Origin of the sequence: Couchioplanes azureus, from assembly GCF_014648355.1 — a bacterium.
Lineage (GTDB): Bacteria > Actinomycetota > Actinomycetes > Mycobacteriales > Micromonosporaceae > Actinoplanes > Actinoplanes azureus.
In genome coordinates, this window is the sequence record NZ_BMQY01000007.1 from 212,505 (window position 1) to 263,689 (window position 51,185).

Annotated in this window: 34 protein-coding genes and 1 pseudogene; 14 read left to right on the forward strand and 21 right to left on the reverse strand. The window is 73.7% G+C overall.

Annotated elements, in window-relative coordinates; translation table 11 throughout:
* The 5 genes from IEY99_RS24620 to ctaD form a co-directional block, all read right to left on the reverse strand.
* Positions 1–2,259 (reverse strand): ATP-binding protein (locus IEY99_RS24620; protein WP_189206426.1); only part of this gene is annotated, 2,259 nt, incomplete at its 3' end.
* 138 nt (positions 2,260–2,397) lie between these two features.
* Positions 2,398–4,701, reverse strand: coding sequence for a glycosyl hydrolase (locus tag IEY99_RS24625; protein WP_189206427.1), 2,304 nt, complete (start codon positions 4,699–4,701; stop codon positions 2,398–2,400).
* Entirely contained in the window at positions 4,698–5,513 is an 816-nt protein-coding gene (locus IEY99_RS24630) for an HlyD family efflux transporter periplasmic adaptor subunit (protein ID WP_189206428.1), read from the reverse strand. Before IEY99_RS24630 ends, IEY99_RS24625 begins: the two co-directional genes overlap by 4 nt.
* Before the next feature lie 44 nt (positions 5,514–5,557).
* On the reverse strand, positions 5,558–7,144 hold the full coding sequence (locus tag IEY99_RS24635; RefSeq protein ID WP_229799208.1) for a glycosyltransferase family 2 protein: 1,587 nt from the start codon (positions 7,142–7,144) through the stop codon (positions 5,558–5,560).
* 386 nt (positions 7,145–7,530) lie between these two features.
* A complete protein-coding gene (ctaD, locus tag IEY99_RS24640) occupies positions 7,531–9,282 on the reverse strand; it encodes an aa3-type cytochrome oxidase subunit I (protein ID WP_189206429.1) in 1,752 nt (583 codons plus the stop codon).
* A 234-nt stretch (positions 9,283–9,516) separates the two neighbouring features.
* Between ctaD and IEY99_RS24645 the strand changes: the two genes are divergently transcribed.
* Positions 9,517–10,506, forward strand: coding sequence for a Ppx/GppA family phosphatase (locus IEY99_RS24645; protein ID WP_189206545.1), 990 nt, complete (start codon positions 9,517–9,519; stop codon positions 10,504–10,506).
* A 155-nt stretch (positions 10,507–10,661) separates the two neighbouring features.
* On the forward strand, positions 10,662–14,615 hold the full coding sequence (locus IEY99_RS24650) for a HAMP domain-containing protein (RefSeq protein WP_229799209.1): 3,954 nt from the start codon (positions 10,662–10,664) through the stop codon (positions 14,613–14,615).
* Between the two features lie 15 nt (positions 14,616–14,630).
* On the opposite strand, the gene IEY99_RS24655 is transcribed toward IEY99_RS24650, so the two are convergent.
* Positions 14,631–15,596 carry an NAD(P)/FAD-dependent oxidoreductase gene (locus IEY99_RS24655; RefSeq protein WP_189206430.1) on the reverse strand — a complete coding sequence of 322 codons (966 nt, stop codon included), beginning with the start codon at positions 15,594–15,596 and terminating at the stop codon, positions 14,631–14,633.
* Positions 15,597–15,690: 94 nt separating this feature from the next.
* On the opposite strand from IEY99_RS24655, the gene IEY99_RS24660 reads away from it, so the two are divergent.
* The 5 genes from IEY99_RS24660 (at position 15,691) to IEY99_RS24680 (ending at position 21,605) form a co-directional block, all read left to right on the forward strand.
* A complete protein-coding gene (locus tag IEY99_RS24660; protein ID WP_189206431.1) occupies positions 15,691–17,307 on the forward strand; it encodes a methyl-accepting chemotaxis protein in 1,617 nt (538 codons plus the stop codon).
* Positions 17,308–17,416: 109 nt separating this feature from the next.
* Positions 17,417–18,238, forward strand: a complete 822-nt coding sequence (locus IEY99_RS24665; protein ID WP_373293430.1) for a peptidylprolyl isomerase — start codon at positions 17,417–17,419, stop codon at positions 18,236–18,238.
* A gap of 317 nt (positions 18,239–18,555) precedes the next feature.
* Entirely contained in the window at positions 18,556–18,945 is a 390-nt protein-coding gene (locus IEY99_RS24670; protein ID WP_189206432.1) for a hypothetical protein, read from the forward strand.
* Between the two features lie 35 nt (positions 18,946–18,980).
* A complete protein-coding gene (locus IEY99_RS24675; RefSeq protein WP_189206433.1) occupies positions 18,981–19,484 on the forward strand; it encodes a hypothetical protein in 504 nt (167 codons plus the stop codon).
* Between the two features lie 141 nt (positions 19,485–19,625).
* Positions 19,626–21,605 carry an ATP-binding protein gene (locus IEY99_RS24680; protein WP_189206434.1) on the forward strand — a complete coding sequence of 660 codons (1,980 nt, stop codon included), beginning with the start codon at positions 19,626–19,628 and terminating at the stop codon, positions 21,603–21,605.
* A 122-nt stretch (positions 21,606–21,727) separates the two neighbouring features.
* On the opposite strand, the gene IEY99_RS24685 is transcribed toward IEY99_RS24680, so the two are convergent.
* The 10 genes from IEY99_RS24685 to IEY99_RS24730 all read right to left on the reverse strand — a co-directional run bounded on the left by IEY99_RS24685 (position 21,728) and on the right by IEY99_RS24730 (position 32,976).
* Positions 21,728–22,189, reverse strand: a complete 462-nt coding sequence (locus IEY99_RS24685) for a hypothetical protein (RefSeq protein WP_189206435.1) — start codon at positions 22,187–22,189, stop codon at positions 21,728–21,730.
* Between the two features lie 94 nt (positions 22,190–22,283).
* On the reverse strand, positions 22,284–22,952 hold the full coding sequence (locus IEY99_RS24690) for a copper resistance CopC family protein (protein ID WP_189206436.1): 669 nt from the start codon (positions 22,950–22,952) through the stop codon (positions 22,284–22,286).
* Entirely contained in the window at positions 22,865–24,043 is a 1,179-nt protein-coding gene (locus tag IEY99_RS24695; RefSeq protein WP_189206548.1) for a Dyp-type peroxidase, read from the reverse strand. The genes IEY99_RS24690 and IEY99_RS24695 overlap by 88 nt, the downstream gene beginning before the upstream one ends.
* A gap of 2 nt (positions 24,044–24,045) precedes the next feature.
* Entirely contained in the window at positions 24,046–24,618 is a 573-nt protein-coding gene (locus tag IEY99_RS24700; RefSeq protein WP_373293435.1) for a copper chaperone PCu(A)C, read from the reverse strand.
* Positions 24,619–24,687: 69 nt separating this feature from the next.
* Positions 24,688–25,056, reverse strand: coding sequence for an MmcQ/YjbR family DNA-binding protein (locus IEY99_RS24705; RefSeq protein ID WP_189206438.1), 369 nt, complete (start codon positions 25,054–25,056; stop codon positions 24,688–24,690).
* A 39-nt stretch (positions 25,057–25,095) separates the two neighbouring features.
* Positions 25,096–25,425 (reverse strand): STAS domain-containing protein, encoded by a 330-nt coding sequence (locus IEY99_RS24710; RefSeq protein ID WP_189206439.1) that lies wholly within the window; start codon positions 25,423–25,425, stop codon positions 25,096–25,098.
* Between the two features lie 123 nt (positions 25,426–25,548).
* On the reverse strand, positions 25,549–28,923 hold the full coding sequence (locus IEY99_RS24715) for a Neogenin (RefSeq protein ID WP_189206440.1): 3,375 nt from the start codon (positions 28,921–28,923) through the stop codon (positions 25,549–25,551).
* A gap of 120 nt (positions 28,924–29,043) precedes the next feature.
* A complete protein-coding gene (locus tag IEY99_RS24720; RefSeq protein WP_189206441.1) occupies positions 29,044–29,967 on the reverse strand; it encodes a sensor histidine kinase in 924 nt (307 codons plus the stop codon).
* Positions 29,968–30,013: 46 nt separating this feature from the next.
* The gene (locus IEY99_RS24725) at positions 30,014–32,254 is read right to left on the reverse strand and encodes an ATP-binding protein (protein ID WP_189206442.1); all 2,241 of its coding nucleotides are present in this window, start codon (positions 32,252–32,254) and stop codon (positions 30,014–30,016) included.
* A gap of 173 nt (positions 32,255–32,427) precedes the next feature.
* Positions 32,428–32,976, reverse strand: a complete 549-nt coding sequence (locus IEY99_RS24730) for a hypothetical protein (RefSeq protein WP_189206443.1) — start codon at positions 32,974–32,976, stop codon at positions 32,428–32,430.
* Between the two features lie 257 nt (positions 32,977–33,233).
* On the opposite strand from IEY99_RS24730, the gene IEY99_RS24735 reads away from it, so the two are divergent.
* The 5 genes from IEY99_RS24735 (at position 33,234) to IEY99_RS24755 (ending at position 42,139) form a co-directional block, all read left to right on the forward strand.
* On the forward strand, positions 33,234–33,671 hold the full coding sequence (locus tag IEY99_RS24735; RefSeq protein WP_189206444.1) for a hypothetical protein: 438 nt from the start codon (positions 33,234–33,236) through the stop codon (positions 33,669–33,671).
* Positions 33,668–34,876 (forward strand): acyltransferase family protein, encoded by a 1,209-nt coding sequence (locus IEY99_RS24740; protein WP_189206445.1) that lies wholly within the window; start codon positions 33,668–33,670, stop codon positions 34,874–34,876. The genes IEY99_RS24735 and IEY99_RS24740 overlap by 4 nt, the downstream gene beginning before the upstream one ends.
* A 102-nt stretch (positions 34,877–34,978) precedes the next feature.
* Positions 34,979–37,303, forward strand: coding sequence for a glycosyl hydrolase family 28-related protein (locus tag IEY99_RS24745; RefSeq protein ID WP_189206446.1), 2,325 nt, complete (start codon positions 34,979–34,981; stop codon positions 37,301–37,303).
* A gap of 118 nt (positions 37,304–37,421) precedes the next feature.
* Complete coding sequence (locus tag IEY99_RS24750; protein WP_189206447.1) at positions 37,422–41,129, forward strand: hypothetical protein; 3,708 nt, start codon at positions 37,422–37,424, stop codon at positions 41,127–41,129.
* Entirely contained in the window at positions 41,126–42,139 is a 1,014-nt protein-coding gene (locus tag IEY99_RS24755) for a metallophosphoesterase family protein (protein WP_189206448.1), read from the forward strand. The genes IEY99_RS24750 and IEY99_RS24755 overlap by 4 nt, the downstream gene beginning before the upstream one ends.
* On the opposite strand, the gene IEY99_RS24760 is transcribed toward IEY99_RS24755, so the two are convergent.
* From IEY99_RS24760 to IEY99_RS24780, 5 genes are all read right to left on the reverse strand, one after another.
* Positions 42,108–43,268, reverse strand: coding sequence for a glycosyltransferase family 4 protein (locus tag IEY99_RS24760; RefSeq protein WP_189206449.1), 1,161 nt, complete (start codon positions 43,266–43,268; stop codon positions 42,108–42,110). The two genes, IEY99_RS24755 and IEY99_RS24760, sit on opposite strands and share 32 nt — an antisense overlap.
* Positions 43,265–44,137 (reverse strand): glycosyltransferase family 2 protein, encoded by an 873-nt coding sequence (locus IEY99_RS24765; protein ID WP_189206450.1) that lies wholly within the window; start codon positions 44,135–44,137, stop codon positions 43,265–43,267. Before IEY99_RS24765 ends, IEY99_RS24760 begins: the two co-directional genes overlap by 4 nt.
* A gap of 104 nt (positions 44,138–44,241) precedes the next feature.
* On the reverse strand, positions 44,242–46,146 hold the full coding sequence (locus IEY99_RS24770) for a fibronectin type III domain-containing protein (protein WP_194505974.1): 1,905 nt from the start codon (positions 46,144–46,146) through the stop codon (positions 44,242–44,244).
* Between the two features lie 97 nt (positions 46,147–46,243).
* The gene (locus tag IEY99_RS24775) at positions 46,244–47,380 is read right to left on the reverse strand and encodes a glycosyltransferase family 4 protein (protein ID WP_189206452.1); all 1,137 of its coding nucleotides are present in this window, start codon (positions 47,378–47,380) and stop codon (positions 46,244–46,246) included.
* Between the two features lie 16 nt (positions 47,381–47,396).
* Entirely contained in the window at positions 47,397–48,674 is a 1,278-nt protein-coding gene (locus IEY99_RS24780) for a lipopolysaccharide biosynthesis protein (RefSeq protein WP_189206453.1), read from the reverse strand.
* Between the two features lie 107 nt (positions 48,675–48,781).
* Here IEY99_RS24780 and IEY99_RS24785 point away from each other — a divergent pair, with 107 nt between their 5' ends.
* Both IEY99_RS24785 and IEY99_RS24790 read left to right on the forward strand, forming a co-directional pair.
* Positions 48,782–50,260, forward strand: coding sequence for a thymidylate kinase (locus IEY99_RS24785; RefSeq protein ID WP_189206454.1), 1,479 nt, complete (start codon positions 48,782–48,784; stop codon positions 50,258–50,260).
* Positions 50,257–51,185, forward strand: a pseudogene (locus tag IEY99_RS24790) (hypothetical protein); the annotation flags it as partial. The gene IEY99_RS24785 and the pseudogene IEY99_RS24790, both read left to right, overlap by 4 nt.

Below are 51,185 nucleotides of genomic sequence, written 5' to 3' on the forward strand. Positions count from 1 at the left end.
CCGGCGGTCGCCGGTGGCGGCGGCCGCCGCGGTGAGCACCTCGAACCATCGGGGCCGCCACTGGGGCCGCACGGCGCGCAGGTCCGCACCCTGCCCGGCGGTGAGCATGAGCTCCAGGCAGCCCTCCGGGTCGCCGGCGGCGTAGCGGACCCAGCCGAGCATCCCGTCGGCGGAGGCGGACTGCCAGTCGCGGTCGCCGCCGGCCAGGGTCTCCGCCTCCGTGCCGGCGGCCATCGCCTCCGCCAGGTCGCCGGTCCACACCAGGGCCCAGGACCGGTATCCCTGCACCCGTGCCCGCCCGTCCCGGCCGCCGGTGAGCGTCTCGGACTCCAGCGCGTCGTCGAGCAGGGGCACGGCCTCGCGCAGGTCGCCGGTGCAGCAGTACACGACGCCCTCGAGGGTCTGCAACGCGCCGATCAGGTGGCTCTGGCCGGTGGCCCGGGCGACCCGCAGCGCCCGGCGCAGGTGCCGCCGGGCCGCGGCGTAGCGCTCCAGGTAGAGCTCGCCCCAGCCGAGGAAGAGCGCGGCGTCGAGGCGCTCGGCCAGCTCGTGGTCGGGCATGGCGTCGACCATGGCGGTCGCCTCGTCCAGCCGCTCGCCGCTGTCCCGGCCGCCGCCGGACGCCTGGCTGACCGCCACACCGACCCCGAGCGCGGCGGCGAGCAGCGGCCGGCTGCCGGTGTGCCGGGCGGTCTCGATGGCCTCCGCGACCGCGGTGTCCCCGGCCGAGCCGGTCATCAGGGTGGTCAGGGCCAGCGCGACCCGCAGCGTGCCGGCGGCCATGCCGCGGGGCTCCGGCAGGCTGTCCAGCTCGCGCAGGACGAGGGCGTGCGCCTCCTCGTGCTCGCCGAGCAGGTGCAGCAGCGCGCACAGGAAGCCGACCACCCGGGCCCGCGGCTCGCTGCCGGGCCCGAGCATGCCGAGGAGCTCGTGGAGCAGCGCCCGGCCCTCGGCGAGGCGGCCGGTGATGCCGAGGGCCTCGGCGCGCAGGTGCAGGAGCTCGATGCGGGTGGCGACGGTGTCGTCCTGCCGGGGGAGCAGGGACAGCGCCGCCTGCAGCCAGTGGGCGGCGGCCGCCGGGGTGACCCGCAGCGCCTGGGCCGCGGCCACCCGCAGCAGCCGCACCGCATCCAGGTCGCCGACGGCGGCCGACGCGTGCACGTGCACCGCCTGGTCGGCGACGGGTGCCCCGCGACGGCGCAGTTCCGCCGCGGCGCGCGCGTGCGCCGCGACCCGCCAGCCCGGGCCGGCGTGGTGGTAGGCGGCGCTGCGCAGCAACGGATGCCGGAAGCGCACGGCACCGCCGAAGCCGGCCGGGCGCACCAGGTCCCGGGCGGTGAGCTCGTCCAGGGCGGCGAGGACGGCGTCCAGGGGCAGCCGCGCCACGATGGCCAGCAGGCCGGGGTCGGCGTCGTCGCCGGTCACGGCGGCCGCGTGCAGCACCTCCCGGCGTACGGTGTCGAGCGCCGCGAACTCCCCGGCCAGGGCGGACGCGACGTCGGGCGGTGGGGCGCCCTCGTCCACGGCGGCGCCCCGGGCCAGCAGTTCCAGGTGGAACGGGTTGCCGGCGCTGGCGTCGTACAGCCGCCGGCGCCGGCGCGGGCCCGCCCCGGGCGGCAGCAACGGCCCGGCCTCGGCGAACGACAGCGGCCCGACGGTGACCACGGTGGCCAGCCCGCGGTGCACCGCCGCCGCCATCGCGGAGGCGAGCCGGGCCGGCGCCTGCCGCGGCCGGTACGCCAGCGCGAGCAGCACGCCGCCGCGCGGCGGATGGCGCAGCAGGTGGTCGAGCAGCTCCACCGAGCCCGCGTCGCTCCAGTGCAGATCGTCCAGGACGAGCACCAGCCCGCGGTCGGCGGCGAGGCCCTCGAGCAGGGCCCGCACCGCCCGGTGGATCCGGTACCGCTCCGTGGCCAGCAGCGCGGGCTCGCCCGCCTCCGGCTCGGCGCTCAGGGCGGGGAAGACCGAGCGCAGCAGCCGCAGGTCGGCGGCGCCGGGTACGGCCGACCGGTCGACGTGGTCGGCCAGCGCGTTCCTGATCGTGCCGAAGGGCACCTCGCGCTCGAACTCGGCGGCCCGCCCGGCCAGGACCGGGCAGCCGCGGCGGCGCGCCTCGGCGGCGAGCTCGCCGAGCAGCCGGGTCTTGCCGATGCCCGGGTCGCCGCAGATGCCGACCACCACCGCCCCGCTCGCCCGCCGGTCCAGCGCGTCGCGCAGCACCGCCAGCTCCGGGGCCCGCCCGGCCAACGAGTCCCGCACCCGTCCTCCCCCGCCGGACCGACCGCCGGCCTCCGCGCGCCGCGATCATATCCATCGACGGATGACGGTACGTGTGGACGGTGGGCGCCCCGGGCGCCGGGGACGGGTGCGGCGGTCAGGGGCCCGCCGCACCCGCCGTCAGGGCTGCCGGACGATGCTCTGCCCGGCGTCGACGACCACGGTCGCGACGATCGTGCCGTCGCGGCGGAACGTGACCGTCCGGCGCGTGGCCGTCGGGTTGGCCGCCAGCAGGCGCGGCTGGCTGGTGGTGCCGAAGGCCAGCCCGTACGGGCCGTCGGCGACCACCGCGGGCTGCGGGGGACCGTACGCCGCGAGCATCTCCACCCAGTACCGGACCATGGCGCGGCTCGTACTCTCCTCGCGCGGCAGCTTCGCCGTGAGCCGGCGCCGGGCCGCCGCCGGATCCGCCACCGCGAGGTCGGCCGCGAACAGGTCGCCCCACACCCGGGGATCGCCGCGCACGTCGCGGGTGAGCTCCCGCTGCCGGGCCGCGGCCGCGCCCGCGTCGCCGCGGTACAGCGACCCGAAGGTGAGCGGCAGCAGCTGGATGCCCAGCACGGACTCCGGCCGGGGATCGAACCAGGTGGCGTAGTCGATCTTGGCGTCCCAGACGATCCCGGCGACCGTGTGCGCATAGCCGGCCGGGCGTTCCGCGCCCTCGCCGAGCCAGTAGCGGCGGGCGGTCGCGGCCTCGAGCGCGTAGTGCGTGACGCCGTACGTGGTGAGCTGCTCGTCGCCGGACACGATGCCCCAGCGGGTGACCGCCTCCCAGGCGGCGACCGCCTCGCTGGACGACTCCTGGTTGTTGCCGTCGGCGAAGGGCGCGAACCCGGACGCCGCGGAGTGGCCGAGGTAGGCGTTGAACGCGCGGAACGCCGGGAAGCCGTTGGCGCCCGTGCCGGACAGGGTGCCGCTGTAGTCGCGGGCGACCAGCGCGACGGCGCCGCCGTAGTCCCGCAGGAACGCCGGATCGGCCTCGGCCAGCACCGCCGCCGCGCGCACCAGGTAGCCGTACTGGAAGTGGTGGTCGTTGTAGTCGCCGCTGCCGAACTCCGCGGGCACCGCGATGAGGCCGCCCCACACCCGGTCGTAGGCGAAGTACCGGACGTCGCCGGGGCCGCGGTAGGTGAGCCAGTCCACGAGGGCCGGCCGCAACCGGCGCAGGGCCGTCTCCTGCTCGGCCCGGGCACCGATGCCCTTGGCCACCTCCGCGACGGCGGCCAGGCGGCCCAGCTCCTTCAGCCCGAAGTAGCTGCCGCCCTTCGCGGTCGCCGGTGCGCGGGCGAGGTCGGCGGTCAGGTCGGCGAGCACGGCGGCGCGGGCCGTGCGCGTCAGCGGGACCGCGGGTGCCTCGGTGACCAGGCCCGGCATCGGCACCCGGACGCGGACGACGGTGGCCCGTGCCACCGACAGCGATCCCCGCGAGTCGGGGTAGTCGCCGGCCAGCGGCTCCAGGTCGCCGCCGGGCACCAGCGCGGCCCGGTGGTGGGGCAGCAGCGCCCACAGCCCCGGCCGGCCGGTCCGCCGTTCCGCGCGCAGCGTCTGCGTGACGGTGCCGGCGGTGGCGTCGTACGCCATGGAGGAGGTCGTCCGGATCACCGGGTCGCCGGCGGCTCCGGCCAGGGCCCGCGCCCACCGGCCGGCGTCCACCCGGTCGGGTACCCGGGCCACCGCGACGGCGGTGCGGCCGGGGCGGTCCACGGTGAGCCGGTCGCCGTCCTGGCGCCAGCCGGCGCCGTCCTCGGCCTGCACGTCCCAGCGCTGGCCGGCGACGGTGAGCTGGGCCAGCGGCCCGGAGCCGCCGACCCGGACGACCGGCCCACTCGCCGTCAGGGCGGGGGTCGCGCCCTCGAACTCCAGGTACAGCACCGGGCTGCCCTGCACCACGGTGATCTCCATGGCGCCGCCGCCGCGGAGCTGGGCCCGCAGCACGACGTGGAAGGCGCCGTACCCGGTGACCTCGACGGCGGAGATCGGGCCGCCGGCGTGCAGGGCCGGCTGGAACGGCGTCACCACCGCGTTCGCGGACGCGGCCGGGGCGGCGGAGCTGATGCCCAGCCCGGCCCCGGTGCTCCCGATCGCCAGCGGCCGGGCCCAGAGCGGCCGCTCCAGCCGGCCGGTCAACGCCGAGGTCCACCACTGGTTGGTGGGCAGAGCCTGCCCGGCCAGCGGCTGCCCGGCCCGCACCGGCGCGGTCTTCGGGGCCGCGCCGGTCGCCGCGGCGTCGGCCAGCACGGCCTTGCCACCCGGGTCCGGGCGTCCCAGCGGGGTCGTGGCGGCGCCCTCGGTGAGCGCACCGTACGCGGGCGGCGGCGGCTCCGGAACCGTCCGGTCGGCGTCGCGCGTCCAGCAGCCCGCGGTCAGCGCCATCGCCGTGGCGGTGCATGCGGCGGTCACGATCCGCCGGAGGCGGGCGCTCATCCGGCGCCGTTCACCGCGGGCGTCCGGCCGACCGCGGTGTCGGTGTCGATGCCGGCGGTGAAGCGCAGGCCCGGCACCAGCGTGCCGACCCGGTCGACGGCGTCCGTGCGCGGGACCAGCACGACGGTGAGCTGGTCGTGCGCCTCCCGCTGGTCCTCGGAGAGCGGGGCCTCGGAGAGCGGGTCGGGACCCACCCGGGCCTCGACGTGATCGACGACGGCCGGCACCGGGCGGGCCAGGCCGGGGCCGCTGATCTGCGCCGCCATGCCCAGGCGCAGCTCGCGGAGCTGCTCCACGCCGGCCCTGGCGTGGAAGCTCAGCCGGGTGTGGTCGTACAGGGTGATCACCGGCTCCCCGGCGCCCACCACGCCGCCGGCGGCGACGTCGATGTCGGACACGGTTCCGGGCGTCGGCGCCCGCAGCACCTCGACCGCCGGCCGGTCGCCCGTGGGCGGCTTGTCGGCCAGCCGCACGCGTGCGAGCTCCTGGCCGGCGGCGACCCGGGTCTGCTCGGTCACCAGGATCTCGGTCACCACGCCGGAGCCGGTGGCGCCGACCGGCAGCGCGTCCGCGGTCAGGGTGGCGTCGTCGAGGGTGACGACGGCGCCGGTGGCCAGCCGGTGGTTCGCCACGTAGGTGCCGCCGGCGGCCGCGCCGGCCACCAGCAGCGCGGTGACGACGCAGGTGCGGACGACGGGCATCCGGGACCGGGAGGTGCCGCGGGCACCGCCGTCCGGCGCCTGCGGGACGGTGCGATCGGGTCCGGCCTCGGGGGAGTCCGGGAGACGGTCGTGTTCGACCACAGTGGTCATGGCGGTGATCCCTTGAACGGTGGAACAGGTCGATGGGTGGTGGTTCAGTGGGCCGGCGCGACGGCCTTCGCCGGCACGGTCCCGGCGCCGGTGCCGGGACCGGCGGGGACGGCGTCCGGGTCGTCGGCGCCGCGTCCGGCGACCGACTCGATGACGATCCGCCCGAGGATCAGCACGATCATCGTGGCCCAGGCGACGGAGAGCCAGGTGGGCGCCGGGTCGGCCATGACGACGAGGCCGACGACGATGCCGGTGACGTTGAGGACGACCAGGGCCAGCTGCGGCATCACGACCCAGAGCGACCGGGTGCCGGCGCCGGCCTCGTTGGTGGCCTTCCAGGTGGCCCGGGTACGCCGCAGCGTCGCCCAGAACGCCCGGGCGTGCACCGGCGCGGCCCCGATGCTCGTGACGATCGCGGAGCCCTTGAAGCCGCCGGACTGCAGCCAGGTGACGACCAGGACCATCACCTGGAACGGCACGTAGTGGGCGGCCCAGGTGACCCCGTCGGCCCGGATCGGGCTCAGCGCGAACAGCAGATACAGCGCGGGCAGCAGCATGAAGGTGAGCATCGCCAGCGACAGCAGGTAGTGCGTGCCCACGAAGAGGTACTGCAACCGCTGGTCGACGGTCAGCCCGCTGCCGCGCCGCAGCAGCCCGCCGCGCAGCACGACCTCGAAGCCGCCGCAGGCCCAGCGCAGCTGCTGTTTCAGGTACGACGCCACGTCCGTCGGCGCCAGCCCCCGGGCCAGCACCTGCGGCACGTAGATGGACTTCCAGCCCCGCCGGTGCAGCTCCACCGAGGTCCAGATGTCCTCGGAGTTGCTGCCGGTGGCGATGCCGCCGATCTCGTCCAGGGCGGCGCGCCGGAACATGACGTTGGTGCCGACGCAGAACGCGGCGTTGAAGTGGTTCTTGCCCGGGCACACCAGCTCGTAGAAGATGCGCTGGGCCTCCGAGGTGCCGGTGGAGACCAGGTTCGCCTGGTTGGTGTACGACTGCGGCGACTGCACGAACGCCACGTCCGGGTCCTCGAAGTGCGGCAGGATCTGCAGCAGGAAGGCCGGATCGGGGACGTGGTCGGCGTCGAAGATCACCACGTACTCGCCGGTGGTGCGGGCGAGCGCGGCGTTGACGTTGCCGGCCTTCGCGTGCAGACCGCCGTCGCGGCGCAGATATCCGACCCCCTCCTCGGCGCAGATGTCGCGCAGGACGTCGCTGTCCCCGTCGTCGAGCACCCACGTCGCGTGCGGGAGCGTCATGTCGCGGGCGGCGCGCAGGGTCGTGCGGACCAGCTCGGGCGCCTCCCCGTACGCGGTGATGAAGACGTCGATGGCGGGCACCTCGGCGCCGGCGCGCAGCCGGTTGCGGCGCACGGTGACGCCGGCGGGCTCGTCGCGGTTGTCGTGGGCCAGGATGGTCCACCACGTGCCGATGGCGTGCACGGCCGTCAGGCCCTCGGCCAGCAGCATCGCGCTCCACAGCCAGACGGGCCCGCGATACTGCGGGTCCAGCAGGAAGGTCTGGTAGAAGAGGGTCGCGAGCAGCGCCCCGAGGATGGCGACCCGGGTGGACCGCTGCAGCGGCCGCCAGGCTTGCCTGGCGGCGCGCGATTGCGGTTCGGCGATCGGCATGGTCGCTCCCTTGCAGGGATATTCGACAGTTTGTTTCGCTGTCATAAAGAATGGCGATCACGGGCGTCCGTCGTCGTTGTCGGACCGCTGCCGGACCCGCGCCGGACGGCGTCGGGGTGGCACCCGAAAAACGCTAGGGGTAGACGCCAGTCATTGGCAAACGGGCAGCCCAGAATGCGGATACGGGCTTTGACCAGGTCTTGAAACGTCGCTGTATCCGCACGTAAACCGGTCGTTCATCGCATTCTTTTCCGGCTGGGACAGTGCCCCCGCAGGTCAGACGGAAGAGGCTCGGGTAACGGCGCCCCGAGCCTCGAGTGACGACCCTCACAAACGTTTTCATCGGGTCGGCGCGGCCATGTGCGCCAACTGAAATTCCGATCGCCTCACCGGCCGTCGGAGGTGTCCTCCCGATAGCGGGCGCCGCTGTCCGACTCGGCGCTCAACGGCCGGGCGCCGCCCTCCGGCGGGCCCGCGGCCGACTGAGCGCCCGCGGCCAGCTCGGGGAACTTGGCGTCGAACGCCGGGCGCTCCGAACGGATGCGCGGCATGCGGTCGAAGTTGCGCAGCGGCGGCGGGCAGGACGTCGCCCACTCCAGCGAGTTGCCCGCGCCCCACGGGTCGTCCACCGTGACGAGCTGACCGGCCTTGTACGACTTCCACACGTTGTAGAGGAACGGCAGCGTCGAGGCGCCCAGGACGAACGAGCCGATCGTGGAGACCGTGTTCAGCGCGGTGAAGCCGTCGGTGGCCTGGTAGTCGGCGTACCGGCGGGGCATGCCCTCGGCGCCCAGCCAGTGCTGCACCAGGAACGTCGTGTGGAAGCCGACGAACGTCAGCCAGAAGTGGACCTTGCCGAGGCGGTCGTCGAGCATCCGGCCGAACATCTTCGGGAACCAGAAGTAGACGCCCGAGAACACCGCGAACACGATCGTGCCGAACAGCACGTAGTGGAAGTGCGCCACCACGAAGTAGCTGTCGTGGACGTGGAAGTCGACCGGCGGCGAGGCCAGCAGCACCCCGGTGAGCCCGCCCAGCAGGAACGTGACCATGAAGCCGAGGGCGAAGAGCATCGGCGACTCGAAGCTGATCTGCCCGCGCCACATGGTGCCGATCCACACGAAGAACTTCATGCCGGTCGGCACCGCGATCAGGAAGCTCAGGAAGCTGAAGAAGGGCAGCAGCACCTGGCCCGTGGCGAACATGTGGTGCGCCCACACGCTCATCGACAGCACCGCGATCAGCAGGGTCGCGCCGACCAGGCCCTTGTAGCCGAACAGCGGCTTGCGGCTGAACACCGGTACGACCTCGGTGATGATGCCGAAGAACGGCAGCGCGATGATGTAGACCTCGGGGTGGCCGAAGAACCAGAAGAGGTGCTGCCACAGCATGGGACCGGCGGTCTCCGGTGCGAAGACCTGCGCGTCGAGGATGCGGTCCGCGGCGAGCGCGAACAGCGTCGCGGCCAGGAACGGGAAGACCATGACCACCAGGACGCTGGTGACCAGGATGTTCCAGGTCATGATCGGCATCCGGAACATGGTCATGCCCGGCGCCCGCAGCGTCAGGACCGTCGTGATCATGTTGACGGCGCCCAGGATGGTGCCCAGGCCGGACAGGGCCAGGCCGACCACCCACATGTTGCCGCCGACGCCCGGCGAGTGGGTCGAGTCGCTCAACGGGACGTAGCCCGTCCAGCCGAAGTCGGCGGCCCCGGACGGCGTGAAGAAGGCGGCCACGGCGATGATCCCGCCGAACAGGTAGAGCCAGTAGGCGAACGCGTTGAGCCGCGGGAACGCCACGTCGGGCGCGCCGATCTGGATCGGCACCACGAAGTTGGCGAAGGCGAACACGATCGGCGTCGCGAAGAACAGCAGCATGATCGTGCCGTGCATGGTGAACAGCTGGTTGTACTGCTCCGGCGAGAGCAGCTGCATCCCGGGCCGGCCCAGCTCCGCGCGCATCAGCAGGGCCATCAGGCCGCCGACCATGAAGAAGGCGAAGGACGTGACCATGTACATGATCCCGATCTGCTTCGCGTCCGTGGTCCGCAGCGTACGGGCCAGAGCGGAGCCCCGGACCGGGCGGCGCACGGGCCAGGGCTGGGCGACGAGGGGTTTCGGCTCGACCGCGGTCATGACGTCCTCCGTGGGCGACGGAAAGCTCTGCGACCGCACCTGACGCTACGCCGATGGCCCTGGGCGCGCATCAACCGTCGTCGACGTCGTGATCGCCTTGCGGCCCGGCCCGGCATCGACGGTGCTGATCACCGGCTGGTCCGGCCGGCGGAGTGCGGCGCGCGGCCGGTCGCGCGATCGGCGATGATGGTCCGCGGGGAGTGCCGGCCGGGTGGCCGGCGGATGCGGGGGGTCATGCGGCAGGCGGTGCTCGATGTCGGCTCCAACACGGTCAACCTGCTGGTGACCGACGCCGACGGCGGACTGCCGTTGCCGGCGCACAGCTGGAAGCTGCGGACCCGCCTGGCCGAGCGGCTCGCCCCGGACGGCACCGTCGCCGGCTCGGGCCGCCGCCGGCTGGTCGAGGCGGTGGCGCGGGCCGCCGAGGAGATGCGCCGGGCCCGGGTGGACTGCTTCTTCGCGTACGCGACCGCCTCGGTGCGCGACGCGCCCAACCGCGACCGCGTCCTGGACGACGTGGAGCGGTGCACCGGGATCCGGCTGGGCACGCTGACCGGGCTGGAGGAGGCGCAGCTGACCTTCCTGGCGGCACGCCGCTGGCTGGGCTGGAGCGCCGGGCCGATGCTGCTGCTCGACATCGGCGGCGGCACCCTCGAGGTCGCGTTCGGGCGCGACCGGCTGCCGGACTCCGCGCTGTCGCTGCCGCTGGGTGCCGGCCGGCTGACCCGGGAGTTCCTGCGCGACGGCGACCCGCCGTCCGCGCGGGCGGTCCACCACCTGCGCCGGCACGTCCGCGAGCAGGTGCGCGAGATCGCGGCCCGCGGCTCGTGGGAGTCGCCCCGCACGGCCGTGGCCGCCTCCAAGACCTTCCAGCAGCTGGCGCGCCTCACCGGGTCGCCGCCGCTGCGGCGGGGGCCGTTCGTCGCCCGGGAGCTGCGGCGGCAGGCGCTGCGGCCGTGGATCGACCGGCTGGCCGCGATCGCCGCCGCGGACCGGCAGCGCCTTCCCGGGGTGTCGGAGCACCGGGCCGGGCAGATCCTGGCCGGTGCCGTCGTCGGATACGAGGTGATGCGCGGGCTCGACGTCCCGGCCGTCCGCATCTGCCCCTGGGGGTTGCGCGAGGGCATCCTGCTGCGCCGCCTGGAGTCCAGCCCGCCGGAACCGGCCGGAGCGACCTGGCGGCGCTGGCCTCCGGCCCCGGCGAAGGGCGACACCGGCAACTGACCGTCATCCGACAGCACCGTCCGTGATCTGACACCACGGTCGGGGTAAGTGCCACATCCGCTGTCCGACGTCTTGATCTCCATCCGGTGCATACTGGCGGCCGGTCGTCGCGTCATCCCCGAGGATGCGGCGAAGGGGCGAAGGGGACGAATGCGGTGACTGAGTACACGACCGTGCGGCAGCGTCAGGCGCCGGGCGGTGCCGTCGCCGACCCCGATCTGCGCCGGCTGCTGGCCGGGCTGACCGCCGTACGCGACGGCGACTTCCGTACCCGGCTGCCGCAGGACGGCGACGGCCTGCTCGCGGAGATCGCCACGGTGTTCAACGGCATGGTGGACCAGTTGTCCCTGTTCACCTCGGAGGTGACCCGGGTGGCCCGCGAGGTCGGCACCGAGGGGCAGCTCGGCGGCCAGGCCGAGGTCCCGGGGGTGTCCGGCACCTGGAAGGACCTGACCGACTCCGTCAACGCCATGGCCGGCAACCTGACCGACCAGGTCCGCGACATCGCGCAGGTCGCCACCGCCGTGGCCACCGGCGACCTGTCGCAGAAGATCACCGTCGACGTGCGCGGCGAGATCCTCGAACTGAAGAACACGATCAACACGATGGTGGACCAGCTGTCGTCGTTCGCCGACGAGGTGACCCGGGTGGCCCGCGAGGTGGGCAGCGAGGGCCGCCTCGGCGGGCAGGCGCAGGTCAGCGGGGTGGCGGGCACCTGGCGCGACCTCACCGACTCGGTGAACTTCATGGCCGGCAACCTCACCAACCAGGTCCGCAACATCGCCCAGGTGACGACGGCGGTGGCGCGCGGCGACCTGTCGCAGAAGATCACCGTGGACGCCCGGGGCGAGATCCTCGAACTGAAGAGCACCATCAACACGATGGTGGACCAGCTGTCGTCGTTCGCCGACGAGGTGACCCGGGTGGCCCGCGAGGTCGGCACCGACGGGCGCCTCGGCGGGCAGGCGCAGGTCAGCGGGGTGGCGGGCACCTGGCGCGACCTCACCGACTCGGTGAACTCCATGGCCGGCAACCTGACCGGCCAGGTGCGCAGCATCGCCCAGGTCGCGACGGCGGTGGCGCGCGGCGACCTGTCGCAGAAGATCACCGTGGACGCCCGGGGCGAGATCCTCGAACTGAAGAACACGATCAACACGATGGTGGACCAGCTGTCGTCGTTCGCCGACGAGGTGACCCGGGTGGCCCGCGAGGTCGGCACCGAGGGCCAGCTCGGCGGCCAGGCCCGGGTGCCCAACGTGGCCGGCACGTGGAAGGACCTGACCGACAACGTCAACTCCATGGCCAACAACCTCACCGGGCAGGTCCGCAACATCGCCCAGGTGACCACCGCGGTCGCGCAGGGCGACCTCACCAGGAAGATCGACGTCGACGCGCGCGGCGAGATCCTCGAGCTCAAGACGACCATCAACACGATGGTCGACCAGCTCTCCAGCTTCGCCGCCGAGGTCACCCGGGTGGCCCGCGAGGTGGGCAGCGAGGGCCGCCTCGGCGGCCAGGCCGAGGTCGAGGGCGTCTCGGGTACGTGGAAGCGGCTGACCGAGAACGTCAACGAGCTGGCCGGCAACCTCACCCGCCAGGTCCGCGCCATCGCCGAGGTGACCAGCGCCGTGGCCACCGGCGACCTGACCCGCTCGATCACCGTGGACGCCTCCGGCGAGGTGGCCGAGCTCAAGGACAACATCAACTTCATGGTGCAGTCGCTGCGCGAGACCACCCGGGCCAACCAGGAGCAGGACTGGCTCAAGACCAACCTGGCCCGGATCTCCAGCCTGATGCAGGGCCACCGCGACCTCGAGGTCGTGGCCACGCTGGTGATGAACGAGCTGGCCCCGCTGGTCAACGCGCAGCTCGGCACGTTCCTGCTGGTGGACGAGAGCACCGGCGGCACCGAGCTGCGGGTGATCGGCAGCTACGGGCACCAGGGCACGGGACGGCGCTTCGCGCTCGGCGAGTCGCTCGTCGGGCAGGCCGCGGTCGCCAAGCGGCCCATCGTCGTCAACGACGTGCCGGCCGGCTACTTCACGGTCTCGTCCAGCCTGGGTTCCGCCGTACCGCTGCAGCTGGTGGTGCTGCCCATCGTCGTCGAGGACCAGGTGCTCGGCGTGATCGAGCTGGCCTCCATGGCCGCCTTCACCGACGTGCACCGCGACTTCCTGGACCAGCTCATGGAGGCCATCGGCGTCAACGTCAACACGATCGTCGCGAACGCGCGGACCGACGTGCTGCTCACCGAGTCCCAGCGGCTCGCCGCCGAGCTGCGGGCGCGCTCGGAGGAGTTGCAGGCCCGCTCGGAGGAGCTGCAGCGCTCCAACGCCGAGCTGGAGGACAAGGCGACGCTGCTGGCCCGGCAGAACCACGACATCGAGACCAAGAACTCCGAGATCGAGCAGGCCCGCCAGGAGCTCGAGGCCCGGGCACAGCAGCTCGCCCTGGCCTCGAAGTACAAGTCGGAGTTCCTGGCGAACATGAGCCACGAGCTGCGGACGCCGCTCAACTCCCTGCTGATCCTGGCCCAGCTGCTGGCCCAGAACCCGACCCGCAACCTCACCGCCAAGCAGGTCGAGTACGCCGGCGTCATCCACTCCGCCGGCACCGACCTGCTGCAGCTCATCAACGACATCCTCGACCTGTCCAAGGTGGAGGCCGGCAAGATGGACATCACCCCGGAGGCGTTCAACCTGCAGGTCCTGGTGGACTACGTGGAGGCGACGTTCCGCCCGCTGACCACCGCCCGCGGTCTCGCCTTCGAGGTCTCCACCGGCGACGACGTGCCCACCGGCCTGTTCACCGACGAGCAGCGGCTGCGCCAGATCCTGCGCAACCTGCTGTCCAACGCGGTGAAGTTCACCGAGGAGGGCAGCGTCCGGCTGCGTATCGACCTGGCCCGGCCGGAGGAGATGTCGCCGCAGCTCGCCGCGTACGGCTCGGTGCTCGCGTTCCGGGTCGTCGACACCGGTATCGGCATCGCCGAGCAGCAGCTCAGCGCCATCTTCGACGCGTTCCAGCAGGCCGACGGCACGACCAGCCGGCGCTACGGGGGCACCGGCCTCGGCCTGTCGATCAGCCGGGAGATCGCCCATCTGCTCGGCGGCGAGATCAGCGCCCACAGCGTCCTGGGCCAGGGCAGCACCTTCACGCTCTACCTCCCGGCGACCCACGTGGGCGCCGTGCCGTCCGTACCGGACGACGAGACGCCGGCGGCCGACCTCCTCGCCCGGCCGCGCCCGCAGACCGGCGAGCGCAGCCGCCGGCTGCTGGTCGTGGAGAGCCACGCGAACGGGCTGCTGACCCTGCTGGCCGAGGGCGCGGCGGCCGCCGTGGCGCGCACCCACGGCCCGGTCCAGGTGTGCACCGCGGTGGACCCGGAGACCGCGATCGCCGACCTGCGGTCGGACGCCTGCCACGCCGTGGTGCTCGACCTTGCCATGCCGGCCGACACCGGCTCCGCGTTCCTGCGGGCCCTGCACGAGGACCCCGCCCTGCGGCACGTCCCGGTGCTGGCGTACCAGGGGCACCGCCTGACCTCCGGCCAGGAGACGCTGTTGCAGGCGCTGTCCCACACCCGGCCGCTGGAGCTGCTGCCCAGCCTGGACGAGCTGCGCGAGCGGATCACCCTGCACCTGTCGGTCGACGTCGCCGGGCCCATCATCGCCCGGCCGGAGGCGGAGCCCGAGGCCGTCGCCGCCGAGGAGGTCCCCGCCAAGCTGGACGGCCGCAAGGTGCTGGTGGTCGACGACGACGCCCGCAACGTCTTCGCCCTCACCAACATCCTCGAGCTGCACGGCATGGAGGTCCTCTACGCGGAGAACGGCCGCAAGTGCCTCGAGATCCTCGCCCAGCAGAAGGACGTCGACCTCATCCTGATGGACGTCATGATGCCGGAGATGGACGGGTACGCCGCGACCGCCGCGATCCGGGCCATGCCCGAGTACGCCGACCTGCCCATCATCGCGGTGACCGCCAAGGCCATGCAGGGCGACCGGGAGAAGAGCCTCAGCTCCGGGGCCAGCGACTACGTGACCAAGCCGGTCGACGCCGAGGACCTGCTCGCCTGCATCGACCGGTGGCTGGCCCCCGACCCGCAGTGACCGGCCCGGCGCGGGTCATCCCTGGTCGGAGGAGTGCCCGGGGAACAGGTGGGCCGACGGGTCGATGACCACCGCGGCGTTGTTGACCGCGGTGGCCGCCTCGCCGAAGCCGACGGCGATCAGCCGTACCTTGCCCGGGTAGTCGCTGATGTCCCCGGCGGCGAAGACCCGCGGCAGGTTGGTCGCCATGGTGGAGTCGACCACGACGTGCCGGTGGTCGAGCCGCAGCCCCCAGTCGGCGAGGGCGCCGAGGTCGGCGGTGAAGCCGAGCGCCGCGACCACGGTGTCCGCCGGCAGTGACCGTGTCTCGCCGCCCGCCACCACCTGCACGCCGGTCACCCGGCCGTCGCCGAGGATGTGCCGCACCTCGGCGTTGACGATGATCTCGGTGCCCTGCGCGCGGACCTGCGCCACGCTGCCGGCGTGCGCCCGGAAGCGGTCGCGCCGGTGTACCAGCGTCACGGACCGGGCGATCGGGTGCAGGGCGGCCGCCCAGTCGAACGCCGAGTCCCCGCCGCCGACGATGACCACGTCGTGGCCGGCGAGCTCGGCGAGGCGGGGGACGAAGTAGCGCACCCCGTCGCCGGTGAAGTCCTGCGCCGCCGGCAGCGGGCGGGGGGAGAAGCTGCCCATGCCGGCGGTGAGCAGCAGCGCGCCGCATCCCAGCCGCTCGCCGTCGGAGAGGCTGACGACCGGCCGCCCGTCCTCGTACGCCAGTCCGAGAGCGCGCACGCCGAGGCGGTATTCCGGATCGAACGGGGCGGCCTGGGCGACCAGGCCGGCCACCAGGTCCCGGCCGCGGATGGCGGGGAAGCCGGCGACATCGAAGATCAGTTTTTCCGGATAGAGGGCGGACACCTGCCCTCCCGCCTCCGGCAGGGCGTCGACGAGCGTCACCGAGAGACCGCGGAAGCCCGCATAGTACGCCCCGAACAACCCGGTGGGGCCGGCACCGACGATGGCCACGTCCACCCGCTGCATGCCCCGACCGTACGGCCGCGGCGCCGGGCGGGAAAGGCCCCGGGGGGACACCCCTCACACTCAGCCGCATTATGGGTACGCCGAAGGGAGAAGTGTGCGAAAGCGACTTCTCGACATGTCCGTGGGCGCCCGCCTGGGCGGCGCCTTTCTCCTGGTGTGCGCCCTGCTCGTCGCGGTGGCCGGTGCCGGTGCCTGGGGTGCCCACCGCCAGCGCCAGCTCCAGAAGGACCTGACCCGGCTGCGCGGCCTGGCCGAGCAGGTCCACGAGCTGCGGTACTTCAACGCCGACATCAGCGGATGGCAGGGGTACGTCTACTCCGAGGCGCTGGTCAACGGCGGCGCCCAGGCGGTCGAGCCGGACGCCTACAACCGCGCCGGCCTGCTGGAGTCCAAGACCGCCGTCTACGACCTGCTGCCCAAGGTCGACCGGGACTACATGACCGACGCCGAACGGGCCGAGTTCGACCGGCAGCGGGGCCTGTGGGACGAGTACTTCAAGTACGACGACGAGATGGTCGGGCTCATCGCCCAGGACACCCCGGAGTCGATGAAGGCCGCGTACGACGTCCTCAACGAGCCGCTCGACACGGCGTGGAGCCAGCTCGACGACTCGACCGGCAAGCTGATCGACTCGGTCGCCGAGCGGGTCAAGGTGCTGACCGCCGAGGTGGACCGGATCGGCCGCCTGGTGATCATGACGGTGATCATCGCCGGCGCGCTGGCCGTGGGCCTGGCGCTGCTGCTCAGCCGCCTGGTGACCCGCTCGGTGGTCCGGCCGCTGCGGCGCAGCATCCGCGTCCTGGGCAAGGTCGGCGCGGGTGACCTGACGGTCACCACCGGGCTCACCAGCCGGGACGAGACCGGCCAGCTCGGGCAGGCGGTGGACGCCATGATCGCCGACCTGCGCGGCACCGTGCGCACGCTCGCCGAGAACGCGGTCACCATGGCCGAGGCGTCGGAGCAGCTCTCCGCGACCAGCGCCCGGCTCGCCACCGGCGCGGCGTCCACGGCCGCGGAGGCCGCCCGGGCCTCCGGCGCGGTGGAGCAGGTGTCCAGCCACGTCGAGGGTGTGGCCGGCGGTGCGGTGGAGATGGACGCGGCGATCGCCGAGATCGCCCGCAGCGCGTCGGCCGCCGCCGAGTTCGGGGTCGAGGCGGTCAAGGCGGTGGAGGCGAGCTCGGCCACCGTCGCCGAGCTCGGGGTCTCCTCCGCCGAGATCGGCGACGTGGTGAAGGTGATCACCGCGATCGCCGAGCAGACCAACCTGCTCGCGCTCAACGCCACCATCGAGGCGGCCCGGGCGGGCGAGCTCGGCAAGGGCTTCGCGGTCGTGGCCGGCGAGGTCAAGGACCTGGCCCAGGAGACGGCCCGCGCGACCCAGGACATCATCGCCCGCGTGCAGGCCATCCAGGGTACGAGCGGGGCGGCGGTCCAGGCGATCAGCCGGATCCGCGAGGTGGTGACCGAGATCGACACGTACCAGCAGACGATCTCGGCGGCGGTGGAGGAGCAGAGCGCCACCAGCCGTGAGATGAGCCGCGGCGTCACCGAGACGGTCAACGGCGCCACCGAGATCGCGGCGGCGGTCCGCGGCGTGGCGGAGGCCGCGCAGACCACGGACGCCGGCGTCGACCAGGCCCGGGCCGCCGCGGCCGAGCTGGCCGCCATGTCCGGCGGGCTGCGCGACCTGGTGGGGCGGTTCCGGTACTGACGCTTGACCTATCCATGAAGCTCGATTAAACCGTGGTGTGACGGTCAGCCGAGCCATGGAGGACGAAGTGGTCCAGGAAAGTCCGCGTCGCAGTGTTTCGCTGGGCCGAGTGCTCGCGACGGTGGTCGTACTCGGCTCCGGCCTGGCCGGAGCGGCGCCCGCCGCCGCGGCACCGGCCGCCGGGGGCGGGGTGTCCGGCGCGGCACCGGCCGCCGGGGGTGGCGTGTCCGGCGCGGTGCCGGCCACCGCCGGCGGTGGATCCGGTGTCGCGCGGGTCGGGTCCGGGAGTGCGGACCCGACGGAGCCCACCGACGGGCCCTGTGCGTACACGCCGACGCCGGACGAGCCGGCGGCCCGGCCGGTCCCGTTGCCGCCCGATCCCCGGCGCACGCCGAGCCGCGGCACGGTCGAGGTGCTGCTGCGGACCAACCTGGGCCCGATCCCGCTGCTGCTCGACCGCGCCGAGGCGCCGTGCACGGTGCAGAGCTTCCTGCACCTGGTCCGGCACCGGTTCTACCACCACACCATCTGTCACCGGCTGACCGCGTACCCGACGCTCAAGGTGCTGCAGTGCGGCGACCCCAGCGCGACGGGCTCGGGCGGCCCCGGCTACCGCTACCGGGACGAGCTGCCGACCGGCCTGCCGCCCGCACCGACCGATCCGACCGGCGAGCGCCGCGTCTACGCCCGCGGTGTCCTGGCCATGGCCAACGCCGGCCCGGACACCAACGGCAGCCAGTTCTTCCTGGTGTACGCGGACTCCGCCCTGCGGCCGAACTACTCGATCTTCGGCACGGTGGAGCAGGCCGGCCTGGAGACGCTCGACCGGGTGGCGGCCGGGGGAGTGGCCCCCACGCCGGAGGACCCCGCGCCGGTGGACGGCGCCCCGGCCCTGACCACGACGATCAAGGCGGCCCACATCCGCCGCTGACCACGCCACAGGGTCCTCCGCGGGTGCCGCGGAGGACCCTTTTCGTCGTGTGAGCTCCCTGCATCCTGCATCGTTGGCCCCCACGGAGATCAATGCCACCTCGCGGCGGGAATTGTCGATTTCGCAGGCGCCGCGACCACAGGGCTGAACAATCGTTCATGGTTTAACAGCTTCTTCTCCACTTGGTCCGAGCTTGCTTGCACCGGGTGCAGCAATCGCCCCGTAACGTCATTTCCGTTGCCCGGGGGAAACCCTCCCGCGGTGCATTCATCGCGCTGCGGGCGAACCCCGTGGCCATTTTCGGAGGATGTCGAGAAATGCGAAGCGCCGTTCTGGCCGCGACCGTCGCCGCCGTGCTCGCACCCAGCGCCGCCCAGGCCGCGCCGCCGTGCGAGACCACCACGCTCCTGGGCACGTACGCGTTCGGTCGTGCCGAGGTCATCGCCGCCGGCGGGCTGGCGGCGGGAGTGTGGCACGACACGCGGGTCCGCTCCGGCTTCGCCGGCGACGATCTGAACGTCACCTTCGTCGCGCGGACCGAGCGCTATCCGAGCGAGATGCAGGTGTACACCGCCATCTACACCGAGGTCGCCGAACCATTGTCCGAGTGCCAGCAGGTGGGGGCCGACGGGGTGGCCCGCCGGGTGTGGATGTCCTTCCGCTGCCGCACCGGTGTGGCGCCCAACTACACGCTTCTCGTGCGCTGACCTTTCCGGTTCCGGACCATTTCCAGGAGTGAACGATGACGACTGTCGCCATTCGCGCTCTCGCTGTCTGCCTGACCGCGGGAATCGCCTGCGCCGCGGGCGCGTCGCCCGCGGTGGCCGCCGGTGATCCGGGCGCGGCCGCCGGTGGCACGGCCGCGGCGGCCGATCGCACGGCCGTGGCCGCCGAGGGCACGGAGTTCGAGCTGAGCGCCGGGCGGGTCACCGCGACCGGCATCTACGACCTCGCGATGAGCATCCCCGAGCGGCCGGTGCCGCCCGTGGTGGTCAGCGGCACGCTCGCGAACTACGGCCGCACCGGATGCGGCGTGGTGCAGCTCGCCGCCAACGGGCCCGCCGACGAGATCGTCTGGCCCACGCTCGCCTACGTGTGCGGCCCGGGACGAACCGCCTTCCAGGCCCGGTCGGCCTACCTGTTCGGCGGGGCGAAGCCGCCGCTGCGACTCTGCGTCGGCCCGACCCTGGCCCACGCCGAGAGCGGCCGCCACTGCGACGTCTACACGCCGCCGCCCGACCTCTGACCTTGCTGGGGGACAGCCCGGTTCCCGCCACCGTTCCCGGTGGTGGGAACCGGGTTTTTGCCGAGCGGCTCGCGTCCGTACCGCTCGGCGAAGTGGGCGTTTTCACCCTTCTGTGTCTTTCCTCACGCTTAGGGTGGACGGATGGCGACGGTACTGGTTGCTGAGGACGACCAGGATCATCAGCGGCTGATCGCCGGGGTGATCCGCCGGCTGGGCCACAACGTCACCGTCGCCGACGACGGCCGGGCCGCGCTGGTGGCGGCCGCGCACCGGCGTCCCGACCTGGTGGTCGCGGACGTGGACATGCCCGAGATGGACGGCCTGCAGCTGTGCCGGGCGTTGCGCGGGGACCCGGTCTTCGCGGACGTGCCGGTCGTCCTGGTCACGGCCCTGCCGGCGTACGACGACCGCCGGCTGCACGACAGCGGGGCGACGGCGGTGGTCCACAAGCCCTTCACGCTGCAGGAGCTGTCGGCCGCGCTGGCCGGCCACCTGATCGCCCCGGCCGCGCCCGGCGACGCCCCGCCACCGCTGTTGCAGGAACCGGCGATGGACTCGGCATTCGTGGAGGCGTTGCTGCAGAGCGCCGACACCGGGCTGGCGGCCTGCGACAGCTCGGGCCGGATGGTCATGATGAACTCCGTCGTCCGCGGCTTCTTCGGCGAGGACAGCGCCGGCATTCCGCTGGAGCGCTGGACGGAGCACTTCTCCCTGCGCCACCACGACGGTTCCCCGCTGGGCCCGGACGATCTGCCGATGCGGCGGGCGCTGGCCGGCGAGGTGGTCGAGCACGCCGGCCTGCTGGCGAACGACCGCCGGGGCCGGCCCCGCTGGCTGACCATCAACGCGCGGCCGGTGCGCGACGCCGGCGGCGCGGTGATCGGTGCGGTCGCCGCGGTCCACGACTTCACCGTGGAGTACAAGTCCCGCCTCTACCAGATGTGCACGACGGAGGTGCTCAAGGCCCTCGCCGAGAGCAAGAGCGCCGCGGAGGCCCACCAGGAGGTCGTGCGTACGGTCGGCGGCACGCTGGGCTGGCGCTACGTCCGGCTCTGGCTGGTCGACCCGGTGACCGGGCGGCTGCGCATCGAGGCCACGTACACCGGAGCGGGCGAGCGGCCGCTGCCCGCACCCGCCAGCATCGCGCGCGGCCAGGGCCTGGCCGGGTTGTGCTGGCAGCGCGGCGAGCTGGTGTGGGTGCCCGACATCCACGCCGAGGGGGCGCCGATCCTGCCGGAGGTCGCCGAGGGGGCCCGGTTCCGGGCCGCCGGGGCCGTGCCGGTCCGCAGCGGCGGGCACGTCACCGGGGTCCTCACGTTCTTCTCCTACGATCCCCAGGAGCCGGAACCCGCCCTGGCCCTGCTGCTGACGGGCATCGCCGGCAGCGTCGGCGCGCACCTGCAGCAGCACCGGGCGGACGATCTCGAGCATCACCTCGCCGCGGCCACGGACGAGTACATCGCGCTGGTCGGCCACGAGTTGCGGACGCCGCTGACGTCCATCGGGGCCTACATCGAGATGCTCGCCGCGGCGCCGGAGCTCGAGCCGGACCTGCGCGCCCTGGCCGAGGTCGTCGACCGCAACAGCCGCCGGCTGCGGGAGCTCGTCGACCAGCTGCTGGATCTGGCCGCCCTCGACGGCGGTCACCTCACCCTGCTGAGCGGCCGGGTGGACCTGACCGAGCTGGTCGGCGCCGCCGTCGCCGCGGCGCGCGGGCCGGCCGCCGAGCGGCGGATCACCATCGACACCAACCTGGCGCCCGAGGTGACCGTCACCGGGGACGTGGGCCGGCTGCGCCAGGTCGTCGACAACCTGCTCGACAACGCCGTCAAGTTCAGCCACGACGACTCCGTCGTCACCGTGCAGCTCGCCGGGGACGACGAGGCCGTCGTGTTGCGGATCACCGACAGGGGCATCGGCCTGCGCGGCGAGGACCGCCCGGCGGTGTTCCGCCGGCTCTACCGCGGCGACAACGTCCGGCACAGCGGCATCCCGGGCAACGGGCTCGGCCTGGCCCTGTGCCGGGCCGTGGTCGAACACCACCAGGGCACGATCACCCTCAGCCGCGAGCACCCGAGCGGCACGGCGGTCACCGTGCGGCTCCCGCGCACCCCCGGCTGAGCCGCACCCGCCGCACCGGCGGCCCACCGCAGCGCCGGGGCCGGGCGCCGGCGGACCCCGGCGCCCGGCCGGAGACCGGGTCAGCGGCCGCCCGGCCCCGGTCAGGGGCTGCCCGGCCCGGGTCAGCGGCCGCCGGGACCGTGTCCGCCGCCGAAGGCGCCCGGGCCGCCCGGGCCGCCCCGGCCGCCGCCCTGGGGCAGGACGCCGCTCTCGGCGGCCTCGAGGATGGCGGCGGCCTGGTCGGCGGTGAGCTTGCCCTCGGCGACCGCGGCGTCGAGCCGGGTCTTGAGCTCGGCCGTACGGTCCGCCTTCGCCTCCGCCTGCCGGGCGGCCTGCACCTTCTCCAGCGCGGCGGCGACCTTGGCCTTGTCGACGCCCAGCTCGGTGGCGAGCGCGGCGGCGAACTCGTCCTGCCGCTGCGCCCGCTCGGCCTCCCGGTCGCCGGCCGCCGTCGACGCCGACGGGGAGGCCGACGGGCCGGTCTCCGCCAGCGCCGGCCCAGCGAGGACGAGGCCCAGAACGCCGGCGGTACCGGCCACGGCCACGCCGGCCGCGACGGACGTCAGTTTGGTGGATCGCTTCACGTGTACCTCCGAGTGGCAGTGGGTCGTCACCTACCGTGAGCGGCGGACCTGTCAGGAACCTGTGCCGACCCGATGGAGGAGCTGGCAACCGGCCTCAGCGGGCGCGGCGGCGCCGTACCAGGAAACCGGTGGCAGCGGCGACCACCAGCACGGCGGCGATGATCCCGGCGACCGCCCCGCCCGAGAGCGTCGAGCTCGCCGTCTTCTCCGGCTGGGCCGGGGGCGTGCCCGGGGCGGGCGATCCGGTGGCCACCGCACTGGCGGCCGCCGCCGACGGCAGGGTGGCGGGCGCCGACGCGGCCGGTGCGGCCGCGGAGGGATCCTTGACGGTGAAGTCGTACGACCCCTGCACCGTGTGGCCGTCCTGGGAGACCACCCGGTACGCGACCGTGTACTTCCCGTTGGCCGGCGGCACCGGCAGCGTGACGCTCACCGTGGCGCCGTCGACCTTCGGCGGGGACACCGGAACCGGCTTCTTACCGGCGTCCGAGACGGTGACGGTGGTGAGATCGGGGTTGAGCTTCTGCAGGAACCGCAGCTTGACCGTCCCGGGCGCCTTCTTCAGCACCGCGTTCTTGGCGGGTACGGCCTCGGCCAGCGCGTTGTGCGCCCAGGCCGGGCCGCCGGGCAGCAGGACGGTCAGCGCGGCGGCGGCGACGGCCAGCAGCAGGGCGGTCAGCCGAGCAGCCGGTCGCCGATCCAGCCGTCCGCGGCGCAGCCGGGCGGTACGGCGAAGACTGCGGATCCGATCGGAGTGATCCATTGGTTCAACAGGTCCTTCTCGGCTAGGCGACGCTGGATGGGCAGGAACTGGCGGGCGATGTCCGCCTGGTACGAAGCGAAGATCAGGCCGCTGTCGGGATGTCCCGCGGCGTTCGGCGGATCATCGTAGTTGTACGGCCGGCGCAGGATCTTCCGCGCGGGATCGGTGACCCGGGCCCGGGTGACGTGCGAGAAGTCGGGCATGACCGGCAGCCCGGCCGGGTCCAGCGCGGCGAAGTCCGGCTCGTCGTGCTCGTGCCGCCCGGTCAGCGGTGCTCCGGTGGCCAGCCTCCGGCCGACCGCGGCCTCCTTGTCGGCGGTCCCCAGCAGGTCCCACGTCTCGATCTCGGCGCGGATGCGGCGCACCACGAGGGTGGTGCCGCCGTCCGGTGCCCACACCGCGGCGTCCAGCTCGGCGCCGCGCGGGTTGGCCGTGCCGTCCAACTGGCCCAGCACGTTGCGCTGGGTGAAGCCGGCCGGCTGCACCCCGGGCGTGTTGCGGAAGCCGCGCTGCACCCAGCGGACGGCGGCGAACGGCCGGGCGTCCTTGACGAGCATCCGCTGGGTGTGCGTGACCGTCATCGGGTCCTCGGCGCAGATCTGCACCAGCAGGTCGCCGCCGCTCCAGCGCCGTTGCAGGCGGTCGATGCGGAACGGGGGCAGTTCGGCCACCGAGGGCGGGCGCCGGTCCTCGAGGCCGGCCGCGCGGTAGAGGCCGGGCCCGAAGCCGAACGTGACGGTCAGCCGGGCGGGCAGGGCGGCCAGCGGCGCGTCGGTGTCGCCCAGCGCGGGCTCGCCGCGGGTGAGCCGGGCCGCGTCGTCGGAGAGCAGCCGCATCATCCGCCCCAGTGCCCGCCGGTCCGTGCCGGCGGCGAGCGTGAAGGCGACGAAGGCGGCGTGCGCGGGCGGCTCGGTGGTCACGCCGGCCTGGCGGGGGCCGTGGAAGGCGACGGTGTCCGTACCGAGGCCGGCGGTCGCCGGCGCCGCCGTGACCTCGGGTATTCCTCCGGTCGCAGCGACGCCGGCGACGGCGCCCGCCACCGCGCCGACGCCGGCGACGGAGCCGCCGGTCAGCAGGGCGCGTCGGCTGATGGTCACGGGTGGCCGCTCGCCGGGGGTGTCTTCCGGCCCGGGTCGTAGCTCTCGCCCGCGCCGGCGAACGGCTTGGCGATCGCGGTGAAGGTCAGCGGGCCGCCGGCGGACAGCTGGAGCGTGAACGACACCTCGTCGCCCGGCTTGATCGCCGCCGACGGCTTCATCAGCATCAGGTGGTCGCCGCCGGGGGCGAGCTGGTGGCTGCCGCGCGCCTTGACGACGAACCCGCCCTGCTTGGGCTGCATCACCATCTTGCCGTCCTTCATCGCCATGGTGTGCAGCTCGACCGGCGAGGCGGGCGAGGTGGCGGACCGTACGGTGATGTCGGCGTCGCTGTCGTTGACCAGGATCGCGAACCCGGCGGTCATGCCCTTGTCGGCGGCCTTGACCCACGGGTCCCGGACGACCAGCCCGGTCACCGCCGCGGGGGAGCTCCCCGGGCCGGCCGCGACCGGTGCGGCGGCCGGGGCGGCGTCCGTGCCGCCGCAGCCGGCCAGGGCGGCGGCGGTCAGCACGGCGGAGAGGGTCAGGCCGGCGCCGGTACGGGCACGGCGGGTGAGCGTCGTCGTCAGCATCGTCTTCCTCGGGATCGGTGACACGGTCGTTGGTCGTTGCCGGTCCCGCCGTGGTTCCCGGGTCTTTCAGGCGCCGTCGAGGTCCGCGGCCAGCTCCCGTGGTGCCCGCATCCGCCACGCGTCGGTCACCAGTTCCCGCAGCCGCTGCACGCCGACCCGCTCCAGGCGCAGCATCACCAGGGGCAGTCCGTCGTAGCCCGCGGTGGTGAAGAACAGGCCGGGCTCACCGAGCAGCAGCGCCTGCTTCTCGGCCTCGTCGCCGACGTACAGCACCGCGATGTCGGTCCGCAGCACCCGCGGCTTGCCGGGCCGGCGCTCGGGATACGACCAGACGAACCCCTTGTTCGCGACCCGGAAGTCGAAGCCGTCACTGTCGATCTCGACCGTGTGCGGCAGCGCCAGCGCCAGACGGCGTACGTCGTCGGCATCGGCCATCGCCGGTCTCCTCTGCTCGCCGGAATCGCGGCACCCCGCTCAGGCGGACGGCCGGGGCAGGGAGCCGGTCAGGGTCTCCAGCATGCCGGTGAGCTCGAGCACCCGGCGTACCGAGGACCGCGGGGCGGTGATGCGGAAGACGGTGCCGCGGCGCAGGCCCTCCCCGTACGCCCGGTCCAGCGCCGCGATGCCCGAGGAGTCGCAGAACGTGACGGCGCTGAGGTCGGCGACGACCTCGGTGACCCCGGAGCGGGAGATCGCCTCGCGCAGGGCACGGTCGAGCTTGTCCACGGTGGCCAGGTCGATCTCACCGGCGACGGCCAGGCACACCGTCGTCGCTTCCGCCCGGGCCTCGATCGTGACGTCCACCGCATCCGTCCCTCGTCCACGCCGGTGAGGCGGGGTCGGGAGCAGTCAACCACACCTCGGGCGGCAGACGCCGAAGGGGCCGGGGCTCGTGAGAGCCCCGGCCCCTTCGTGGCCTTGCCGTGGTCAGCCGCGCATGTCCAGTACGAACGCCCAGTAGATCAGCGTCGCGGCCTCCGCGGAGGTCAGTGCCGGCCGCTTGCCGTGGGACAGGACGACGACCTTGGCCATGTAGAGCATGAAGTGCCGCTTGGTCAGGGCCGCGTCCACGTCCCGCAGGTTCGCGGGGGTGGCGTTGTCGCCGAGGTACTGGCGGGTGAGCGCCATGAGCCAGGCGACGGTCGGCTCGACCATGTACTTGACGGTGACCGCCGGGGCCGTGTTGCCGGCCTTGTCGACGCCGCCCGCGCAGACCACCGTCTGCATACCGATGTCGGAGCCGGTCTTGGTGGCCTTCGCCTGGGCGGCGACCCCCGAGCCCTGGTCGGTCGTGCGGCAGGACACCACCGGGACGGCGTCGGCGCCGAACACCTGGCCGTTGGCCACGCCCTGCACCGTGACCACCGGAGCGGTCTTGTCGACGTTGAAGCTCAGCGTGCTGGTGGTGGTGTTGCCGGCCTTGTCGGCGGCGGTACCGGGCACGCTGACCGCGGCGCCCTCGGTGGCGACCGTCGCGGGAGCGGGGCAGGAGGCCACTGCCGAGTCCGTGTCGGTGCAGGTGTAGTGCACGGTCGGCGGGGTGCGGTACCAGCCGGCGTCGTTCTTGACGCCGTCCACCGTGGCGGCCACCTCCGGGGAGACCAGGTCGACGTTGACGGTCAGCTCGGCGCTGGTGGCGTTGCCCGCCTTGTCGGTCGCCGTGCCGCGCACCTTCTGTCCGGCGCCGTTGGTGGTCACCGTCACGTCGGCCGGGCACTCGGTCAGGCCGGAGCCCTCGTCGGAGCAGCTGAAGTGCACGGTCGGCGCGCTGTTGAACCAGCCGTCCGCGCTCGGCGCATCCACCAGCGAGGCGGTGATGACCGGGGCGCTGCGGTCGACGCTCACCGTGACCGACGTGGTCGTGGTGTTGCCGGCCAGGTCGGCCACCGTACCCATCACGATCTTGCCCAGGCCGTCGGCGGCCACCGCGATGTCCGCGGGGCAGTCGGCGACGCCGGAGGCCTTGTCGGAGCAGGTGAAGTGGACGACCGGGGCGGTGCGGTACCAGCCGTCGGCGTTGGCCTCGCCGAGGACCTCGGCGGTGATCTCCGGGGCGGTCAGGTCGACGTTGACCGTGACCCTGGCGGTGGCGGTGTTGCCCGCGCGGTCCACCGCGGTGCCGATCACCGTCTGCTCGCCGCCGTCCGTGCCCATCACCTGGTCCTCGGGGCAGGCGGCGATGCCGGAGCCCGCGTCCGAGCAGGTGAAGTGGACGGTCGGGGCGGTGCGGAACCAGCCGTTGGCGTTGCGCTCGCCGAGCACCGTGGCGGTGATGGCGGGGGCGACGCGGTCCACGTCGAGCGTGACCACCGCGGTGGCGGTGTTGCCGGCCCGGTCGGTCGCGGTGCCGGTGACCTTCTGGCCGATGCCGTCCTCGCGCAGCGTCACGTCGGCGGGGCACTCCCGGACGCCGGCGCCGCCGTCGGTGCAGGTGAAGTGCACGGTCGGCATGGTGGTGTACCAGCCCTCGGCGTTGACCTCGCCGGCCACCGTGGCGGTGATCGCCGGGGCGGTGACGTCCACGTTGAGCTTCACCGTGGCGGTGGCGACGTTGCCGGCCTTGTCCACGGCCTTGCCGGTGATCTCCTGGCCGACGCCCTCCTCGGTGACCTTGCGGTCCGCGGGGCAGGTGGCGATGCCGGACAGCGCGTCGGTGCAGGTGTAGTGGATCGTCGGGGCGGTGGTGTACCAGCCGTCGGCGTTCACGTCACCCACGACGGAGGCGGTGATCACCGGCGCGACCCGGTCGAGGCTGATGATCACGGTGTCCGAGCTGGTGTTGCCGGCCTTGTCGATCGCCGTGCCGGTGACCTTCTGGTCGGCACCGTCGACGGTGACCGTGGTGTCCGTCGGGCAGATGTTCATGGTGTTGATGCCCGAGAGGGTGTCGGTGCAGGTGTAGAGGACCGACGGCGGAGCGTTGTACCATCCCGCGGCGTTCCTGCTGCCCTTGACGGTGGAGGTGACCACCGGCGGGGTCGTGTCGATGCGCAGCGTCAGCGTGATCGTGGCGGTGTTGCCCGCGGCGTCCACCGCGGTGCCGGAGACGCGCTGGGCGACGCCGTCGGCGCTCGCGGTCGCGTCGGCCGGGCAGCTGGCGATCGGCCCGGCGGCGTCGGCACAGGTGAAGTGCACCTTCACCGGCGTGTTGAAGTAGCCGTTCTTCGGCGCCGTGGACAGCGTCGTGCTGATCGTCGGCGGGACGCGGTCCGAGCCGGAGTCCACCGTCGTCGTGGTCGTCGTCGACTCCACGTCCGAGGTGGTCGCCGGGGCGCTCGGCGCGGCCGTGGCGCCGGCGGCGTCCGGTGCCGGGGTGCTCGCCGTGGCGACCGGCGTCGGCTCGCTGGACGCGGTGGCCGCCGGGACCGGCGCCGTGGCCACCGGCTGGAAGACCGGCACCGAGCCGGTGACGGCACCGCTGCCGCCGTTGGCGTTGTACGCCTTGACCTCCACCACCCAGGTCTTGGCGGTGTCGAGCGGCAGCGTGGCGGAGGTGGCGGGCGCGTCGACCCGCAGCGTCTTCGCGACCTTGGTCTCGCCGTAGCCCACCTGGAAGTAGGTGGCCGCCGGACCGGAGGTCGCCGCCTTCCAGACGAGCTCGACGGTGCCGGGGGCGTCGGCGCGGCGCTGGACGACGAGGTCGGTGGGGTCGGCCGGGCGGTACCGGTCGATCATCGACTTGGCCGTCGCGCACGCGCCGAACTCGTTGATCGGGGTGACCGTCACGTTGTACGACCGCGCCGGGTCGGCCCCGGGGTAGCGGAACGACAGGTCCATGCTGGTCCGGTCGTACAGCACCACGCCGTCGGCGATGCGGGTCAGCACCACGCGGTAGCCGGTGATCGGGGTGTAGCCCGGGGACGACGGGGTCCCCCAGGACGCGGTGAGGACGGTGCCGTCCTCCGCCCGCCCGGTCGTCATGCCGGACACGTAGCCCGGTGCCAGGCTCTTCAGGGTCCAGTACGACGTGTTCGTGACCGTGTCCAGGGCGTCGGCCGTGCCCACCCGGATCTTGTACGAGCTGCACACGTCGGGAGCGTCCACCGTGTAGCTGACCGTCGAGCCGGGCACGCTGGCCACGGTCTCCACGTTGCCCGCGATGCTGTCCACGACGTAGTGGTGGGCGCCCGGGACGAGCTTCCACGACACGTTGATCTTGCGCACGTCACTCGGCGAACGTTCCACCTTGAACCCGCTGGGCGCAGGCAGGGCGGCACTGGCCGCGGTCGGCACGCCGACGACGGTCACCGCTGCTCCCACCAGTCCCGCGCTCACCGCGGTGAGCAGTCGTCTGACGTCCATCTGGCCTCTTCTCGGGTCGAGCTCTGCGGGTGTCAGATCGGCGGCCAACCTCAAGCCGACCTCAAGCACACCTCTGGGGAACCTCAAGTTCGCGGCGGGAACCGCGGACTTCAGGCGGGATCAGCGGACGGCGTCGGCCGCCACGGGAACCTGTTCGGCGCCGGCCTCGGTACTGGCCGCCGGCAGGGTGAACCAGATCCGCGCGCCGCCGCGGAACTGCGGATCGGCGCCGATCTCGCCGCCGAGCCGCTGCACGATGCGGCGGCAGATGGTCAGGCCGAGGCCCGTGCCCGGGTACGCGTCCGGATGGGCCCGGTGCAGCTCCCCGAAGATCGCCTCGTGCTGCCCGTCCGGGATGCCGACGCCCTGGTCGGTCACCTCGGTGCGGACGAACCCGTCCGGGCCGGTGCGCGCGGAGATGTGCACCTGCGCGGGCTCGCCGGGGCGTACGTACTTGAGCGCGTTGCCCAGCAGGTTCTCCACCACCCGGCGCAGCATCCCGTGGTCGCCGCGGACGGGGGGCAGCCGCTCCCAGGTGATCTGCGGTTCCGGCCGCGGCGCCGTGCCGGGGCGGGGCAGCTCCATGGCCTGGTCCGCGACCACGTCGTCGATCAGGGCGTTCAGGTCGATGTTCGTCAGGTGCAGGCGCGCGCCGCGCACGGTCGAGTACGCCAGCACGTCGTCGATCAGCCGGCGCATCCGGTCGGTGCCCCGGTTGATCTCCGCGACGAAGTCGTCGTAGTCCACCGGGCGGGGATAGCCGACGTCGAGGTGGGTGAGCAGCTGGGCGTACCCGCAGATGCCGGCCAGCGGCGCCTTGAGGTCGTGGCTGATCTCCCGGGAGAAGGCCTCGAGGTCCTGCACCGAACGGCTCAGCTCGCGGACGCGGTGCTCCAGCTCCGCGTTGCGGCGCCGTTCGCGTTCGAGCTCGGCGTAGACGTCGCGCCGGCGCGGGGTCGCGCTGACGACGTACCACTGGTCGGACCGGCCGATCCGGCGCCGGCGCAGCGACCAGCGCCGGGCACGGGTGGACACGAGTCGCATGGGGGCACCATCCTGGGTCGCGTCGATCGGGGAGAGGTTCGGCAGCTCAGCGTTGTCCGGCACTCTCGGCCCTCTCGTCGGCGGCCAGGTAGCCGGACATCACTCGGACCGCGCCGGCGACGGCGCTCTCCACCTCGGCGACCAGCGCGGTGAGGTCCTTCTCGCTGGTGCCGGCGATGGCCCTGCGCTCGACCTCGGCGCAGGCCTCGGCGAGCGGATCCGCGCCGAGCAGCGCGCTGGAGGACTTGAGCGTGTGGGCGGTGGCGCGCAGCGCGTCGTGGTCCTGCTTGCGCAGCGCCTCGGCCAGCGCCGTGCGGCGCCCCTCGAGCTGCGACAGGAACGTGTTGACGGTGGTCACGACCAGCGCCCGGTCCTCGAGCTGCTCCTCCAGGTCACGCAGCTTGCTCAGGTCGGCCGCGTCCACCTCGACGGGGGGATCGGCCGGCTTCTCCGGCTCCTCCGCGGTCCCGGACAGGTACGGCTCCAGCGCCGCGCGCAGCTCGGGCAGCGTGATCGGCTTGCTCAGGTGACCGTCCATCCCGGCCTCCAGGCAGCGTTCCCGGTCGCCGTGCAGGGCGGTCGCGGTCAGCGCCAGGATCGGCGTGGCGTTGCCGGCGGCGCGTACCCGGCGGGTCGCCTCGAGACCGTCGACGCGGGGCATCTGCAGGTCCATCAGCACCACGTCGTAGGACGTCTCACCGAGCAGCGCCTCGGCCGCGGCGGCGCCGTCGGCCACCGCGTCGCACTCGACGCCCAGCAGCTCGATCATGCGGCGGAACACCGTGCGGTTGACGTCGTTGTCCTCGGCGAGCAGCACCCGGCCGCCGCCCAGCGGCGGTACCGTGACCGGCGCGCCGCGCACGCCCGTCCGCTCCAGATTGAGCGCCGCCACCAGCCGGCCGAGCACCAGCGGCGCGGTCAGCACGCCGGGCTTGCGCACGATGCCGGTCCGCGGGTCGGTGGTGCTGATCATCAGCGCGCGGCCCTTCGGGCCGAGCACCTCGATGACCGCGTCGGCGCGGCGTACGGCCTCGGGGTCGTGCGAGTCGTCGCACCACAGCACCGTGTCGACGTCCGGGATGCGCTTGGCCAGGTCCTCGAAGCGCGCCGGCACCGGCTCGGCGCCCGCGCTGGTGAGCAGCCAGGACAGGGCCAGCACCGACCGGGGCGAGGGCGCGACGACGGCGACGCGGCGGCGGGTCAGCGGCAGCGGCAGGTGCGCCGCCGGCTGGTCCGTGGCGGCCGCGAGCGGCAGCCGGATCAGGAACTCCGAGCCCTTGCCCGGCTCGGACTGGACGTCGATCGTGCCGCCCATGCACTGCACGAGGCGGGCGGCCAGCGCGAGACCCAGGCCGGCGCCCTCGTGGCTGCGCGCCGCCGAGGAGTCCGCCTGGACGAACGGCGCGAAGATCCGCTGCCGGTCCCGCTCGCCGATGCCCGGCCCGGTGTCCGACACGGTGATCACGTACGTGTCGTCGCCGTCGCGGGCGGCGGTCACGATGACCTCGCCGGCCTCGGTGAACTTCACCGCGTTGCCGACCACACAGGTCAGCACCTGGCGCAGGCGCTGGATGTCGCCGAGCACCGCGGCCGGCAGGTCCGGCGCGGGTGCGGCCAGCAGCAGGATGCCCTTGCGGCGGGCCTGCTGCTGCAGCGGCTCCACGATGCCCTCCAGCACCGGCCGCAGCGCGACCGGCTGCCGCTCCACCCGCAGGCTGCCGGTCTCCAGCCGGGCCAGGTCCAGCAGGTCGTCGGTCAGCGCCTTGAGCGAGTGCACCGAGCGGTGCACACTGTCGACCACCTCGCGCACGCCCTGCTGCAACGGCTGGGCGCGCAGCAGGTCCACCGTGGCGACCACGGTGGTGACCGGCGTGCGGATCTCGTGGCCCAGCAGGGCGAGGAACTGCGACTTGGCCTTGGCCACCCCGTCGACGTCCGGCTCGGAGTCGCCGAGCGGGGCGGCGACGCGCTCGACGGTGATCAGCCGCCGGTGCGCGCCGCAGTCGCTCTCCAGGTGCGTGACGCGGACGGTGCTCTCCACCGGCTCGCACCGGCAGGGCAGCACGGCGGGCGCCGCCTGGGGCGTCATCCGCTGCACGACCGCCGGGAGCTGGTGGTGGGCCGGGCACCCGGTCTCGGGGGCCAGCAGCGCGCCCTCCACCGGGTACGCGCCGCCGCCGTCCGGCCGCGACCAGCGCCCGTTGGCGACCAGGACACGGCCGTCGGAATCCACGATCGCGGCCGGGCCGGGAACAGCCTCGACCAGCGTGCGCGCCGCAAATCCCATGCGCTGACCTTTCGCAGGAGCGGGACCCGGGGAGTCGAGTCCGTTCACCCAGGCTGGACATGCCTGGGGGCTACGGGGTCTGCGTTCGGGAGCAGTCGGGTTTCAGCGGATCGGGAGAGGTTTGCGCGGCGGCGGCGCGCCGTTGCCGCCGCCGCGAGTCGGGTGCGGCCGGCTCAGGCGAGGGCGTGCCGCGAGCGGTATCCGGCCGGGGCGGAGGTGCGGGCGGCCGCGGCGGCCGGGCGGCGCTGCGAGCGGCGGCGGTGCAGGGCGCCGAGCGCCAGGCCGACGAGCGCGATGCCGGCGATCGACCAGGGCAGGACATCCGCCGGGCCGCGCACCGCGGCCCGCGGCGGCACCGCGGAGATCAGCACCCGCGCGGCGCCCGAGACCGACCGGCCGGCGACGATGATGCTCGCGCCGGACTGCCCGGCGGCGATCAGCTCCTCCGGCACGGTGAGCCGCACCCGGCCGTTCTCGTCGCTGCGGGCCTGCTGCAGCGGGCTGTCGCCGAGCCGCACCTCGACCATGGCCTTCGGCCGGTACGCGATGCCCTCCACCTGGAGCTTGCGGCCGTCCTCGATCCACGTCAGCACGAGCTTGTCCATGCCGCTGGTGCCGGCGGCACCGGCCGCGGTGGCCGGTGCGAGCACGACGGTCCCGAGGCCGAGCACCGCCAGGACGACGACGAGGACGCTGCGAACAGACGTGGGAAGGTTCCGCATGTCACTCAGCGTGCGGCACGGGAGGCCGGTAGGGGAACGGGCCGGAGCCAACCTTGCCCTTCGCCTGAGCCAACCTTGAGCTGGCCGGCGTCGATGGGTCCGGCTCAGCTCGGCGGGCCGCCCGCCGAAGGGGTGGACAGCGGTCCCGGCGCGGGCTGCGGCGCGGGAAAGGCCTCAGGTCCGCGGGACGCGGACCGATGGCAGGGGCGCCGGAGCATGCTCCGGTCCCGTTCACGCGCCCACCAGGAGGGATCGTCATGTCGCTCGATCTCGCCGAGAGGCCCGCGTACGAGGCCGAGGCACCCGCGTACGAAGCCGAGGCCTTCGCGCACGTGGCCGAGAGGCCGGTGTCCGTGGCCGAGAGGCCCGCGTACGTCGCCGTGCCGCTGCGCGTGGACGGCGACCCGCCGTCCCGTCCTCCCGCCCGCCACCGGTACCGCTGGTCGCTGCGGGACCTGCCCGGGCTCGCGGACCGGCTGTGGCGCCCCCCGCTCGGCCTGGCCGTCGCCATCTTCGCCTCCTGCGGACCGGCGCACTCGCTGGGGCACACCGACTACGTCTTCAACGCCGTACTCGTCGGCCTGGGGCTGAGCGGTCTTGCCCTGCCTCTCGGGGTGATCGGGCTGCGGTACGGCCCGCACGAGCAGATCGAGACCGGCACCGCACCCTTCCCCCCGGCAGGAACCCGCGAATGACAGCCACCATCCCCGCCCCGGCCCGGGCCGCCGCACCGGTACGGACCGGCACCCACCGGGCGCTCAACGCGCTGCGTACCGTCGCGGCCGTGCTCGTGGTCGTCTACCACCTGCGCACGCTGCTCTTCGTCGACGCCGCCGACGCGGGCGACGGCGCCCTGACCCGGGTCCTGTACGTGCTGACCGGGCTGGGCCCGGCCGCCGTCCTGGTGTTCTTCGTGCTCAGCGGCTACTGGGTGGGTGGCAGCGTGCTCGCCGCGTTCCGGCAGGACCGGTTCCGGTGGGCGGGGTACGCCACCGCGCGCCTGAGCCGGCTGTGGATCGTGCTCGTCCCCGCCGTGGCGCTCACCGCCGTGCTGGACAACCTCGGCCTGGCGCTGCTCGGGCACACCTCGATCTACCTCGGCGACCCGGCCTACCACCACACCGTGCCGGCCGAGGACCTGGCCGGGCGGTTGACCCCGCTGGCCGCCCTGGGCAACGTCGGCTTCCTGCAGACGATCGCGGTGCCCACGTACGGCACGAACGCCTCGCTGTGGTCCCTGGCCTACGAGGCGGCGTTCTACGCGATCTTCCCGCTGGCGCTGTACGCGTGGAAGGGCCGTGGCGGCGTGCCGGCGCGGATCCTCAACGCGGTCCTGCTGCTCGTCGTCTGCGCCGTGGTGGGCCAGGCCGTGCTGATGTACCTGCCCGTGTGGCTGATGGGCGCCGCCGTCGCGCTGTTCCGCCGGCCGATCGCCGAGCGGCTGGCGGCGCTGCGTCCGGTCACCCTGACGCTGGCCCGTGCGGCGGCCACGGTCGCGCTGGCGGCCGCGATGTGGGCCACCCAGGTCAGCTACTCGAGCCGCAACGTGCTGGTGCTCGCGGGCGCCACCACGGTCCTGCTCGTCCTGCTCGTGGAGGACCTGCACTGGACCGGCCTGCCCGGCCGGGTCCTCGACGCCCTCTCCGGGTACGCCGAGTCGTCGTACTCGCTCTACGCGGTCCATCTTCCGATCGCCGCGATGCTGGCGGCGCTGCTGGTGCCGCAGGTCGCGCACCGCTGGGCACCCTCGCCCGCGCACTGGCTGGCCCTGGCGGCGCTCAGCGCCGTGCTGGTCGGGGCCGGCTGGCTGTTCGCCTGGGCCACCGAGCGGCACACCGCGCGCCTGCGGGCCGTGCTCGACGCCGTGATCCGGTCCGCCGCGCGGCCCACCCGGGCCTGACCGCCCCTCCGACGACCTCACGACCGATCTCGTGGGGTGCTCCCCGCTTTCCCGCCCACCGCCGGCAACCCCCCGGCGGCGGGCAACGAATGGAGAAGGAATTTGAGCAGGAACTCCCCCGCAAGGGCGGCGGTCCTCGGCGTCAGCCTGCTGACGACCGTCGCCGCCCAGCTGGCGTTCGCCTCCTCGGCGCCGGCCGACGTGCCCGACGCGCCCGCGTACACCCTGGCGCCGGCGGTCGGCGACCCGGCGCTGACCCCGCAGGACTGCGCGGGCGACCCGGGCTGCGCGGCGGCGGGCGCACCGCGCGGCGGTGGCCTGGACGACTGGGCGGCGCTCAACGGCGCGATCGGCGCGGCGGCCGCCCGCAGCTCGTCCGCCGCTCCGGCGACCGTGTTCCTGCCGGCCGGCGTCTACACCGTGACGAAGCCGCTCAGCCTGCCGCCGAACGTCAACCTGCGCGGTAGCGGCATGACCGCCACCACGCTGGTCATCGCGCCGGGCAGCCACGCGAACTTCAACTACTCCTTCCTCGTGCGTCCCGACAGCACCGCCGACCCGGTCGAGGGCAGCACCAACCTGGTCTCGGACCTCGCCGTCAACGGCAACTGCAAGGCCGGCGCCGGGCTGACCGACGAGGCCGTCCTGCCGGCGCAGGCGTGCGACCACGGTGCCGGCAACAACGCCGGCGGCGGGATCTCGGCGGGCGACCGGTGGACCGTCCGGCACGTGCGGTTCACCAACCTCGAGTACTTCAAGCTGTGGATCCGCGCCACGACCGGCGTGCGGGCCGTCGACAACCGCTTCGACAACCGGGGCGGCGCCGCCTCCGGCGACGAGGACAACATCGGCGGCGGCGGCAATGCCACCGACACGGTGGTCTCGGACAACCAGTTCGACGCCACCCAGCTCGGCAACGTCGTCGACGTGGTCAACGCGCGGGGCCTGGTGGTACGCCGCAACACGGTGTTCACCGACCCGGCGATGCTGACCCGCTTCAAGCGGCCGACCAACGGCTCGCTCTACCTCGAGGCGGTCACCGACTCCGAGGTGAGCGACAACCTGTTCTTCGGCGGGAACCTCGTCCTGAAGTCGAACGCCGGCTACACGCCGACGGGCACCAACAAGGACGTCACCAACCCGGCGCGCAACATCGTGCGGGGCAACCGGTTCGTGGGTACCTACGACGCCGGCATCACCGTGGCCTACAGCGACTACAAGGACTCGGACGGCACGTACGGCCGCGTCGACGCGCCCGTGGACGCGGGGGACACCGTCAACCACACCATGTGGTCGGGCGGCGGCAACGTGATCACGGACAACGTGATCGAGAACTCGGCCGAGGGCGGCATCGTGGTGCTCGGCTGCCTCCAGGCCGCCAAGAGCGTGCCGGACACGATCGCCGGGAACCACCTGCTGAACCCGGGCGGGCGGGACTCCAGCTTCAGCACCGGCTGCGCCACGTTCGACGCGGTCGGCATCGGCGTGGCCATCGGGCGCGGCGACCGCATCTACGGCAACGTCGTCTCCGGCCCGGCGACCACCTGGTACGGCATCCAGATCGGCTCGCGCACCGCGCCCACCACGGCAACCGACACCGTGCTCACCGACCTCAGCGGCAGCTACCCGGCCAACTCCTTCGGCCCGCTCGTGGTCGCCGGCTACCGGTACGGCAAGAGCACCCCGGAGTCGCCGGTGGCGCAGCCCGCCGTCGGCACCCCGGGCGGGACCACGCTGACCTGGAAGGAGGTCTACGCGCTGCCGAACGTCTTCGTCGGCGGCTACCGCGTCTACCGCGGCGGCGCGCTCGTGGCCGACCTGCCCGTGGGCGGCGAGATCCCCGGCAACCTGATGCCGGCCGACGCGGCCACGCTGGAGAACGGCCTGGGCGGCTGGACCGCCGCCAGCCGTACCTCGGTCAGCCGGGTGACCGGCGCGGCCGCCCCGGGCGTGGGGGCCGCCTCGCTGGCGCTCACCACCACCGGCGCCGGCCTGATCGGCGCGACCGGCCCGCTGGTCCCGGTCACCGCCGGTCAGACGTACACCGCGGTCGCCTCGTACCAGGCCCAGACGACGGGCCGCAAGGCGCGTACCGGCGTGCAGTGGCTGGACGCCTCCGGGGTGGCCATCGGCACGAAGGCGTACAGCAACAACCAGTACACCGTCGACGGCACGGACCGCTGGATCACCAGCTCGTACACCGCCCAGGCGCCGGCCGGTGCGGCCTACGCCCGGGTGCTGTCGGCCGTCGACAACGCCGTGGTGGGCGAGGTCCACCTGATGGACCGCATCGGGCTGGTGGCCGGCACCGCCACCGAGGCCTGGACCGACACCGAGGGCACCGGCCCGTACGACGTCGTCGCCTACCAGGTCGGCGGCGCGGCGGGCAGCGAGCTGTCGATTCCCACGAGGATCACAGCCCCGTAGCGCCCCGGCGGCGCCGCCCGACTCAGGGCGGCGCCGCCCCGGCCGATCAACCTGGGGAAGCGCGCGACCGCCGGTCGCCGCGGCCGGGTCGGAAGGGGTCGGGGTGACGGGAGGGGCGGTGGGACGCGTGTTCAGCCGTGCCGGCTGGCTCGCCGCCCGGCCGTACCTGATCGTCTTCGCCATCTCGTCGCTGATCGTCAGCCGCTGGTTCCGCACCGGCACGTTCATCGCCGGCGGGGACATGGGCGCCTTCATCCGGCAGGGCTGGGCGCCCGAGGCGTTGTGGGCCTGGAACCACCAGACCACGGGTGCCGGGTCCGCCGGGTACACCATGGCCCGCGGCTTCGAGTTCGTGGTGATCTGGGTCTGCAAGGCGGTCGGGCTCACCGAGTACTCCGCCCAATGGCTCTTCTACACGATCATCTACGGTCTGGTCGGGTTCGGCATCGCCTACCTGGCGGGCGCCTTCGTCCGCAGCGAGGCCGGCATCGTGGCGGCCGGCGCGTTCGGGGTGCTCAACGGCTTCTTCCTGACCCGGCTGCCGAACCCCCTCAACATCATCTCCGTCGGCTCGGTGGCGCTGATCACCGGCATCGCGATGCGGGTGGCGATGGGCCGGCGGGTGCCCGCCCCGATCGCCGGCTTCGCGCTCATGCCGACGTCGTTCCTGTCGTTCAACCCGCCCATGCTGGTCGTCGCCTACGCCTGGGCGGTCGGCGGCACGCCGCTGCTGGCCCTGCTCGTGCTCGGCCGCCAGCCCGCCGTACGCCTGCTGAAGTGGTTCGTGGCCGCCACGCCCTGGGCCATCGTGCTCAACGTGTACTGGCTGATCCCGCTCGCCATGAGCTACGTCGGCGGCGGTGGCGCGGCCGCGAACGCCACCTTCCAGGACCCCACCAACTGGTCGTGGTCGCAGGTCAACAACACGCCCCCGAACATCCTCACCATGGTGGCCAACTGGGCGTGGTTCCGGCCGCAGTACCTGCCGTACGCCGCGGACCTGGACCGGCCCGCGTGGATCTGGATCCGTTACATGCTACCGGTGGTGGTGTTCGCCGCCCCGCTGCTCGCGCCGCGGCGGCTGCGCCGGCTGGCCTTCGGGCTGCTGCTGCTGATCCTCGTCTTCGTCTTCCTGGCCAAGGGCCTGCGCCCGCCGCTGAACCAGTTCAACATGTTCCTGTACCTGCACGCGCCCGGCTTCTGGCTGTTCCGCGAGCCGATGAGCAAGCTGGGGCAGCTGCTGGTCTCCTTCTTCGGCATCATGATGGCGATCGCCGTGGAAGGCATGCTCGCCCGGCTGCGCGCCTCCCGGCGGTTCCGGCCGGGGTGGCCCCGGCGGCTGGTCACCACGGCCGCGGCGACGCCGGTCCTGCTGGTGCTGGCGTATCCGTACCCCATCTACACCGGCGAGGTGATGCCGGACGAGCGGCCCACCCAGCCCTCCGCCCACGTGCGGGTGCTGCAGGACTGGTGGGACGTCGCCGACAAGATCAATGCCGACACCCGTCCCGGCAAGGTCCTGGTGCTGCCGCTCGACGACTACTACCAGATGCCCACGACCTGGGGCTTCTTCGGCGCGGACAGTATCGCCAACCTGCTGGTCAAGCATCCGATCGTGTCCCCCAAGCCGGGCGGGTACTTCGGCGAGACCCCCGGGTTCAACGCCAGCGTGCACGGCATCGAGAACGCGCTGCTGGCCGGCGACCTGGCCCCGGTGCCGAAGCTGCTGGAGGCCATCGGGGCCAGCCGGGTGATCATCCGGCACGACCTGGTGCGCGGGCTGCCGAACCGGTACTTCGCCGACGACCGGGTGCTGTCGGCGGCCATGGCGAAGGTGCCGGGCGCGGAGCTGGTCTCCGACGGGACGCTGCAGTTGTGGCAGTTCAAGGGCGGCACCAGCCCGACCGTGCGCACCTTCGACCGGGTGCTGGACGCGCCCGCCCGGGCCGACGCGGGCGCCGCGGTGCTGGGCACGGTGGACGGCCGGACCGGCATCGCGGCCCGCGTCGACACCACGCCGGTGAGCTTCAACCCGCAGGTGGACGACACGGCGGTGGTGACGCCCGACGTGGTGCACTGGCCGGTGCCGGCGGTCGACTCCGGCTCGCCCACCACGACCGTCGACGTCACCGCGGGCACCTACACGCTCGCCCAGCGCGCGCGGGCCGCCGCGGTGCTCGTGCCCCGCATCGACGCGGCCCGCAACCGGCTCCTGCTGGAGGACCCGGCCGTGGTCAAGATCGACGGCAGGGCGGTGTCGCGGCGTCCCACGCTGTCGATCCCGCTGCCGCGCGGGCGCAAGGTCGTCGCGCTGAAGGTGGGCAACCGTACGGTGTCGCTCGACGGCGGCGCCGCCTCCACCGTGCCGGTCGGCTCGGCCACCACGCTGACGCTGCTGGCCGCCGCGCCGAAGCCCGCGGACACGTCGCCGTACTCGCCGGTGTTCGACTGCAACAACTACGAGCCCCGCCCGTGGAGCGAGCTCCAGCTCTCCGCGACCGTCACCGGCGACACCGTGCGGCTGGGCGCCGCCGACCACGCCGCGTGCACCAAGGTGGTGGCCCGCAACGCCGTCGCGGGCCAGCTCTACCGGGTCCGGCTGCAGTACCGGCACGTCACCGGCGCGCGGCCGCAGATCTGCCTGTGGCAGGCCGGCGTCTCCGGCTGCGAGCTCGCCGCCCGGCCGGTGCTGAACGACGACTGGACCGCCTACGAGCGTGTCGTGACCATGGACACCCTCTCCGACGAGCTGCAGGTCATCCTGCGCGCGGACGTGGGCGAGCGGCTCAAGCCCAAGACCGTCGCCGAGTACCGGGGGCTGCGGATCGACGCGCTGGAGGCGGTGGCGACGCACACCGTCTTCCCGCCCGCGATCCCCGAGGTGTCGGTCGAGCTCACCGCCGGCAAGCACCAGCTGCGGGTCGACGGCGGCCCGTCGGGCTCGATCCTCTCGCCGTTCGAGCCGCTGGACGACTGCTTCCGCTACGACGACGAGACCGTGGAGGAGGCCGGGCTGGAGGCCGACACGCAGGTCGGCGCGGACGGCGAGACCACGTACACGCTCAAGGCCGTGCGGCACCTGGCCTGCATCGGCGCGCTCGCCGACGACATGGGCGCGGCCTCGCTGTACGAGTACTCCATGCAGGCGCGCAGCGTGGCGCTGCGCAACCCGAAGTTCTGCCTGTACCTGCGCGGCCCGGACCTGTGCCGCACGATGCCCGGCGTGGCGATCTGGAACGGCTGGACCTCGTACGAGACGCTGGTCCCGCCGGACCCGAACGCCGTCGAGGCCCGCATCTACCTGTACGGCCTGCGCGACCCGAAGGGCAAGGAACAGTCGCAGGTGGAGTACCGGGGCGTGCGGATGCGCCCGGTCAACCCGTCCGAGATCGTGATGGTGCGCCAGGAGAAGCCGGCCGTGACGTCGTCCGTGGACTACGAGAAGGACAACCCCACGCAGTTCACCGGCACGGTCACCACGACCGGGCCGACCGCGGTCGCGCTCGCCGAGAACGCCGCGCCCGGATGGGTGCTCACCGGCGCCCCGGGCGCCCGCAAGGTGACCCTGCAGGGCTGGATGAACGGCTGGCTGCTGCCCGACAGCGGCGCCGTGACGGTGCGCTACACGCCGGCGCGCATCGCCCGGATCGCGCTCTACCTGCTGCCCACCGGGGTCGCCGCCGCGCTGCTCTTCATGTACGCGGTCCGGCTCCCCGAGGGCCGGCCCGGGGTGTGGACGATGCGGCACCGCCGGCGGTGGCGCATCGAGCTGCTCTGGGCGCGCCGGCCGCGCCTGCGCCGGCTGCTGCGCGGGCGGCGCACATGAGCGGCCGCCTCGCCCGTACGGCGGCCGCGGTCCTCGGCACCACCCGGCGCCGCCGCAGCCTGTCCGCCACGGTCGCCCTGCTCGTGGTGCTGGCGCTGGTCGTCGTCTGGCTGCTGGGCCGCTGCTCGACCGCGCCGGACACGGTCCGCCTGGCCGCCGTGGGCGACATGGCCTGCGACCCGGACGACCCGGACTTCGCCACCGGCGCCGGCGACCGCTGCAAGCACAAGGAGGCGTCCGACCTGGCGGTCGCGCTGAACCCCGCGCTGTTCCTCGGGCTCGGGGACTACCAGTACGAGCTGCCGGCCGCCGAGGCGTTCCGTACCGTGTACGGGCCGACGTACGGGCGGCTGCTCAGCCGTACCGTGCCGGTGATCGGCAACCAGGAGTACAAGGTGCAGGACGCGAACACCTTCACCGCCTACTTCGGCGACCGCTTCAAGGACGCGAAGGGCTACTGGTCGCAGGACGTGGGCCGCTGGCACCTCGTGGTGCTCAACTCCAACTGCTCCGCGGTGGCCGGCGGCTGCGGCAAGGGCTCGCCGCAGCAGGCGTGGCTGGAGAGCGACCTGGCCGCCAACGACCGCACCTGCGTCATCGCCGCCTGGCACCACCCGCGCTGGTCGACCGGCATCGCCGGCCCCGACCCCCGCACGGCCGAGCTGTTCAAGACGCTCTACGACCACCAGGTGGAGCTGGTGCTTTCCGCCCACGAGGCCGACTACGAGCGGTTCGGGCCGATGAACCCCGACGGGAAGTCGGACCCGCTGGGCGTGCGCCAGTACGTCGTCGGCACCGGCGGGCAGGCCCACTACCGGCCGGCGTCGGCCGACGGGGCGAGCGACGAGAAGGGCGAGCCGAAGGTCCGCGCCGGCATCCCGGGCAGCGAGTTCGCCGACTTCGACCACCACGGGGTGCTGGAACTGGAGCTGAGGCCGGACTCGTGGCGCTGGGCGTTCCACCGGGTGGGTGCGCCGGTCACCGACCGGGGCGAGGCGTCCTGCCACTGACCACGGAGGCGTACGCCTCGGCGGTGGTCTCCGCGACCCGCTCCCAGCCCATCCGCTGCGTCGCCGACTCGAGTCCGGCCGTCGCGTACCGCCGCCAGGTCTGTTCGTCGCGCAGCAGGGTGACCAGCGCGTCCGCCAGGGCCGGGGCGTCGCCCGGTGGCACCGACAGGCCGTTCACGCCGTGGTCGAGGACCGCGCGGACGCAGGCGACGTCCGTGCCGACGACGGGCAGGCCGACCGCCATCGCCTCGACCAGGGCCATCGCCGGCGGCGAGGTGGTGTAGTCGAACTTGAACGGCCAGGTGCCGACCTGCGCGGCGGACAGCTCGGCCAGCAGGTCCGGCACCGGCTCGGTGACCACCTCGATGGCGTCGCCGGCGGCGCCGGCCCGGGCCAGGATCCGCGGCAGTTCCGGCCGCGGGATCAGCAGCAGCCGCAACCGTGCGCCGGGTACCGCCGCGCGGACCCGGCCGAACGCGGCCAGCAGGGTGTCCAGGCCGCGGACCGTCTCGGCGCGGCCGGCGAAGACGATGGTGGGCCGCTCGGCGTCGAACCGGGCCCGGCGGGGATCGGCCGGCGCCCCCGAGGTGAACCGCACGACGCGCAGGCCGCGGCGGCGGCCGAGCCGGTCGGCGACGCGGGGGTCGGGCGTGAGCACCGTGGTCATCCCGGACCGGCGCAGCGCGGCGGCGGCGAGCGGGACCGGCAGGACCGTGCTCACCAGGACCCGGGCCCGCAGCACGTTGGAGGCGCGCATCTCGGCCACGCTGGCCCGCCGCCAGGCGCCCGGGCTGGGCAGGGTCGGCCAGGCGTACGCGGTGAGCAGCTTGCGGTACGGGCGCAGCACCGGCAACAACCCCAGGAACGGGCCGAGCGCGCCGGCGTGCAGGTGCACCAGGTCCGGCCGGATCTTGTCGAGCGCCTCCCGCAGCGTGTCGGAGCGGCCGAGCGGGAACGTCTCCAGCGCGCCGCCGAGCTCGTGCACCCCGGCGAACGCGTCCTGGCCGTCGATGGCGTGGGTGGTGACGAGGTGGTGCTCGCCGGCGACCCGGTGCGCCATCTCGGTGACCGTACGGCCCATCGCCTCCTTGGCGGAGAACTCGGAGATCACGTGCGCGACCCTGGTCATGCGGCACCTCCACGAACGCCACGGCCGGGGGTGCGGGTCGCCATCCGTCGGCGCAGATGGCCCAGCGCGCCGAAGCCGAACTCGCCGATCTTCATGGTCCACAGGCCGCCGTAGAGCAGCGGGTGTGAGAACGCGTAGGGGAAGTTGCGCAGATAGAGGCCGAAGCGGTGGAAGATGTTGGTCTGCCAGCGGAACGCCTCGGGGTGCTCGGTGGCGAAGAGGTCGGCGGTGCCGGAGTAGCCCATCTTCTTGCGCATGGTCCGGTACAGCCGCAGGTCGCCCTCGTTGTGGTAGAGGAAGCTGCGGGTCCGCCCGATCTTGTAGCCGGCCTTGCGGACCCGCAGGTCGAAGTCCTTGTCCTCGGAGAAGACCATCCGCTCGTCGTGGCCGCCGAGCTTGTCGTAGATGTCGCGCCGTACGCAGCGCAGCGACTCGATCTGGTCCACGCCCTCGTAGATCTTCTTCTCCAGCCACTTGCACCGGGCCCAGAACGTGGTGCCGAACGACTCCTCGGGGATGACCAGGGCGTCGTAGTCGCCGGCGAGCAGGTCGGCGCACTCGCCGATGAGGGCCGGGGTGACCTTCATGTCGGAGTCGAGGTGCAGCAGGATCGACCCGCGCGCCTCGGCCGCGCCGCGCTTGCGGCCCTGCGCCATCGAGCGGTTCTCCCGCAGGTACGTCACGTCCAGGCCGTCGGCGCGGAACCGATCGACCAGCGCCTCGGTGCCGTCGGTGGAGCGCAGGTCGTCGTTGATGATCACCTCGAAGTCCCGGTAGCGCGAGGCCTGGCAGGCGCCCAGGAAGTCCCGCAGCAACGGCTCGCTGTTGTAGGCGGGAACGATCACCGACACCACGGGGTGGCTAGTCATTTCCTCATATTATGAGCGGCTTTGGTGGCCTCGCCCGGAAACGCACCGAGCCGGACCCGTGGAGGGTCCGGCTCGGTGGATTCGGTTCTCAGGTGACCGGGCTGTCAGCCCAGCAGGCGGGCCCAGTAGACGAGCTCGTCGATCTGCGCGGCGGTCAGGCCGGGCTTCTTGTCCTTCGACTCCTTCTGGACCTTGCTGATGTACAGGTCGTACTGGCCGTGCTGGAGCTTGTTGACCAGGTCCTGGCCGAGGCCCACGGTGGCGTTGTTGGCCGCGAGGTAACGCTGCGTCATCGCGATCAGGCCCGGCACGGTCGCCGTGACCGTGTAGGTGGCGGACGCGGGAGCCGCGACGTTGCCCGCCACGTCGGTGCCGTTGGCGCAGACGGCCGTGTACTGGGCCTTGCTGTCCCGGGTGACGCTCAGGCCGGCCTGCTTCGCCACGCCGGAGACGGCGTCGCTGGTGTCGCAGCCCAGGATCGGCATGGCACCCAGCGTGTAGGTGCTGCGGCTGAGGCCCTTGACCTGCACGGCGGGGGCGGTGGTGTCGATGTTCAGGCCGGAGACCGCGGCGGCCGTCATGTTGCCGGCCTTGTCGGTCACGGTGCCGGAGGCGCCCAGGTTCGCACCGTCGGTGCCGACGAGCACGGGGGCGGGGCAGACCTCGACGCCCGAGGCGGCGTCGGCGCAGGTGAAGTTCACCAGGGGAGCGGTCCGGTACCAGCCGGCGGCGTTCTTGGCGCCCTCCACCGTGGCGGAGTAGGTCGGCGCCGTGCGGTCCATGCTGACCTTCACGCTGGTGGTGGTGACGTTGCCGGCGTTGTCGGTCGCGGTGCCGGTGACGACCTGGTCGGCACCGTCCGCGGTCAGGGTGACCGGCGAGGAGCAGGCGCCCACGCCGGACTGGGCGTCGACGCAGGTGAAGATGACCGAGACCGGGCCGTTGTGCCAGCCGTTGCGGTCCGCCATCCGGGTGAGCGCCGCGCTGATGGTCGGCGGGGTCTTCTCGGGAGCGGGCGGGGCCGGCGGGGTCACCACGGGGGGCGTGACGACGGGGGCGGTCGGGTCGGTCACCGTGAGCAGCGTGGAGCCGCTGCCGTTCACGTTGTACGGCCGCACGTCGACGACCCAGTTCTTGCCCAGGGCGAGGTTGATGGTGCCCGAGTTCACCCCGGCCTTGACCTTCAGCGAGCCCTGGTTGGGCTTGTCGACGCCCCAGTTGACCAGGACGTAGTCCGGCTTGGGGGCGCTCGTCGGCGCGTCCCACGTCACGTCCACCAGCGTGGAGTTCGCGCGGCGGGTGGCGACGACGCCGGTCAGGTCGGCCGGCTTGAACTTGTCGATCAGCGACTTGCCCGTCACGGCCGAGCAGCTGCCGTACTGGTTCTGCGGGGAGACCGTCACCAGGTAGGTGCGGGTCGGGTCCAGGTTCGGGAACTCGTGGCTGGTCGCGGTGACGACCTGGTCGGACAGGACGACGTTGTCGGAGTAGCGGACGAGCTGCATCCGGTAGCCGGTCAGCGGGGCCTCGCCGGTCCACTCGGGAACGTTCCAGCTGATGGTGCCGGTGCTGCCGGTGGCGCCGGTACGGCCGGGCACCGCGCCCATGATGCCGCTGGGGGCCAGCGTCTTGGCGGTGACGAAGTCGGTGTACTGACCGGCCCCGTTCGCGTCCTCGGAGGCCACCCGCACCTTGTACGACACGCAGGGGTTGCCGGTGGTGTTGATCGTGTAGGTGGTGGTGTCACCCGGCACGAACGTGACCGTCTCGGTGGTGCCCTGGATGAAGTCGATGCGGTAGAAGCTCGCTCCGGCGACCGGCTGCCACGACACCACGATCTTGGTGGCGTCCCCGGCGGCACGCGCCACGGTCAGTCCCTGCGGCGCGGGCAATGCGGTGGTGGTGTCCGACGCGATCGCCGGGGTCCCCGTCAAGGCCAGCGACGCGGCCACGGCAGCGGCGCCGGTCCCAGCCAGCAGTCGTACGCCCATGTTTCCTCGTCTCCTCATCGGCTGCCCCTTCGGCGCCGCTGATGTGTGGATCGGCCGCGTACCTCAAGCTGGCCGCAAGGCGGCGTCAAACAAACCTGAAGTTCTCCGGCGCCGCTCAGGCGGCAGGGGGCAGCTCGGTCACGGCGGGCCGCAGCGGCGTGACGGCCGGCGCGGCACCGGGCACCCGGGCGTGCGCGTACACCGCCTCGAGCAGCGTGGCGGCGACGTCGTCCCAGGAGTGGGCGCCGCCGTACGGCAGCGGCGCGGCCGCGGCCGTGGTCAGGCCCGGCATCAGCTCGACCAGTCGGCGGGCCAGCGCCTCGGGCTGCGGCGGCGTCACGACCCCGCCCGCCGCCCGGGTCGAGTCCCGTAGGCCCGGCACGTCGTAGGCGATGGTCGAGGTCCCCAGGGCGGCGGCCTCGGTGACCACCAGGCCCCAGCCCTCGCGCACGCTGGTCGCCAGGTGCACGTGGGCGCGAGCCATCCGCTCGTGCTTGACCTCCTCGCTGACCCGGCCGAGGAACTCCACCCCCTCGGGTGCCGCGGCGCGCAGCCGGTCCAGCAGGGGACCGCCACCGATCATCCACAGCCGCAGGTCGGGGATCTCCCGCCGGGCCAGGCCGACCGCGCGGATGACCTCCCAGGGCCGCTTGTAGCTGACCATCCGGCCGCAGAACACCGCCGTGGGCGTGGCCTCCTTGCCGACCTGGGGCAGGATGGCGGGCGGCTCGTAGCCCTCGGGCACGACGGTGACGTCGCGGGCGCCGAAGCGGACCAGCGCGTCGCTGGTCGACTCCGAGACGGCGAGGATGGGTGAGCCGGACAGCCGGCGCAGCCATCCGGGCTCCAGCAGGTGCCGGCCCAGGTGGGCGACCAGCGGCGGGGCGTTGTGGTGCCAGATCTCCTCGCAGGTCTGGTGCACCAGGGCGATCGTGCGGGCGCCGTCGTCGACCCACTCGTGGGCGAGGAAGGGCACCGTGTTGGTCTCGTCGATCACCACGTCGAAGCGGCCCCGGCCGTAGCGGTTCCACCAGCGGCGGGCCTCGCGGTACACGGTGAACCGGTTGCCGGCGCGCACGACGCGGTAGCCGTCCACGATCTCCGCGGCGGGCCGCCCGGCGACGGCCGCGGCGAACAGCGTCACCTCGTGGCCGGCCGCCACCCACCGGCGCAGCACCTGCTCGGTGTAGACCTCCGCGCCGCCGGCGGCCGGGTGGGTCAGATCACGCCAGTTCAGCACCAGGATGCGCACGTCGGTCCTCCGCAGATCAGGCCGCGTTCGCGGCGGTAGGGGAAATTTCGGCATCGGCCGGTGGCACTTGAACGTTCGCCCGCGGGGCGCGCGCCCAGCGCCGGCCCTCGAGCAGGACCATCGCCAGCAGCGTCGGCGCCAGGGCGGCGGCCGAGCACGCCGCGATCTGCGCGCCCGAGCCGTGCCAGGTCTCGATGAGCGCGATCTCCAGCACCGCGCCGGCCCACGGGACGGCGATGAGGCGGGAGCGGCGGGCCAGCGCCGCGTTGGTCAGCACGGTGACGAACGAGGTCAGCGCGGCGACCCCGGCCAGGGTCTGGACCAGCCCGGTGGCGTCGGCGAACCCGTCGCCGTAGAGGACCGCGAGCACCAGCGACGGCAGGGCGACGACCCCGGCCGCGCCCAGCACGGCGGGGCCGGTCACCGCGGCGCCGCCGGTGAGCAGGGCGCGGGTGCGCCCGGGCGTCGGCCACGCGGCGAGCAGCCGGGGGAAGACCGCGGCCATGATGCCCGCGGGCAGCGCCAGTACGGTCTTGGCCACGGTGGCGGCGGCGACGTACGAGCCGGACGCGGCATCGCCCAGGTGGTGGCGCGCGAGCAGCAGGTCGGCGGTGGAGAACAGGAACAGGCCGGTCACCGCGATCCCGGCGTGCGCGACGGCGCCCAGCCGCAGGCGGGTCGCGCCGCTGCGCCCGGCCGGTCCGCGCAGCCGCGGTACGGCGACCACCAGGGCCGCCAGCTCGGCGACGACGGTGCCGGCCAGGGCGCCGGAGACGCCGAACGGCACCACCAGGGCGAGCCCGAGCGCGAGCCGGACCACGGTGGAGAAGAGGTAGGTGGCGGCGACCGTGCCCACCTGCCGGTCACCGAGCAGCAGGCCGCGCGCGGCGGCCACCACGGCCGCGGCGATCAGGTACGGCGCGAGCTGCACCGTCTCGGCGAGCGACGCCAGGTGGAAGTAGTCGCGGAGCACCGGCGCGCAGAGCAGCACGACCAGCGCGGGCGGCAGCGACCACAGCGCCACCGCGCGCAGCGTACGGCGGGCCGTGTCGCGGGTGAGGCCGTGCTCGGCCACCAGCGCGGAGGCGGCGGTCTGCAGCGCGCCCAGCGGGACGCCGAGCATCACCATGGCGCTCAGCACGGCGCCCAGGGCCCCGTAGGCGCCCGGGTCCAGCAGCCGTCCGACCACCGAGTGGAAGGCGAGGTTGCCGGCGCTCTGCACGGCCACGGCCACGGCGATGGGCGCGGCGCCCCGGGCGGCGAGGCTCGCGATGCGGCGGGCTAGAGAGGTCACAAGGTCTCTATCGGCCGCCCGAACCCCGACCTGTCTGATTCTTTCGCCGGCCTGCGTCACGCAAGTCGACACGCCTGGCGCGCCGATCGGGTCATAATCGGGGTGAAATGACCAATTCCTGGCAAACAGGCGCGGACCAGCGGCCGGCGCGGGACGTCGCGGCGGGCGCCGCCGCGCCGCGCTCCGGACCGCCGCGCCGCCGTGACCTCCTCGAGGCGGTCGTCGCCGCCCTCGACGCGACCGGGCAGCGCTGGGCCTGGCAGGGCGACGCCGGGGCACCCGAGCGCTGGGTGGCCGACACCGGCGCCAAGGACCTCGACATCTGGTACGCCGCGCCGCCCGCCCCCGGCGACCCGATCGACGTGCTCGCCCGCACGTACGCCGCCGCCCGGGTGGCCGAGGCGCACGATCCCCGGCGGCTGCGCCATGTGAGCCTCTCCGTCGAGACGACCACCGGCCCGGCCGTCGTCGACATCACCCACGGTGACCTCTGCGTCGGTCCGGTCCTGCTGGTGCCCGCCGGACAGGCGACCATCGACCCCGCCACCCACCGGCTCACCGGCGCGGCCGCCACGGCCGACCTGCTGGTACGCCCGGTGCTGCGCGGCCGCCTCCCCGGCCCGGAACGCCTCGCCGAGGCCCGGGCCGCCTGGGACGCCGCCGAGCCGCGGCACCGGCAGGAGTTCGTCTGGCGGCTCGGCAAGCAGCTCGGCGGCAGGGTCGCCGCGGACCTCGTCGCCGTCGCCGGCGGTGCGGAGCCCGATCCGCGGCTGCCGCTGCGGGCGCGGCTGCGCCTGGTCGCCCGCAGCCTCGCCCCGGCCGTCGTCGGCTCGACCTGGGCCCAACGCCGCAGCGTGCTGCCCGCGGCCGGCGCCGCCGGCCCGCTGGGACTGCGGGTGCGCGGCGTGGTGGTCGCCCTGGTCGGCACGGACGGCTCGGGCAAGTCGACGGTCGCCGACGGGCTGCACGAGCGGCTGCACCGCTACGGGCTGCCCACCAGCGCGGCGTACTTCGGCATGGCCCGCGGCAACCTGCCCGGTGTCGCCCTCGCCCGGCGGCTGCTCGGCGTCGGCTCGACCGCCCCGGCGCCCTCATCGTCGTCGTCGTCGGCACCGTCGACCGGCTCGCCCGCGTCCCCGGGCGAGGGCGCGCCCGCCGACCACCGCGCCCTGCGCCGCGCCGCCGCCTGGTTCTACGCCGGGGAATACCTCTGGCGCTACCTGCGCACGGTCGCGCCGGCGGTGGCCCGCCGCCGCGTCGTCATCGCCGACCGCTGGGTGTACGACCTGCGCGAGTCGCCGTGGCCGGGCTCCCGCGCCGCGCGCGTGGCCGAGCTCGTGGTGCCCGCGCCCGACGTCCTGGTGCTGCCCGACGCCCCGGACGAGCTCATCCACCGCCGCAAGCCGGAGCGCTCCCGCGCCGAACAGGCCGCGCAGCAGCAGCGGTTCCGGGAGCTGCTCACCGAGCGCCCCGCCCGGTGCGCCGAGATCGTCGTGGACACCTCCGGCGACACCGCGGATCCCCTGGCGCCGCTGGTGGCGGCGGTGGTGCAGGCCGCACACGGTCCACGGCGCCGCCGGCGGTGACCCTCGTCGCCCGCCGCCGCGGCGGCCGGCACGCCCGCGCCGCACCGGCCCAGGCGCCGGCCTACGTGCCCCGGCACCGGCGGCTGCCGGGCATCGACCCGCGCGCGGCGCGGCTGGCCGCCGAGTCCGGGCTGCTCGGCCTGCTCGCCGGCATCGCCGTGGTCGCACCGTGGACCCGCGAGGGCTACCTGCTGCTGCTGGACTGGGTGTCGGGCCCGCACCAGGCCATCACGCCGGGGCTGTACGGCCTCGACCCGGCCGCCCTGGACGCGCTGCCGTACCGGCTGCTGACCGACTCGGTGCGCTCGGTCATCGGCCCCGGCGCGACCAGCTGGCTGGTCATCCTCTGCTACTTCCCGATCGTCGCCTCCGGAGTCTCCGCACTCGCCGCCGGCGGGCGCTGGCGGCGGCACACCGCCGCCCTCTTCGCCTGCTGCAACCCGTTCGTGGTGGAGCGCATCCAGGCCGGGCACGTGGCCTTCCTGCTCTCCGTCGGCCTGCTCAGCTGGCTGCTCGCCTCCGCCGTGCGGGCCCGCCGGCGCGGCACCTGGTTCGCCGCCCGGCCGGCGGGCTGGTACGCGCTGGCCATGGCGGTCGGTCCGCACGCCGCCTGGCTCGGCGGCGCCGGCCTGCTGGCGGTCGCGCTGCTGCCGCGCCCGACGCGCAAGGACCTGACCCGCACGGGCGTGGTGATCGCGTGCGCCGCGTGCATCTACGCGTACGCGGTCGCCGTGCTCCTCAGCGCGATCCTCACCGTCCACGTCGGCAGCCGGGACCTGGAGGTGTACGCCCCGCACGCGGGCCCCGGCGGGATGCTGGCCACGCTGGTCTCGCTGCGCGGCTTCTGGCGCGGAGCCGCCGACAGCAGCCCGCAGCTCGGCCTGGGCCTCGTCCCGGCCGCGGTGATGCTGGCGGCGGCGGCCGC

Excerpts from the sequence above, each read along its gene's own strand:
- IEY99_RS24770 (WP_194505974.1), bottom strand. The coding sequence starts at position 46,146 with ATGAGGAGACGAGGAAACATGGGCGTACGACTGCTGGCTGGGACCGGC.
- IEY99_RS24725 (WP_189206442.1), bottom strand. The coding sequence starts at position 32,254 with ATGGGATTTGCGGCGCGCACGCTGGTCGAGGCTGTTCCCGGCCCGGCC.
- IEY99_RS24635 (WP_229799208.1), bottom strand. The coding sequence starts at position 7,144 with ATGCCGATCGCCGAACCGCAATCGCGCGCCGCCAGGCAAGCCTGGCGG.
- IEY99_RS24655 (WP_189206430.1), bottom strand. The coding sequence starts at position 15,596 with ATGCAGCGGGTGGACGTGGCCATCGTCGGTGCCGGCCCCACCGGGTTG.
- IEY99_RS24740 (WP_189206445.1), top strand. The coding sequence starts at position 33,668 with ATGACAGCCACCATCCCCGCCCCGGCCCGGGCCGCCGCACCGGTACGG.
- IEY99_RS24785 (WP_189206454.1), top strand. The coding sequence starts at position 48,782 with ATGACCAATTCCTGGCAAACAGGCGCGGACCAGCGGCCGGCGCGGGAC.
- IEY99_RS24760 (WP_189206449.1), bottom strand. The coding sequence starts at position 43,268 with ATGACCAGGGTCGCGCACGTGATCTCCGAGTTCTCCGCCAAGGAGGCG.
- IEY99_RS24675 (WP_189206433.1), top strand. The coding sequence starts at position 18,981 with ATGACGACTGTCGCCATTCGCGCTCTCGCTGTCTGCCTGACCGCGGGA.
- IEY99_RS24715 (WP_189206440.1), bottom strand. The coding sequence starts at position 28,923 with ATGGACGTCAGACGACTGCTCACCGCGGTGAGCGCGGGACTGGTGGGA.
- IEY99_RS24690 (WP_189206436.1), bottom strand. The coding sequence starts at position 22,952 with ATGGATCACTCCGATCGGATCCGCAGTCTTCGCCGTACCGCCCGGCTG.
- IEY99_RS24720 (WP_189206441.1), bottom strand. The coding sequence starts at position 29,967 with ATGCGACTCGTGTCCACCCGTGCCCGGCGCTGGTCGCTGCGCCGGCGC.
- IEY99_RS24735 (WP_189206444.1), top strand. The coding sequence starts at position 33,234 with ATGTCGCTCGATCTCGCCGAGAGGCCCGCGTACGAGGCCGAGGCACCC.
- IEY99_RS24625 (WP_189206427.1), bottom strand. The coding sequence starts at position 4,701 with ATGAGCGCCCGCCTCCGGCGGATCGTGACCGCCGCATGCACCGCCACG.
- IEY99_RS24765 (WP_189206450.1), bottom strand. The coding sequence starts at position 44,137 with ATGACTAGCCACCCCGTGGTGTCGGTGATCGTTCCCGCCTACAACAGC.
- IEY99_RS24730 (WP_189206443.1), bottom strand. The coding sequence starts at position 32,976 with ATGCGGAACCTTCCCACGTCTGTTCGCAGCGTCCTCGTCGTCGTCCTG.
- IEY99_RS24645 (WP_189206545.1), top strand. The coding sequence starts at position 9,517 with ATGCGGCAGGCGGTGCTCGATGTCGGCTCCAACACGGTCAACCTGCTG.
- IEY99_RS24630 (WP_189206428.1), bottom strand. The coding sequence starts at position 5,513 with ATGACCACTGTGGTCGAACACGACCGTCTCCCGGACTCCCCCGAGGCC.
- IEY99_RS24680 (WP_189206434.1), top strand. The coding sequence starts at position 19,626 with ATGGCGACGGTACTGGTTGCTGAGGACGACCAGGATCATCAGCGGCTG.
- IEY99_RS24755 (WP_189206448.1), top strand. The coding sequence starts at position 41,126 with ATGAGCGGCCGCCTCGCCCGTACGGCGGCCGCGGTCCTCGGCACCACC.
- IEY99_RS24670 (WP_189206432.1), top strand. The coding sequence starts at position 18,556 with ATGCGAAGCGCCGTTCTGGCCGCGACCGTCGCCGCCGTGCTCGCACCC.
- IEY99_RS24705 (WP_189206438.1), bottom strand. The coding sequence starts at position 25,056 with ATGGCCGATGCCGACGACGTACGCCGTCTGGCGCTGGCGCTGCCGCAC.
- ctaD (WP_189206429.1), bottom strand. The coding sequence starts at position 9,282 with ATGACCGCGGTCGAGCCGAAACCCCTCGTCGCCCAGCCCTGGCCCGTG.